This window comes from Cellulosimicrobium cellulans (genome assembly GCF_016921195.1).
Taxonomy (GTDB): Bacteria; Actinomycetota; Actinomycetes; order Actinomycetales; family Cellulomonadaceae; genus Cellulosimicrobium; species Cellulosimicrobium cellulans_F.
Genome location: NZ_JAFGYF010000011.1, coordinates 1 through 57,671, shown reverse-complemented (window position 1 = coordinate 57,671; position 57,671 = coordinate 1). Strand labels below are relative to the sequence as shown.

General features: G+C 74.5%; 49 protein-coding genes (1 of these 49 running past the window's edge). 31 read left to right on the top strand and 18 right to left on the bottom strand.

Going from position 1 to position 57,671, the window contains the following annotated elements; translation table 11 throughout:
* From JN535_RS17725 to JN535_RS17690, 8 genes are all read left to right on the top strand, one after another.
* Positions 1-1,201, top strand: the 3' portion of a protein-coding gene (locus JN535_RS17725) for an ABC-F family ATP-binding cassette domain-containing protein (RefSeq protein WP_205207163.1). Its footprint begins 494 nt before the window's first position; the window shows 1,201 of its 1,695 coding nt (coding positions 495-1,695); its start codon lies beyond the left edge, outside the window; it ends in the stop codon at positions 1,199-1,201.
* Between the two features lie 45 nt (positions 1,202-1,246).
* Positions 1,247-2,191 carry an oxygen-dependent tRNA uridine(34) hydroxylase TrhO gene (gene trhO / locus JN535_RS17720; protein WP_205207162.1) on the top strand — a complete coding sequence of 315 codons (945 nt, stop codon included), beginning with the start codon at positions 1,247-1,249 and terminating at the stop codon, positions 2,189-2,191.
* 170 nt (positions 2,192-2,361) lie between these two features.
* Entirely contained in the window at positions 2,362-2,805 is a 444-nt protein-coding gene (gene rplM, locus JN535_RS17715) for a 50S ribosomal protein L13 (RefSeq protein ID WP_205207161.1), read from the top strand.
* A gap of 45 nt (positions 2,806-2,850) precedes the next feature.
* Positions 2,851-3,339 (top strand): 30S ribosomal protein S9, encoded by a 489-nt coding sequence (rpsI, locus tag JN535_RS17710; RefSeq protein ID WP_047234563.1) that lies wholly within the window; start codon positions 2,851-2,853, stop codon positions 3,337-3,339.
* A 146-nt stretch (positions 3,340-3,485) separates the two neighbouring features.
* On the top strand, positions 3,486-4,847 hold the full coding sequence (gene glmM, locus JN535_RS17705; RefSeq protein WP_205207160.1) for a phosphoglucosamine mutase: 1,362 nt from the start codon (positions 3,486-3,488) through the stop codon (positions 4,845-4,847).
* A 38-nt stretch (positions 4,848-4,885) separates the two neighbouring features.
* Positions 4,886-5,485, top strand: a complete 600-nt coding sequence (locus tag JN535_RS17700) for a peptide deformylase (RefSeq protein WP_205207159.1) — start codon at positions 4,886-4,888, stop codon at positions 5,483-5,485.
* 16 nt (positions 5,486-5,501) lie between these two features.
* Positions 5,502-8,051, top strand: a complete 2,550-nt coding sequence (hrpB, locus tag JN535_RS17695; RefSeq protein ID WP_205207158.1) for an ATP-dependent helicase HrpB — start codon at positions 5,502-5,504, stop codon at positions 8,049-8,051.
* A gap of 257 nt (positions 8,052-8,308) precedes the next feature.
* Positions 8,309-9,118 (top strand): DedA family protein, encoded by an 810-nt coding sequence (locus tag JN535_RS17690; protein WP_205207157.1) that lies wholly within the window; start codon positions 8,309-8,311, stop codon positions 9,116-9,118.
* Between the two features lie 42 nt (positions 9,119-9,160).
* Here JN535_RS17690 and coaA read toward each other — a convergent pair whose 3' ends face one another.
* Complete coding sequence (gene coaA / locus JN535_RS17685; protein WP_205207156.1) at positions 9,161-10,150, bottom strand: type I pantothenate kinase; 990 nt, start codon at positions 10,148-10,150, stop codon at positions 9,161-9,163.
* A 146-nt stretch (positions 10,151-10,296) separates the two neighbouring features.
* Positions 10,297-11,205, bottom strand: a complete 909-nt coding sequence (locus JN535_RS17680) for a DUF72 domain-containing protein (RefSeq protein WP_307868917.1) — start codon at positions 11,203-11,205, stop codon at positions 10,297-10,299.
* 127 nt (positions 11,206-11,332) lie between these two features.
* Here JN535_RS17680 and glmS point away from each other — a divergent pair, with 127 nt between their 5' ends.
* The 3 genes from glmS (at position 11,333) to JN535_RS17665 (ending at position 14,784) form a co-directional block, all read left to right on the top strand.
* Complete coding sequence (glmS, locus tag JN535_RS17675) at positions 11,333-13,210, top strand: glutamine--fructose-6-phosphate transaminase (isomerizing) (protein ID WP_205207154.1); 1,878 nt, start codon at positions 11,333-11,335, stop codon at positions 13,208-13,210.
* Between the two features lie 100 nt (positions 13,211-13,310).
* Positions 13,311-13,661, top strand: coding sequence for a holo-ACP synthase (locus JN535_RS17670; RefSeq protein WP_205207153.1), 351 nt, complete (start codon positions 13,311-13,313; stop codon positions 13,659-13,661).
* 193 nt (positions 13,662-13,854) lie between these two features.
* Positions 13,855-14,784: a type IV toxin-antitoxin system AbiEi family antitoxin domain-containing protein gene (locus JN535_RS17665; protein ID WP_205207152.1), complete on the top strand. Its 930-nt coding sequence runs from the start codon at positions 13,855-13,857 to the stop codon at positions 14,782-14,784.
* Positions 14,785-14,880: 96 nt separating this feature from the next.
* Here the strand turns inward: JN535_RS17665 and JN535_RS17660 are convergent, their stop codons facing one another.
* Positions 14,881-15,930, bottom strand: coding sequence for an LLM class F420-dependent oxidoreductase (locus tag JN535_RS17660; protein WP_205207151.1), 1,050 nt, complete (start codon positions 15,928-15,930; stop codon positions 14,881-14,883).
* A 133-nt stretch (positions 15,931-16,063) separates the two neighbouring features.
* Here JN535_RS17660 and JN535_RS17655 point away from each other — a divergent pair, with 133 nt between their 5' ends.
* From JN535_RS17655 to JN535_RS17625, 7 genes are all read left to right on the top strand, one after another.
* Positions 16,064-17,767, top strand: coding sequence for a bifunctional ADP-dependent NAD(P)H-hydrate dehydratase/NAD(P)H-hydrate epimerase (locus tag JN535_RS17655; RefSeq protein ID WP_205207150.1), 1,704 nt, complete (start codon positions 16,064-16,066; stop codon positions 17,765-17,767).
* 31 nt (positions 17,768-17,798) lie between these two features.
* Complete coding sequence (locus JN535_RS17650; protein WP_307868914.1) at positions 17,799-18,707, top strand: pseudouridine synthase; 909 nt, start codon at positions 17,799-17,801, stop codon at positions 18,705-18,707.
* Positions 18,708-18,801: 94 nt separating this feature from the next.
* Positions 18,802-20,130 carry an alanine racemase gene (gene alr / locus JN535_RS17645; protein ID WP_205207149.1) on the top strand — a complete coding sequence of 443 codons (1,329 nt, stop codon included), beginning with the start codon at positions 18,802-18,804 and terminating at the stop codon, positions 20,128-20,130.
* Entirely contained in the window at positions 20,127-20,705 is a 579-nt protein-coding gene (tsaE, locus tag JN535_RS17640; protein WP_205207148.1) for a tRNA (adenosine(37)-N6)-threonylcarbamoyltransferase complex ATPase subunit type 1 TsaE, read from the top strand. The genes alr and tsaE overlap by 4 nt, the downstream gene beginning before the upstream one ends.
* Positions 20,706-20,752: 47 nt before the next feature.
* A complete protein-coding gene (gene tsaB / locus JN535_RS17635) occupies positions 20,753-21,490 on the top strand; it encodes a tRNA (adenosine(37)-N6)-threonylcarbamoyltransferase complex dimerization subunit type 1 TsaB (RefSeq protein WP_205207147.1) in 738 nt (245 codons plus the stop codon).
* Positions 21,487-22,038 (top strand): ribosomal protein S18-alanine N-acetyltransferase, encoded by a 552-nt coding sequence (rimI, locus tag JN535_RS17630; RefSeq protein WP_205207146.1) that lies wholly within the window; start codon positions 21,487-21,489, stop codon positions 22,036-22,038. Before tsaB ends, rimI begins: the two co-directional genes overlap by 4 nt.
* 56 nt (positions 22,039-22,094) lie before the next feature.
* On the top strand, positions 22,095-22,943 hold the full coding sequence (locus JN535_RS17625; protein ID WP_205207144.1) for a sulfurtransferase: 849 nt from the start codon (positions 22,095-22,097) through the stop codon (positions 22,941-22,943).
* Positions 22,944-23,024: 81 nt separating this feature from the next.
* On the opposite strand, the gene JN535_RS17620 is transcribed toward JN535_RS17625, so the two are convergent.
* Positions 23,025-23,645, bottom strand: a complete 621-nt coding sequence (locus JN535_RS17620) for a malonic semialdehyde reductase (RefSeq protein WP_240201387.1) — start codon at positions 23,643-23,645, stop codon at positions 23,025-23,027.
* Between the two features lie 100 nt (positions 23,646-23,745).
* On the opposite strand from JN535_RS17620, the gene tsaD reads away from it, so the two are divergent.
* Positions 23,746-24,807, top strand: coding sequence for a tRNA (adenosine(37)-N6)-threonylcarbamoyltransferase complex transferase subunit TsaD (gene tsaD / locus JN535_RS17615; protein WP_205207140.1), 1,062 nt, complete (start codon positions 23,746-23,748; stop codon positions 24,805-24,807).
* Positions 24,804-25,826 (top strand): hypothetical protein, encoded by a 1,023-nt coding sequence (locus JN535_RS17610; RefSeq protein WP_205207138.1) that lies wholly within the window; start codon positions 24,804-24,806, stop codon positions 25,824-25,826. Before tsaD ends, JN535_RS17610 begins: the two co-directional genes overlap by 4 nt.
* Positions 25,827-25,842: 16 nt before the next feature.
* Here the strand turns inward: JN535_RS17610 and JN535_RS17605 are convergent, their stop codons facing one another.
* Both JN535_RS17605 and JN535_RS17600 read right to left on the bottom strand, forming a co-directional pair.
* Positions 25,843-27,000 carry a glutamate--cysteine ligase gene (locus tag JN535_RS17605; RefSeq protein WP_307868911.1) on the bottom strand — a complete coding sequence of 386 codons (1,158 nt, stop codon included), beginning with the start codon at positions 26,998-27,000 and terminating at the stop codon, positions 25,843-25,845.
* A complete protein-coding gene (locus JN535_RS17600; RefSeq protein ID WP_205207136.1) occupies positions 26,997-28,289 on the bottom strand; it encodes a class I SAM-dependent methyltransferase in 1,293 nt (430 codons plus the stop codon). The genes JN535_RS17605 and JN535_RS17600 overlap by 4 nt, the downstream gene beginning before the upstream one ends.
* Positions 28,290-28,529: 240 nt before the next feature.
* Here JN535_RS17600 and groES point away from each other — a divergent pair, with 240 nt between their 5' ends.
* Positions 28,530-28,826 carry a co-chaperone GroES gene (groES, locus tag JN535_RS17595; protein ID WP_021482870.1) on the top strand — a complete coding sequence of 99 codons (297 nt, stop codon included), beginning with the start codon at positions 28,530-28,532 and terminating at the stop codon, positions 28,824-28,826.
* Between the two features lie 163 nt (positions 28,827-28,989).
* Here groES and JN535_RS17590 read toward each other — a convergent pair whose 3' ends face one another.
* Complete coding sequence (locus JN535_RS17590) at positions 28,990-29,280, bottom strand: WhiB family transcriptional regulator (RefSeq protein ID WP_031316449.1); 291 nt, start codon at positions 29,278-29,280, stop codon at positions 28,990-28,992.
* Between the two features lie 267 nt (positions 29,281-29,547).
* On the opposite strand from JN535_RS17590, the gene JN535_RS17585 reads away from it, so the two are divergent.
* Together JN535_RS17585 and guaB are read left to right on the top strand one after the other, a co-directional pair.
* Positions 29,548-30,678, top strand: a complete 1,131-nt coding sequence (locus tag JN535_RS17585; protein ID WP_205207134.1) for a MerR family transcriptional regulator — start codon at positions 29,548-29,550, stop codon at positions 30,676-30,678.
* An 81-nt stretch (positions 30,679-30,759) separates the two neighbouring features.
* Positions 30,760-32,289, top strand: a complete 1,530-nt coding sequence (gene guaB / locus JN535_RS17580) for an IMP dehydrogenase (RefSeq protein ID WP_307868910.1) — start codon at positions 30,760-30,762, stop codon at positions 32,287-32,289.
* A 116-nt stretch (positions 32,290-32,405) separates the two neighbouring features.
* Here guaB and JN535_RS17575 read toward each other — a convergent pair whose 3' ends face one another.
* Positions 32,406-34,019 (bottom strand): flavin monoamine oxidase family protein, encoded by a 1,614-nt coding sequence (locus tag JN535_RS17575; RefSeq protein ID WP_205207132.1) that lies wholly within the window; start codon positions 34,017-34,019, stop codon positions 32,406-32,408.
* Positions 34,020-34,375: 356 nt separating this feature from the next.
* Here JN535_RS17575 and JN535_RS17570 point away from each other — a divergent pair, with 356 nt between their 5' ends.
* Positions 34,376-35,014: a Rid family hydrolase gene (locus tag JN535_RS17570; RefSeq protein ID WP_205207131.1), complete on the top strand. Its 639-nt coding sequence runs from the start codon at positions 34,376-34,378 to the stop codon at positions 35,012-35,014.
* 54 nt (positions 35,015-35,068) lie between these two features.
* On the opposite strand, the gene JN535_RS17565 is transcribed toward JN535_RS17570, so the two are convergent.
* Positions 35,069-36,604, bottom strand: coding sequence for a helix-turn-helix domain-containing protein (locus JN535_RS17565; protein ID WP_205207129.1), 1,536 nt, complete (start codon positions 36,602-36,604; stop codon positions 35,069-35,071).
* A 157-nt stretch (positions 36,605-36,761) separates the two neighbouring features.
* Positions 36,762-37,463: an exonuclease domain-containing protein gene (locus JN535_RS17560; RefSeq protein WP_205207127.1), complete on the bottom strand. Its 702-nt coding sequence runs from the start codon at positions 37,461-37,463 to the stop codon at positions 36,762-36,764.
* A 147-nt stretch (positions 37,464-37,610) separates the two neighbouring features.
* On the opposite strand from JN535_RS17560, the gene JN535_RS17555 reads away from it, so the two are divergent.
* The 4 genes from JN535_RS17555 to JN535_RS17540 are packed head-to-tail and all read left to right on the top strand — an operon-like array spanning position 37,611 to position 42,057.
* On the top strand, positions 37,611-38,735 hold the full coding sequence (locus JN535_RS17555; protein ID WP_205207125.1) for a GuaB3 family IMP dehydrogenase-related protein: 1,125 nt from the start codon (positions 37,611-37,613) through the stop codon (positions 38,733-38,735).
* Positions 38,736-38,743: 8 nt separating this feature from the next.
* Complete coding sequence (locus JN535_RS17550) at positions 38,744-39,340, top strand: GNAT family acetyltransferase (protein ID WP_307868908.1); 597 nt, start codon at positions 38,744-38,746, stop codon at positions 39,338-39,340.
* Positions 39,337-40,404: a GNAT family N-acetyltransferase gene (locus JN535_RS17545; protein WP_205207123.1), complete on the top strand. Its 1,068-nt coding sequence runs from the start codon at positions 39,337-39,339 to the stop codon at positions 40,402-40,404. The genes JN535_RS17550 and JN535_RS17545 overlap by 4 nt, the downstream gene beginning before the upstream one ends.
* A gap of 9 nt (positions 40,405-40,413) precedes the next feature.
* Positions 40,414-42,057 (top strand): succinic semialdehyde dehydrogenase, encoded by a 1,644-nt coding sequence (locus JN535_RS17540; protein WP_205207121.1) that lies wholly within the window; start codon positions 40,414-40,416, stop codon positions 42,055-42,057.
* Between the two features lie 57 nt (positions 42,058-42,114).
* Here the strand turns inward: JN535_RS17540 and JN535_RS20965 are convergent, their stop codons facing one another.
* From JN535_RS20965 to JN535_RS17515, 5 genes are all read right to left on the bottom strand, one after another.
* On the bottom strand, positions 42,115-42,651 hold the full coding sequence (locus tag JN535_RS20965; RefSeq protein ID WP_307868907.1) for a SanA/YdcF family protein: 537 nt from the start codon (positions 42,649-42,651) through the stop codon (positions 42,115-42,117).
* A 264-nt stretch (positions 42,652-42,915) separates the two neighbouring features.
* A complete protein-coding gene (locus JN535_RS17530; protein WP_205207119.1) occupies positions 42,916-43,869 on the bottom strand; it encodes a DUF4031 domain-containing protein in 954 nt (317 codons plus the stop codon).
* Positions 43,870-43,885: 16 nt separating this feature from the next.
* Positions 43,886-45,145, bottom strand: coding sequence for an acetate/propionate family kinase (locus JN535_RS17525; protein ID WP_205207117.1), 1,260 nt, complete (start codon positions 45,143-45,145; stop codon positions 43,886-43,888).
* Positions 45,142-47,352, bottom strand: a complete 2,211-nt coding sequence (gene pta / locus JN535_RS17520) for a phosphate acetyltransferase (RefSeq protein WP_205207116.1) — start codon at positions 47,350-47,352, stop codon at positions 45,142-45,144. Before pta ends, JN535_RS17525 begins: the two co-directional genes overlap by 4 nt.
* Positions 47,349-49,850, bottom strand: coding sequence for a phosphoketolase family protein (locus tag JN535_RS17515; protein ID WP_205207114.1), 2,502 nt, complete (start codon positions 49,848-49,850; stop codon positions 47,349-47,351). Before JN535_RS17515 ends, pta begins: the two co-directional genes overlap by 4 nt.
* Positions 49,851-50,118: 268 nt before the next feature.
* Here JN535_RS17515 and JN535_RS17510 point away from each other — a divergent pair, with 268 nt between their 5' ends.
* Positions 50,119-50,976 (top strand): SURF1 family protein, encoded by an 858-nt coding sequence (locus tag JN535_RS17510; RefSeq protein ID WP_205207112.1) that lies wholly within the window; start codon positions 50,119-50,121, stop codon positions 50,974-50,976.
* 65 nt (positions 50,977-51,041) lie between these two features.
* On the opposite strand, the gene JN535_RS17505 is transcribed toward JN535_RS17510, so the two are convergent.
* The 3 genes from JN535_RS17505 to JN535_RS17495 are packed head-to-tail and all read right to left on the bottom strand — an operon-like array spanning position 51,042 to position 55,632.
* Complete coding sequence (locus JN535_RS17505; RefSeq protein ID WP_205207110.1) at positions 51,042-52,079, bottom strand: GNAT family N-acetyltransferase; 1,038 nt, start codon at positions 52,077-52,079, stop codon at positions 51,042-51,044.
* 26 nt (positions 52,080-52,105) lie between these two features.
* Entirely contained in the window at positions 52,106-53,839 is a 1,734-nt protein-coding gene (locus JN535_RS17500) for an ABC transporter ATP-binding protein (RefSeq protein ID WP_205207108.1), read from the bottom strand.
* Positions 53,836-55,632, bottom strand: coding sequence for an ABC transporter transmembrane domain-containing protein (locus JN535_RS17495; RefSeq protein ID WP_205207106.1), 1,797 nt, complete (start codon positions 55,630-55,632; stop codon positions 53,836-53,838). The genes JN535_RS17500 and JN535_RS17495 overlap by 4 nt, the downstream gene beginning before the upstream one ends.
* A gap of 122 nt (positions 55,633-55,754) precedes the next feature.
* Between JN535_RS17495 and JN535_RS17490 the strand changes: the two genes are divergently transcribed.
* Entirely contained in the window at positions 55,755-56,201 is a 447-nt protein-coding gene (locus tag JN535_RS17490; protein WP_205207104.1) for a DUF3817 domain-containing protein, read from the top strand.
* The gene (locus JN535_RS17485) at positions 56,198-57,505 is read left to right on the top strand and encodes a ThiF family adenylyltransferase (protein ID WP_205207102.1); all 1,308 of its coding nucleotides are present in this window, start codon (positions 56,198-56,200) and stop codon (positions 57,503-57,505) included. The genes JN535_RS17490 and JN535_RS17485 overlap by 4 nt, the downstream gene beginning before the upstream one ends.
* Positions 57,506-57,671 lie beyond the last annotated feature (166 nt).

Below are 57,671 nucleotides of genomic sequence, written 5' to 3'. Positions count from 1 at the left end.
CGGGGAGCAGAAGCGCCTGGCCCTGACGGCGCTGCTGCGCGGTCCGGAGGAGGTGCTGCTGCTCGACGAGCCGGACAACCACCTCGACGTGCCGACCAAGCGCTGGCTCGAGGAGCGGCTCGTGGCGTCGCCCAAGACAGTCCTCTACGTCTCGCACGACCGCGAGCTGTTGTCCCGCACGGCGACGCAGGTCGCGACGATCGAGCCGACGCCGGGCGGCGGGACGGTCTGGGTGCACGGCGGCGGGTTCGCGACCTACGCGCAGGCGCGCGCCGACCGGCGGGAGCGCCTGGCGGAGCTCGCGCGGCGGTGGGACGAGGAGCACGCCAAGCTGCGCGAGCTCGTGCAGACGCTCAAGACCAAGGCCGCCTACAACGACGGGCTCGCGAGCCGGTACCAGGCGGCGAAGACGCGCCTGCGCAAGTTCGAGGAGGCCGGCCCCCCGGAGGTGCTCGCGCGCGAGCAGCGGGTGACCGTGCGGCTCGCGGGCGGGCGCACGGCGAAGCGGGCCGTGACGTGCCAGGGGCTCGAGCTCACGGGGCTCATGAAGCCGTTCGACCTCGAGGTGTTCTTCGGGGAGCGCGTCGCGGTGCTGGGCTCCAACGGGTCGGGCAAGTCGCACTTCCTGCGGCTCCTCGCCGCCGGTGGGAGCGACCCCGAGCCCGGGGTGGTGCCCGACCCCGCGACGTCCGACGGCGTCCGGCCCGACCCCGTGGCGCACACCGGTCGGGCGGTGCTCGGCTCGCGCGTGCGGCCGGGCTGGTTCGCCCAGAACCACGACCACCCGGAGCTGCGCGGGAGGACCCTCCTGGAGATCCTCCACCGCGGCGACGGGCACCGGGCCGGGATGGGCCGCGAGGGCGCGAGCCGCGCACTCGACCGGTACGAGCTCGTCGGTCAGGCGGAGCAGCGCTTCGAGACCCTCTCGGGAGGGCAGCAGGCGCGGTTCCAGATCCTCCTGCTCGAGCTCGACGGCGCGACGCTCCTGCTGCTCGACGAGCCGACGGACAACCTCGACCTGCACTCGGCCGAGGCGCTCGAGGCCGGTCTCGCGGCGTTCCAGGGCACGGTGCTCGCGGTGACGCACGACCGGTGGTTCGCGCGCGGGTTCGACCGCTACCTGGTGTTCCGCAGCGACGGGGAGGTCGTCGAGGCGCCGGAGCCGGTCTGGGACGTCGAGCGCGTGCAGCGGGCGCGGTAGCCGCCGCGTCCCGGGGCGGGGCGCGCCGTCCCTATCCTGGTGGGCATGGCCGTCCACAAGATCGTGCTCTTCTACGCCTTCACGCCGCTGCCCGACCCGCGCGCGGTGCAGCTCTGGCAGCGGGCGCTGGGGGAGCGGTGGAACCTCACGGGGCGCGTGATCGTCGCGGAGCACGGGATCAACGCGACGCTGGGCGGGACGGTCGAGGACCTCAAGCAGTACGTGAAGACGACCCGGCAGTACCCCGGCTTCGAGGACATCGACGTCAAGTGGTCCGACGGCACGGGTCGGGACTTCCCCCGCCTGTCCGTCAAGGTGCGCCCCGAGCTCGTGGCGTTCGGCGTCCCCGACGAGGTCCGGGTCGACGAGCACGGCGTCGTGGGGGGCGGGGTGCGGCTCAGCCCGCAGGCCCTGCACGACCTCGTGGCGGAGCGCGGCGACGACGTCGTGATGTTCGACGGCCGCAACGCGTTCGAGGCGGCGATCGGGAGGTTCCGCGGAGCGGTCGTCCCGGACGTCGCCACGACGCGCGACTTCGTCGCCCAGATCGACTCGGGTCGCTACGACGACCTCAAGCAGCGCCCGGTCGTCACCTACTGCACCGGGGGCGTGCGGTGCGAGGTGCTGTCCGCGCTCCTGACCGCTCGCGGCTTCGAGGAGGTGTACCAGCTCGACGGCGGCGTCGTGCGGTACGGCGAGGTGTTCGGCTCGCAGGGGCTGTGGGAGGGCTCGCTCTACGTGTTCGACGAGCGCATGCACGTCGATCTCGGCCCGGGGTCGACGCCGCTCGGCGCGTGCACGGGGTGCGGGGCGGCGACGGCGAAGTACGAGAACTGCGCCGACCCGAGCTGTCGGACGCTGCGCCTGTACTGCCCGGACTGCGTGCACGTCCCGCGCTCGACGCGGTGCGCGACGTGCGTGGCCGAGCGCCCGGCCACCGGCCTGCCCACCAGCCCCGCCGCTTTGACCGGTGGCCTGCCGCGCGGGTAGTCTGTTGAGTCGTTGTGCTCATCTCACGACACCCGTGTCGCTAGCGCGCCCACTCGCTGCCGGCCAAGGAGCGGGTGCCGACCGAGCCCGCCGCGCAACGACCTGCCCTCTCGGCCGCACGCTTCAGCGACCGAAGATGACATTCTGAGACAGAAACGAAGGCTACGACCGTGCGTACGTACACCCCGAAGCCCGGCGACGTCCAGCGCGACTGGTACGTCATCGACGCGACCGACGTCGTCCTGGGCCGCCTGGCCAGCCACGTGGCCACCCTGCTGCGCGGCAAGCACAAGCCGACCTTCGCTCCGCACGTCGACGGCGGTGACTTCGTCATCGTCATCAACGCCGGCAAGGTCGCCCTGAGCGGCAACAAGCGCGAGCAGAAGATGGCCTACAACCACTCCGGCTACCCGGGTGGTCTGCGTGCCGTCGCCTACGGCGACCTGCTCGACAAGCACCCCGAGCGTGCTGTGGAGAAGGCCGTGCGCGGCATGCTCCCCAAGACCACCCTCGGTCGCGCCCAGTTCGGCAAGCTCAAGGTCTACGCGGGTGCCGAGCACCCGCACGCCGCGCAGCAGCCGAAGCCGTTCGAGATCACCCAGGTCGCGCAGTAATCGCCGCCCAGGCGTAGCGCACAGAGAGACGCGAGGACACCACCCGTGGCCGAGACCACCGTCGACACCGACACCCTGGGCGACGAGACGCCCAGCACCTACACCTCCGAGTCCGCGGCCCCCACGGGCCGCGGCCAGAGCATCACCGCCCCCGGCCAGGCCCTGGGCCGCCGCAAGGAGGCCGTGGCGCGCGTGCGCCTCGTCCCCGGGACCGGGCAGTGGAAGATCAACGGGCGCTCGCTCGAGGACTACTTCCCGAACAAGGTTCACCAGCAGCTCGTGAACTCCCCGCTGAAGCTGGTCGACGTCGAGGGTCGCTTCGACGTCGTCGCCCGCATCAGCGGCGGCGGCACCTCCGGCCAGGCCGGTGCGCTGCGCCTCGGCATCGCGCGTGCGCTCAACGCGATCGACGCCGAGCACAACCGCCCCGCGCTGAAGAAGGCCGGCTTCCTCACTCGCGACGCCCGCGTCGTCGAGCGCAAGAAGGCCGGTCTCAAGAAGGCCCGTAAGGCACCGCAGTACTCCAAGCGCTGATCCGCGCCGTGCGCTCGTCGGCCCCGGTGGACCTGGTCCACCGGGGCCGACGGCGTTTGTGAGGAGCGGTGACCAAGGCTCGCCGACGGCGGGCGGGGGCAGGCGGTCGTACGGTCGACGTACGGCCGGTCGAGGAAGGACTTTCCATGGGACGGCTTTTCGGCACCGACGGGGTGCGCGGGCTGGCGAACGGCAACGTGACGGGCGAGCTCGCGCTCGACCTCGGCGTCGCGGCGGCGCGGGTGCTCGCGAGCGGCCAGGAGGAGGGACACCGCCCGCGCGCGGTCGTGGGGCGGGACACGCGGGTGTCGGGCGAGTTCCTGGGCGCGGCGCTCATCGCCGGGCTCGCGAGCGCGGGCGTCGACGTGAAGGACGTGGGCGTGCTGCCGACGCCGGCCGTCGCGTACCTGGCGAGCACCATGGACGTCGACTTCGGCGTCGTGATCTCCGCGTCGCACAACCCGATGCAGGACAACGGGATCAAGTTCCTCGCGCGCGGCGGGGTCAAGCTCGACGACGCGGTCGAGGACCGGATCGAGAGCCTGCTCGGGCAGGAGTGGCAGCGGCCGACGCACGGTGCGGTCGGACGCATCTCGCCCGACCGTGGTCGCGCGGGCGGCGCCTACGTCGAGCACCTCATGGCGAGCATCGGGGCCGACGAGGACCACAAGCCGCTCGCCGGCCTGCGCATCGCGGTCGACTGCGCGAACGGCGCGGCGAGCGACGTCGGCCCCGCGGCGCTGCGTGCGGCCGGCGCGGACGTCGTGGTCATCAACGCGAGCCCCGACGGCCGCAACATCAACGCCGCGTGCGGCTCGAACCATCCGGAGCAGCTCCAGGCCGTCGTCGTGGCGTCCGAGGCGGACTTCGGCGTCGCGTTCGACGGCGACGCCGACCGCTGCATCGCGGTCGACCACGGCGGTACCGTCGTCGACGGCGACCAGATCATGGGTGTCCTCGCGCTCGCGCTCAAGGACGAGGGCGAGCTCCCGCACGACACGCTCGTCGTGACGGTCATGAGCAACCTCGGCCTCCTGCTCGCGATGCGCGACGCGGGCATCACCACCGTCCAGACGGCGGTCGGCGACCGGTACGTCCTCGAGGAGATGCGGGCCCACGGGTACGGGCTCGGGGGCGAGCAGTCGGGGCACATCGTGCTGTCGCGCTACGCGACCACCGGGGACGGCGTGCTCACGGCCCTCCAGCTCGCGGCACGCGTCCGGGCGACGGGCCAGAAGCTCGCCGACCTGGCGAGCGTCGTGCAGCGCCTCCCGCAGACGCTCCTCAACGTCTCCGGCGTGGACAAGGCGCGCGCGTCGAGCGACGAGGCGCTGCTCGCCGCCGTCGCCGAGGCGGAGCGGACCCTCGGCGAGACGGGCCGCGTGCTGCTGCGCCCGTCGGGCACCGAACCGCTCGTGCGTGTCATGGTGGAGGCCGCGACGCAGCAGCAGGCCGACGCGGTCGCCGCACGGCTCGCAGGCGTCGTGCGGGACCGGCTGGCGCTGTGAGCGCGACGGGACGGACGGCGGGGCGACAGGGGGCGGGCGTGCGGCAGGGGGTCGACGAGGCGCTGCGCGAGCACGTGCTCGCGCTCCTCGACACGTACGACGACGGCGTGCTGCCGATCGTCCAGGCCGGCCACCCCGTGCTGCGCACGCCGGCCGTGCCCTACGCCGGGCAGCTCGGCGACGTGCTGCCGCGCTTCCTCGACGCGATGCGCGCGACGATGCACGCGGCACCCGGGGTGGGGCTCGCGGCGCCGCAGGTCGGGATCGGCCTGGCGGTCGCCGTCGTCGAGGACCCGGGCGTCCCCGACGCCGACGACGAGCGCGAGCGCCCGCCGCTCGCCTTCCGGGTGCTCGTCAACCCCCGGTACGAGGTCGTCGGCGAGGACACGAGGACGTTCTTCGAGGGCTGCCTCTCCGTGCACGGCTGGCAGGCCGAGCGGACGCGCGCCCGCTCGGTGCGCCTCACCGGGCAGGACGAGACGGGCGAGGCGTTCGACGACGTGCTGACCGGTTGGCCGGCCCGCATCGTCCAGCACGAGACCGACCACCTGCGCGGCGAGCTCTACGTCGACGCGGCCGACCTGCGCACGCTCTCGTCCACGCTCGGGGTCGCGCGGCTCCCGGGCGGCCCGCGCTAGCCGCGACACTACGGGGGTGGACCCGCTCACCCGACTGCTCGCCGCGCCGCCCGACCTCCCGGTGGGGCACCACCTCGCGGAGGTGGTCGCCGCCGTGCACGCGGAGGGGGCCGTCGTCGTGCAGGCGCCTCCCGGCACGGGCAAGACGACGCTCGTGCCGCCGGCCCTCGCCGTGGCCCTGGACGTCGCCCAGGACAGCCGCGTCGTCGTGACCCAGCCGCGGAGGCTCGCGGCGCGGGCGGCGGCGCGTCGGCTCGCGACGCTGCTCGGCGAGGACCTGGGCGGGACCGTCGGCTACACCGTGCGGGGCGAGTCGCGGACGTCAGGACGCACCCGCGTCGAGGTCGTCACGACGGGCACGCTCGTGCGCCGGCTCCAGCGCGACCCCGAGCTGCCGGGCGTGGCGGCCGTCGTGCTCGACGAGGTGCACGAGCGCCACCTCGAGGACGACCTCGCGCTCGCGCTCCTGGCGGACGTGCGCGAGAACCTGCGCGACGACCTCGCGCTCGTGGCGATGTCCGCGACCGTCGAGGCCGGGCGGACGGCGGAGGCGCTCGGCACGGGGTCACGTGCTGTGCCCGTCGTCGCCGTCGAGGGCGGGCTCCACCCGGTCGACGTCGTCTGGTGCCCCGGGCGCGGCCCTCGCACGGATGCCCGGGGGACGTCGCCCGCGCTGCTCGAGCACGTGGTCGCCACCACGCACCGCGCGCTGCGCGAGCGGACGGGCGACGTCCTCGTGTTCGTCCCGGGCGCGCGCGAGGTGGACACGGTGTCGAGCCTTCTCGTCCGGGGGCTGTCGGACGTCGAGGTGCGTCCGCTGCACGGCCGCCTGTCGCCGCGGGAGCAGGACCGGGCGCTCGAGCCGGGGCCGCGGCGGCGGGTCGTGGTCTCGACGGCGGTCGCGGAGTCGTCGCTCACCGTGCCGGGCGTGCGGGTCGTCGTGGACGCCGGGCTCGCGCGCGAGCCGCGCACGGACGTGCGCCGGGGACTCCCCGGCCTCGTGACCGTCGCGGTGAGCCGGGCGGGCGCCGAGCAGCGTGCGGGCCGGGCCGGGCGCGAGGGCCCGGGGGCGGTGTACCGGTGCTGGTCGGAGGGCGACCACGCGCGGCTCGCGCGACACCCGGAGCCGGAGATCCGCACGGCGGACCTCACCGGGTTCGCGCTCGAGCTGGCGTGCTGGGGAAGTCCGGACGCGGTGGGGCTCGCGCTGCTGGACCCACCGCCGGCGGCCTCCTGGGCCGCGGCGCGCGACGTGCTGCACGGGCTGGGGGCGGTCGGGGCGGACGGGGTGACACCGCTCGGACGCCGGATCGCCGCCGTCCCGGCCGACCCGCGCCGCGCACGGGCGCTGCTCGACGCCGTCCCCGAGGTCGGCGCGCGTCTCGCCGCGGAGGTCGTGGCGCTGCTGTCGGAGGAGGTGCGCGTGCCGGGGGCGGACCTGACGGCGGCGCTGCGCGCGCTGCGCCGCGGCGGTCCCGGCTCGGGAACGTGGGCCGCGCAGCGGGACCGGCTCGAGCGCGTCGCGCGGGCCGCCGCGGCCGACGACGGCGTCCCCGTCGAGGGAGCGCGCGCGGACGCGCGCCTCCGGCCGGCCGAGGACGCCGCCGTCGGGCACGTCGTCGCGCTCGCGCACCCGGACCGGCTGGCCCGCCTGCGCCCGGGCGGCGAGACGTACCTCCTGGTCTCGGGCGCCGGCGCACGACTGCCGCCGGGGTCGCCGCTGCAGGGTTCGCCGTGGCTCGCGGTCGCGGACGTGGATCGCGCGGCGGGCCGGGCGGACGCCGTCGTGCGGTCCGCCGCGCCCGTCGACGAGGAGACGGCGCGGGCCGCCGCGGCGCCCGAGCTGCGGTCGACCGGTGTGGCCGAGTGGTCGGGCGGGCGCGTACGCGCCGCCCGGGTGACCGCGCTCGGCGCGATCGAGCTCGCGCGCGAGCCGTGGCGCGACCCGCCCGCGGACCTCCTGGCGACGGCGGTGCGCGACGGGCTGTGCCGGGACGGTCTCGCGAGCCTCCCGTGGTCCGACGGCGCGGTCCGGCTGCGCGACCGCCTGCGGTTCCTGCACGGCGTCCTGGGGGACCCGTGGCCCGACGTCGGCGACGACGCGCTCCTGGAGGGCCTGGACGACTGGCTGGGCCCCGACGTCCCCGCCGTCGCGCGAGGGGAGCGCCCGGACCTCGCGGACGCGCTGCGCCGCCTGCTGCCGTGGCCGGAGGCGGCCCGCCTCGACGCGCTCGCGCCCGAGCGGCTCGAGGTGCCGAGCGGGTCGCGCGTCGCGGTGCGCTACGACCAGGACCAGCCCGTGCTCGCGGTCCGGCTCCAGGAGACGTTCGGCTGGGCGAGCACGCCGCGCGTCGCGGACGGTCGCGTGCCCGTGCTGCTGCACCTGCTCTCCCCGGCGGGTCGCCCGGCCGCGGTCACGGCGGACCTGGCCTCGTTCTGGGTGCAGGGCTACCCGCAGGTGCGTGCCGAGCTGCGCGGTCGCTACCCCAAGCACGCGTGGCCGCAGGACCCGAGCACCGCTCAGCCGCTGCGGGGGACGTCACGGCCGCGCCGGCGCGACCCCTGAGCAGGTGGACGGCCCTGGTCCTCACGACGTACCCGTGGTCCGCCGGATGTCGTTCGTCGGGATGACGCGTCGTCGGCCGCGGCACGGAAGACTCGTCACCGGGCGCGGCGCTGCCGGGCGGGAATCCTCAGGGGCGAACCGGGGGTTTCCCTGATGGTCGACGTCGTCGCGCTCCGTAGGCTTGTCGTGGCGCAGGACGCCCGACCTGCCGCCGCCGCCAGCCTGGCCTCCCCGCCAGCCGACGAACGAGGACGCCGTTGCCCGACGCCGTGTCGACCTTCCTGGAGAATCTGGAGACCTGGATTCTCGCCCTCGCGGCGTCCGCGTGGATCTATCCCGCGCTGTTCGGCTTCGCGACGATCGACGGGTTCTTCCCGCCCATCCCGAGCGAGTCCGTCGTCATCACGCTCGCCGTGTCCGCGCACGCGACCGGCGAGCCGAACCTGCTGCTCGTGCTCCTCGTGGCCGCGGCCGGGGCGTGGACCGGAGACCAGATCGCGTTCGCGATCGGCCGCGCCATCGGCACCGACCGCGTCCGCATCCTGCGCACCCCGCGCGGCCGCAAGGCCGTGGCGTGGGCGGAGCGGGCCCTCGCGCACCGCGGGGCGTCGTTCATCCTGGCCGCGCGCTACATCCCCGTCGGGCGCGTCGCGGTGAACATGACGGCCGGGGCCGTCGGCTACCCGCGCCGTCGCTTCATGGCGTTCTCGGGGATCGCCGCCGTCACGTGGGCGGTGTACTCGGTCCTCATCGGTCTCGTCGCCGCCCAGTGGCTGGGCCACGAGCCGCTCCTCGCGATGGTCGTCGGCGTCGTCCTCGGGGTGGCCACCGGCTTCGTCATCGACCGTGTGCTCATGATGCGGGCACGGCGCCGGGGCGAGCTCCCGGCGGTGGTCCCGGTGCCCGAGGCGTCGGCGAGCGGTGACCCGGCGTCGCGGGGCACGAGCGCGGACGCGGCGGACGCCCGAGGGACCGGCGTCGACGGGGGAGTGGCGTCCGGGGCCCCGGGGACGACGCCGTCCGGGAGCGCGGGCGGGACGTCGTCGGGCACGACGCGGGCGTCCTGAACCGGGGGCCGTCGGTCGACGGTCGGCGGTCCGCGAGCGGTCTCAGAGCTTGCGCAGGCGGACCCGCTGGACCGAGTGGTCCGCTCCCTTGGTGAGGACGAGCGTCGCACGTCCCCGCGTCGGCAGGATGTTCTGCTCGAGGTTCGGGGCGTTGATCGCGTCCCAGATCGACTTCGCCTTCTCGACCGCCTCCTCGTCCGTGAGGTCGGCGTAGCGGCGAAAGTACGACTCGGGTCGCGCGAACGCCGTACGACGCAGCGCGAGGAACCGGTCGACGTACCACTGCCGGATGTTGCGGGTGCGCGCGTCGACGTAGATCGAGAAGTCGAAGAAGTCGGACACCGCGACGGTCGACTCGTCGTGCGCGCTCGGCCGGGCCGGCTGGAGGACGTTGAGCCCCTCGACGACGAGCACGTCGGGCTTGCGCACGACGGCCTCCGCGCCCGGAACGATGTCGTAGGTGAGGTGGTCGTACACGGGCGCCCGTACCTCGGCGTGCCCGGCCTTGACCCGGGACAGGAACCGGATGAGCGCGCGGCGGTCGTAGGACTCGGGGAAGCCCTTGCGGTCCATGAGGCCACGGCGCGCGAGCTCGGCGTTGGGGTAGAGGAAGCCGTCGGTCGTGATGAGCTCCACGCGCGGCGTCTCGGGCCAGCGGGCGAGCATCTCGCGCAGGACGCGCGCCGTCGTGGACTTGCCCACGGCGACCGACCCCGCGACCCCGATGACGTACGGGGTGTTGCCGGTCTCCTCCCGCAGGAACGTCGAAGTCGCCTCGTGGAGCCCCGACGTCGCGGTCACGTAGAGGTTGAGCAGGCGCGACAGCGGGCGGTAGACGGCGTCGACCTCCGCGAGGTCGATGGGGTCACCGAGCCCGCGCAGGCGGGTGACGTCGTCGTCCGTCAGGGGGAGCGGCGTCGACTCCGACAGGCGGCTCCAGACCGCACGGTCGAGATCGACGTACGGCGAGGACGACGGTGCCGCGAGATGGGCCGGCAGGAGGTCGGACGGGTCGTCGACGGGGGAGGACACCCGCCCGATTCTGCCGGATCCGCGGCGGTGCCGGTGCACGGGGGCCTTCGGCGCCCCGACCGGCCGCCCCGACGGCGCCACCGCCCCACCCCGGACGCACCTGCGGAACCCCTGCTCAGCCGTCCCGCGACCTCCGCGGGTGGCACTCAGCGCGCACCGCCCCCCGCCGCGTGCCCCGGGCGCGCGGCACGACGACGGCGCGGCGCGGGCTCGACCGCGGGGCCCGGACCGGGGATCGCGAGGTCGGGCAGCCGCGTCATGAGGGCGAGCGCGTCGGCCGGGGCGTGGGCGTCACCGTCGTTGTCGAAGTAGACCTCGACCTCGTGGCCCGCCGCGTGCCAGTCCCGGACGCGCTCGGCCCACGCGTCGAGGACGTGCGGCCGGTAGCCGCTCGTGTACAGCGTGCGGTCGCCGTGGAGCCGCACGTACACGAGGTCGCTCGTGACGGCCTCGACGAGCGGCCACTGGCCCGCGCCGTCCGAGATCGCGAAGGCCACGCCGTGCCGTCGCAGCAGGTCGAGCGCCTCGGTGCCCGCGAAGGACTCGTGGCGCGGCTCGAGCGCGTGGACCAGCGGCCGGTCGGCGTCGACCTCGGTCCAGGCGGGCGCGCGGAGGCGGTCGTCGTGGTCGCGGGCGAGCCGGGCGGCCTCGGCCGTCGTCCGGGGCAGGAGGGCGAGGAACTCGTCGAGCAGCGCGGCGTCGAAGGTCGTGCGCGCCGGGAGCTGCCACAGCACGGGCCCGAGCCGGTCGCCGAGGGCGAGCACGCCGCTCGCGAAGAAGTTGGCGAGCGGTGTGCGCACGTCCCGCAACCGCTTCATGTGGGTGACGAAGCGCGGGCCCTTGACCGCGAACGTAAACCCCTCGGGCGTCTGCTCGCGCCACGCGACGAACGACGTCGGGCGCTGGAGGGAGTAGAACGACCCGTTGAGCTCGACCGCGGGGAACGCGGACGCGACGTGCTCGAGCTCACGGCGCTGGGGCAGGCCGACCGGGTAGAACGGGCCGCGCCAGCCCGCGTACCGCCATCCCGAGAGGCCGATCCGTACGGTGGGCACGACGTCCAGCCTCGCGGCACCTGGCGCGGTACGCCCGCGGAGGGGGGTTTTGGCAGCGGGCCTGACGAAAAACCGCGGGATCGTGCGGCTCCGGAGTGGCGGGGGTCCGTGGCTAGACTCGATCACCATGTGCGGAATCGTGGGCTACGTAGGCCCTGGAACCATGGTCGGAGAGGCCTCGGGGCGACCCCTCGACGTCGCTCTCGAAGGACTCGGCAGGCTCGAGTACCGCGGCTACGACTCGGCCGGGGTCGCGCTCGTCGCGCCCGGGATCGACGCCGTCGCGTTCGCCAAGAAGTCGGGCAAGCTCGCGAACCTCGTCGACGAGATCGACCTGCACCCGCTCCCTGCGGCGACCGCGTCGATCGGCCACACGCGCTGGGCCACGCACGGCGGACCGACGGACACCAACGCCCACCCGCACCTCGCGGACGACGACCGCCTCGCGGTCATCCACAACGGGATCGTCGAGAACTTCGCGACGCTCAAGTCCGAGCTGCTCGCCGAGGGCGTGCGGTTCCGGTCGGAGACGGACACCGAGGTCGCGGCCCAGCTCCTGGCCCGCGCGTACCGCGAGACCAAGGACCTCACGCTCGCGATGGGGCAGGTCGCGCGGCGGCTCGAGGGCACGTTCACGCTGCTCGCCGTCCACGCCGACTCGCCGGACACCGTGGTGGGCGCGCGGCACGACTCGCCGCTCGTCGTCGGGCTCGGCGAGGGGGAGAACTTCCTCGGCTCCGACGTCGCGGCGTTCATCTCCCACACCAAGGAGGCGCTCGAGCTCGGGCAGGACCAGATCGTCACGATCACCCCGACGTCCGTCGAGGTGACCGACTTCGACGGGAACCCGGCCGAGGCCAAGCGCTACACCGTCGACTGGGACGCGGCCGCCGCGGAGAAGGGCGGCTTCTCGTCCTTCATGGACAAGGAGATCCACGACCAGCCGCACGCCGTCGCGGACACCCTGCTCGGTCGCACGGACCCGTCGGGCAAGCTCGTGCTCGACGACGTGCGCATCGACGAGGCCGTGCTCCGGTCGGTCGACAAGATCATCGTCGTCGCGTGCGGCACGGCCGCGTACTCGGGCCACGTCGCCAAGTACGCGATCGAGCACTGGTGCCGTATCCCGGTCGAGGTCGAGCTCGCGCACGAGTTCCGCTACCGCGACCCGATCGTCGACGAGAAGACGCTCGTCGTGGCGGTGACGCAGTCGGGCGAGACGATGGACACGCTCATGGCGGTGCGCCACGCGCGCGAGCAGGGCGCCAAGGTGATCTCGATCGTCAACACGCACGGGTCGACGATCCCGCGCGAGTCCGACGCCGTGCTCTACACGCACGCCGGGCCGGAGATCGCGGTCGCGTCGACCAAGGCGTTCCTGTCGCAGATCACGGCCGCGTACCTCCTCGGCCTCTACCTCGCGCAGCTGCGCGGCAACAAGTTCCCCGACGAGATCTCGGCGATCCTCGAGGACCTGCGCGACATGCCGCGCAAGATCCAGACGGTGATCGAGCGCGGCGAGTACGTGCGCGCGACCGCCCGGTCGATGAAGGACGCGTCCTCCGTGCTGTTCCTCGGCCGGCACGTCGGGTTCCCCGTCGCGCTCGAGGGCGCGCTCAAGCTCAAGGAGCTCGCGTACATCCACGCCGAGGGCTTCGCGGCGGGCGAGCTCAAGCACGGGCCGATCGCGCTCATCGACGAGGGCCAGCCGGTGTTCGTCGTCGTGCCGTCGCCGAAGGGCCGCGAGGGCCTGCACTCGAAGGTCATCTCGAACATCCAGGAGATCCGGGCGCGCGGGGCGCGGACGCTGGTCATCGCCGAGGACGGGGACGACGCCGTGCGACCCTACGCGGACGAGATCTTCTGGATCCCGGAGTCGCCCACGCTGCTCTCGCCGCTGCTGGCCGTCGTGCCGCTGCAGATCTTCGCGATGGCGCTCGCGACGGCCAAGGGCCTCGACGTCGACCAGCCCCGCAACCTCGCGAAGTCGGTGACGGTCGAGTAACCCCCTCACCCGCCGAGCATGTGGTTGTGGCCCGTCCGGACCTGCGGACGGGCCACAACCACATGCTCGGCGGGAGGTCGGTCCGTCTTAGGGTGGGCGCATGATCAAGGGCGTGGGGATCGACGTCGTGGACGTCGCGCGGTTCATGGAGACCCTCGAGCGCACGCCCCGGCTGCGCGAGAAGCTGTTCACGGCCGCCGAGCGCGACCTGCCGCCCGCGTCCCTCGCCGCGCGGTTCGCCGCCAAGGAAGCCATCGCCAAGGCGCTCGGCGCACCCGGAGGCATGCGCTGGCACGACGCGACGGTGCACCGCGTCGTCGGCGGGCCGCCCGAGGTCGAGATCACTGGCACGGTCGCGGCGCGCGCGGACGCGCTCGGCATCACCGCCTGGCACCTGAGCATCTCGCACGACGCCGGCATCGCGTCGGCCATGGTCGTCGCCGAGGGCTGAGCCCGCCGTCCGCCGAGCATGCGGTTGCCGCCCGTCCGCGGGCCAGGACGGGCCAGAACCGCATGGTGGGCGGGCGCCATCGCCATGTTCGGCGCGTGGCGTCGCCGTCCACAGGCCCGGTGGTCGCGGTCACCGTCCACAGCCGACCTCAGCTCGACGACGGCGAAGGGCCCAGTGCGGTGAGGTGGCGCTCGTGCGTCGTGCCGAGGTTCCTGAGACCCTGCTCGCCGTGGCCGCGGGCCAGGGTGGTCTCGTCTCCATCGCCCAGTGCCGGGAGCACGGCCTGAGCGACAAGGAGGTCGCGGGCCGGACGCGCCGGGGAACCCTCGCGCGCGTGACCCGTGGCGTCTACGACGTCGGCGCCGTCCCGCTCGCCGGCCGGTCGTGGGACGAGCTCCGCGTCCGGGCAGCCTGGGCGGGCCTGCTCGCCTTCGGGGACGACGCGGTGGCGGTCGGGTCGTGCGCGCTCGTCCTGCACGGCGTCCGAGGGCTGCCGACGACGGTCCGGCCCGAGGCGGCGGTCCCTCGCGGGCGCAACCGGCTCGACCGCGACGGGATCGCGCTGCGGCAGTTCGACGCGGGCATGACCGTCACCGAGATCGGCGGCCGGCCGGTCGCGACGCTCGACTGGGCGCTCGCGCAGGCAGTCCCCGAGCTCCCGCGCGCGAACGGCCTCGCCGTGCTCGATTCCGCCCTCCACCAGGGCCTCACGGACGCCGACGGGTTGCGTCGCGCGCACGAGCACGCGCGCGGGAGACGCGGTGTCGCGAGCCGCCACACGTTGTGGGAGATCGCCGACGCGCGGGCCGAGTCACCGCTCGAGTCGTTCGCCCGGCTCGACTGCGTCGACGAGGGCGTGCCGCCGCACGTGCTGCAGCTTCCGGTCCACGACCACGACGGACGGGTCGTCGCGCGGGGCGACATGGCGTGGCGCTACCGCGACGGCCGGTGGCTCGTCGCCGAGCTGGACGGTCAGGACGTCCACAGCACCCCGCACGCGGTGTTCGCCGACCGGGCCCGACAGAACACGCTCGTCGCGACGGGCCGGATCGACGTCCTGCGCTTCACCGGTCGGGACGTCGGGACGATTGGGCGCGCGGTCCGCGCGGCCCTCCACCGATGACGACGACAATGCGGTTGTCGCCGGTCGAGCATGGGGTTGTGGCCCGTCAGGTCGTCCTGACGGGCCATAACCCCATGTTCGGCGCCGGTTGGGGGGTCAGGATTGGAGGGCCGGGATGACCTGGCGCTGGAAGAGCTCGAGCTGGTCGCGGTCGGTCGCGGCGAACGGGAAGTAGCCGATCGCGTAGCCGAGGCCCTGGTCCCGCAGCCCCGTGAGCGTCTCGACGATCTGCTCCGGCGTGCCGACGAGCGGACCGCCTCGCCACGACGCGACGTTGTCGTCGGCCTTCTCGGGGAAGTACCGGCGCGCGTGCTCCTCGATCCGGTCGAGCCGGTCCGCGACGTCCCGCTCGGTCTCGCCGATGACGACGTTGTAGTTGGCGGAGCGGGTGATCTCGCCGAAGTCGCGGCCGAGGTCGCGGCAGTGCTGCTCGAGCACCGCGGACTTGTGCGCGAAACCTTCCGGCGAGCCGTCGAAGTTCGTGTACTGGGCGTGCCGGGCCGCGATGCGCAGGGTCTTCTTCTCGCCGCCGCCCGCGATCCACAGCGGGATGCTCGGCCGGGCGCCCTCGCCGTCCACGACGACCTGCTGCAACGGCTGCGGGTAGCAGAGCGCGCCGTCGACCTGGTAGCGCTCGCCCTCGAACGTGCCGGACGACCCCGTGCGCCACATGCGCGCCATGATCTGGACGCCCTCGTCGAGCGCGCGCAGGCGCTCGCCCGCGCTCGGGAACCCGTACCCGTACGCGCGCCACTCGTGCTCGTACCAGCCGGCGCCGATGCCCATCTCGAGCCGGCCTCCGGACACGTGGTCGACGGTCGCGGCGACCTTCGCGAGGTACGTCGGCTCGCGGTACGCCATGCACGTGCACATCTGGCCGAGGCGCACGCGCTGGGACGCCGCGGCGAACGCCGCCATGAGCGTCCACGCCTCGTGCGTCGCCTCGGTGCTCGGGGTCGGGGTCGTGTGGAAGTGGTCGTAGACCCACACGCCGTCCCACGCGAACTCGCCGCCCGGCAGGGGCTCGCCCGCCGCGGCGTTGTCGGCGTAGTGGAGCAGGGAGAGCATCGTCTTCCAGTGGTCCTCGGGCGCGACGTCGACGAGGTCGTAGCGCCAGCCCTGCGGGATGAAGAGTCCGAATCGCATGGTCGTCACCCTATGCGGGTCGTCGGCGCCCGCAGCGCGCCCGCGGCCCTCGTCTCACCGCTCGGGCGGCCTCGCCAGGCCGACCGTCGCCGCCGGGCGGGCGACGAGCCCGCGCGGTGGGCAGGATGAGGACATGATCGAAGCCTGGTCCGTCGCCGACGTGCGCGCCGCCGAGGAGCCGCTGCTCGCCGCGGGCGTCCCGCTCATGGAGCGTGCCTCCTTCGCCCTCGCGACCGTCGTCGCGCGCGACCTCGCCCGACGGCGGTCGGTCGCCCTGCCCGACGGCGGTCGTCGGGACGGGCGCGTGACGGGCGCCCGGGCGGTCCTGCTCGTGGGGTCGGGCAACAACGGCGGGGACACGCTCCACGCGGGCGCGTACCTCGCGCGCCGGGGCGTCGAGGTGCTGGCCGTCCTGACGGGCGAGCACGCGCACGCGGGAGGTCTCGCGGCGCTCCGCGACGCGGGCGGGCGCGTCGAGGTGCTCGTCGGCAGTCCCGACGACGCGACGCGGCCCGACCGGCCCCACGACCACCTCGATCCCCACGTCGCCGATCGCGTGGCCGCCCAGGTGGTGCGCGCCGACGTCGTGCTGGACGGCCTCGTCGGCATCGGCGCTCGCGGCGCGCTGCGAGGCGTCGCGGCGGACCTCGTGCGTCGCCTCACCGCGGTGCTCGACGTGGACGACGAGCAGACCGCGGCCGCGACCGGCGGCCGGGGAGCGCGGCGGCGGCCGTGGGTCGTCGCGGTCGACGCGCCGAGCGGCGTCGGCGTCCACGACGGCACGGTGCCCGGCCCGGTGCTCCGGGCCGACCGCACGGTGACGTTCGGCGCGGCCAAGCCCGGGCTCCTGCTGCCGCCCGCGACGCACCTCGCCGGGCACGGCGCGGTCGTGGACATCGGGCTGCGCCTCGGCGCACCCGGCGGGGACGGCCGCGCCCCGGCCCCTCTCGTGCGGAGGCTCGAGCCCGCGGACGTCGCCGCCCTCTGGCCCGTGCCCGGGCCGACCGACCACAAGTACACGCGCGGCGTCGTCGGCGTCGTCGCGGGCACGCCGACCTTCCCGGGCGCCGCGGTGCTCGTCGCGACCGCGGCGGTCCGGACCGGACCGGGCATGGTCCGCTACCGCGGTCCCGACGACGCCACGCGCGCGGTCCTCGCGGCCAGGCCCGAGGTGGTGCCCGCCGCGGGCCGCGTGCAGTCCTGGGTGCTGGGGCCCGGGGTCCCGGCCGTCCCCGGCCCGGACGACGACCCCGTGGACGACGGCGGCCAGCACGAGCGGATCCGGTACGCGCTCGCGGCGGCCACGGGAGAGCTCTCCGCGGACGTCGCGGGGGAGCGGGTGCCCGTGGTGGTCGACGCGGGCGCGCTGTCCCTGCTGCCCGACCGCTGCCGGCCGTCCGTGGTCCTCACCCCGCACGCGGGGGAGCTCGCGACGTTGCTGCGGGCGCGCGGCGACGACGCGACGCGCGACGACGTCGAGGCCGAGCCGTTGCGGTGGGCGCGGCGCGCGCACGAGGCCACCGGTGCGACGGTGCTGCTCAAGGGGTCGGCGACGGTCGTCGTCGGGCCCGACGGCTCGTGGTCCCAGGCCGACGCCCCGGCGTGGCTCGCGACCGCAGGAGCCGGCGACGTGCTCGCCGGGATCCTCGGCACCGTGCTGGCGGCGCACGCCGCGCGGGTCGTCCGGGAGCCGGGGCTGGCCGCGGAGCTCGCTGCCGCGGCCGCCGTCGTGCACGGTCTCGCGGCGGAGCGCGCGAACCCGGGTGGCCCCGTCGCGGCGCTCGACGTCGCCGACGCGGTCCCCGCGGTCGTCGCGGAGCTGCTCGCCGCGCGCTGAGCGCGCGGACCACGCCGGTACCGTGGTGGGCGTGGTCCCCCTCCCCGTGCGCGACGGCCTCAACCCGACGCGCCTCGTGCTGCCGCACGACGCCGAGAGCGTCGCGCGGTACCCGCGCACGCTCGACTACGTGCGCCACCGCTTCCCGGACGACGTCGCGCGCCTGGCCGAGAAGGTCGCGGCGGGCGAGGTCGTCGACGGACGCGGCCGGCCGGTCGACGCGACCACGCCGTACGAGCCGCGCGGCTTCGTGTTCCTCTACCGGGACCCGCCCGTGGAGCCCGAGGTGCCGTTCGAGGTCCGCGTGCTGCACCGCGACCGGGACCTGCTCGTCGTCGACAAGCCGCACTTCCTCGCGACGATCCCGCGCGGCGCGTACGTGGCGCGGTCGGTGCTCGTGCGGCTGCGCCGCGACCTCGACCTGCCCGACCTCAGCCCCGCGCACCGCCTCGACCGCGTGACCGCCGGTGTCCTGCTGCTCACGCTGCGCCCGCAGGTGCGCGGCGCGTACCAGGAGCTCTTCGCGCGCCGCGAGGTGCGCAAGACGTACGAGGCGGTCGCGCCGTGGGACCCGGCGCTCGAGCTGCCGGCCGTCGTGCGCAGCCGCATCGTCAAGCGGCGCGGCGTCATGCGCGCCGAGGAGGTCGACGGCGAGCCGAACGCGGAGAGCCGCGTCGACGTGATCGAGGCCGACGCGGCCCGTGGCCTCGCGCGCTACCGGCTGGAGCCGCACAGCGGCAGGACGCACCAGCTCCGGCTGCACATGGCGCGCCTCGGCGTGCCGATCGTGCACGACAACTTCTACCCCGAGCCGTACGACGTCGCGCCCGACGACTACACCCGCCCGCTCCAGCTCGTGTCGCGCTCGCTCGCGTTCGTCGACCCGCTCACGGGCCGCGAGCGCCGCTTCGAGACCGACCGGACGCTCAGCGCCTGGTGACGGCGGCAGCGGGGGCGCTCGCCGACGAGACCCACCGGACCGTCGCCCCGGCGGGGCGCCGCCCGCCGGGGCGCGGGTGAGAGAATCGACGACCGTGAGCGACACCCAGCGCACGACCCCGGCCGGCACACCCGCCGGCGCCCCTGACCCGTTCGCCTACCCGGCCCGCGCCGTCGTCGACCTGGCGGCGATCCGGGACAACGTCCGCGCCCTCGTCGGGCACGCGCCGTCGGCCCAGGTCATGGCCGTGGTCAAGGCAGACGCCTACGGGCACGGCCTCGTGGCGAGCGCGCTCGGGGCGCTCGCGGGCGGCGCGACGTGGCTCGGCACCGCGCAGCCGAGCGAGGCGCTCGCGCTGCGCGCCGCCGGGATCGGGCCGGACCGCGCTCGCGTGCTCACGTGGCTCTACCCGCCCGGCGCCCCGCTGCGCGCGCTCGTGGACGCGGACATCGACGTCTCGCTCGCCGCGCGCTGGGCGGTCGACGAGGTGGTCGCCGCCGCACGCGCCGCGGGCCGGACCGCGCGCGTGCACCTCGCGGTCGACACGGGCCTCGGCCGCAACGGGATCATGCCCGCCGACCTGCCCGACGTGCTCGACGCCGTCGCGCGCGCCCAGTCCGAGGGCGCAGTGCGCGTCGTCGGGCTCTGGTCGCACCTCGCGTTCGCGGACGAGCCGGGGCACCCGAGCGTCGTCGCGCAGGCCGACGTCCTCGACGAGGCGGTCCGCCTCGCCGAGCGCGCGGGCGTCGCCCCCGAGGTGCGCCACCTCGCGAACTCGGCCGCGACGCTGACCGCGCCGCGCACGCACTACGACCTCGTGCGACCCGGCCTGGCGGTGTGGGGCATGACGCCCGTCCCGCAGCTCGGCCCGCCGTCGCGGTACGGGCTGCGCCCCGCGATGACGCTCGAGGCGCGGCTGGCCACGGTCAAGTGCATGCCTGGCGGGCACGGCGTCTCCTACTCGCACCACTACACGACCCCGCAGGACACGACGCTCGGCGTCGTACCCCTCGGCTATGGCGACGGGATCCCGCGGCACGCCTCGGGCGGCGGCCCTGCGGGGGCGCCCGGCGGCCCGGTCCTCGTCGGCGCGCGTCCCGGCGACGGCGGTCGGGTCCTGCGCGTCGCGGGACGCGTGTGCATGGACCAGCTCGTGCTCGACCTCGGCCCGGACGCGACCGAGCGCGCGGGCGACGTCGTGACGCTGTTCGGCGCGGGCGACGGCGTCGAGCACGACGGCGTCCCCACCGCCGAGGACTGGGCGCGGGCCGCCGGGACCATCAGCTACGAGATCACGACGCGCCTCGGCGCGCGCGTGCCGCGCGAGCACGTGGGGACCCACGTGCTCGACGACGGAGCGCGGGCGCTGCTCGCGCACGACCCGAGCCAGCACCCCAGCACGGAAAGGACGGTCCGCGCATGAGCGACGACCCGACCCCCTCGACCCCCGTCGCGCGCCCCGGGGACGTGACGGCCGCGGACGGCGCGCGCGGCGTCGTCGTGCTGCCCGACGCCGACGCCACCCGCGCGTTCGGCCGCGCCCTCGCGGGCGTGCTGCGCGCGGGCGACCTCGTGATCCTCACGGGCGACCTCGGCGCCGGGAAGACGACGCTCACGCAGGGCATCGGGGCCGGCCTCGGCGTGCGCGGCCAGGTCGCGTCGCCGACGTTCATCGTCGCGCGCGAGCACCCCTCGCTCGGCGACGGCCCGGCGCTCGTGCACGTCGACGCGTACCGCCTCGGGTCGCTCGACGAGGTCGACGCGCTCGACCTCGACTCGAGCCTGGACGAGTCGGTGACCGTCGTGGAGTGGGGGAGCGGGCTCGTCGAGGCGCTCGCGGGCGACCGTCTCGAGATCGTGCTCGAGCGCCCGCGCGGAGGCGTCGGCTCGGAGCAGGACCCGGACGACGACGCCCCCGAGGCGGGGGAGCGGCGCGTGACCGTGCGCGGCGTGGGGTCGCGCTGGTCGGGACTGGACGTCGCCGCGCTGACCCGGTAGCGGGCTCGCGAGGGAACAGTCCCCGTCCCGGCCGTAGGCTGGGGGCCGTGGCTGTTCTCGCGCTCGACACCTCCGCCTCCGTCACCGTCGCCGTCGTCTCCGACGACGGCGCCCGTCTCGCCCGCCGCGACGCCCCCGAGCGCCGCCGGCACGCCGAGGCGCTCGCCCCGCTCGTGGAGGAGGCGCTCGCCGAGGCCGGGGTCGACCGCAGCGACCTCACGGCCGTCGCCGTCGGCACGGGGCCCGCGCCCTTCACGGGACTGCGGGTCGGGCTCGTCACCGCGCGCACGCTGGGCTTCGCGCTCGGCATCCCCGTCCTCGGGGTCCCGAGCCTCGACGCGATCGCCGCGCAGGCCGTGAGCGACCTCGGCCTCGGGCCGGACGACGAGCTGCTCGTCGCGACCGACGCCCGCCGCCGCGAGGTGTACTGGGCGCGCTACCGCGTCGTCGCGCACGAGGGCCCGCACGCCGTGCCGGTCCTCGAGACGGTCGCGGGGCCCGAGGTCGGGCCGGCGATCGCCGTCGCCGAGCACGCCGCGGGCGCCGTCGTGGTGGGGGAGGGCGCCGAGCTCTACCCGGACGCGCTCGACGGCGCCGACGACGCGCCGCTGGTCCCCGACGCGGCCGTCCTCGCGCGGCTCGCGATCGCGCGCCGGGTCGCGGGGACCGACCAGCCGACCGAGCCGCTGTACCTGCGTCGCCCGGACGTCCACGAGGCCGCCGCGCGCAAGCGCGTGAGCGACACGGCGCCCGTCCCGAGCCCTGCACGGGAGGGCGCCCGATGAGCGCGCGCCGCTACGAGATCCGCCTGCGCCCGCTCAAGGCCGCCGACCTCGACCGCGTCGTCGAGCTCGAGCGCGAGCTGTTCGGGCGCGGCGCCTGGACGTACGGGATGCTCGCGGACGAGCTCGCGGGCCTCGGGCGCTGGTACGTCGCCGCGGAGCCCGTGCGGCTCTACGCCGCCGGCCCGCAGCCCGTCGTCGGCTATGCGGGCCTGTGGTTCGACGGCGACGTCACCCAGGTCATGACCCTCGGCGTCGACCCGGCGTTCCAGCACCAGGGCGTCGGCTCCGCGCTCCTGGAGGCGCTCGTCGCACGCTCGCGCGAGCTCGGCGCGAGCGCCGTGCTGCTCGAGGTGCGGGTCGACAACGACCCGGCTCTCGCGCTCTACGCGAAGTACGGGTTCGAGCAGCTCGGCATCCGCAAGCGCTACTACCAGCCCGAGGACGTCGACGCCTACACGATGCGGCTGGAGCTCGGCACGACCGGGCGCCCTGAGGGGCCGGACGCGCCGGACTACGGCACGGCGCCCGACACCGGCGTCCTCGCGTGAGCGGGCCCGCGCCGCGAGTGCCGAGCGCCGGCAGTGACGGGCCGGAGGCCGACGCCGTGCGACGCTCACGCGTCCTCGTCGAGGCCCCGGCACTGGCCGAGGCGCTCGCGGGCGACCGCCCGCCCGTCGTGCTCGACGTGCGGTGGGCGCTCGGCGTCACCGACGGGCGCGAGCAGCACCGCGCGGGGCACGTCCCGGGCGCCGTCTACGTCGACCTCGAGACCGAGCTCGCGGCGCCGCCGTCGCCCGCCGCAGGGCGGCACCCGCTGCCCGACCCCGCCGACCTCCAGGCCGCCGCGCGGCGCTGGGGGGTGCGCGCGGACCGGCCGGTCGTCGTCTACGACGCCGTCGGCGGCACGTCCGCGGCACGTGCCTGGTGGCTGCTGCGCTGGGCCGGCCACGACGACGTGCGGATCCTCGACGGCGGCCTCGCGGCCTGGGAGGCGGCGGGGTACGCGCTCGACGCGGGCGACGTGCGACCCGAGCCGGGCGACGTCGTCGTCACGCCGGGCGGGATGCCCGTCCTGGACGCCGACGACGCGGCCGACCTCGCGGCGTCGTGCGTGCTGCTCGACGCGCGTGCGGGCGAGCGCTACCGCGGCGAGGTGGAGCCGGTCGACCCGCGCGCGGGCCACGTGCCCGGCGCGGTGAGCGCGCCCACCACGGACAACCTCGCCGCCGACGGGACGTTCCTGGACGCGGCTGCGCTCCGCGCGCGGTTCGCGGGTCTGGGGGTCCCGCACGGCGCGGACGACGTACCCCCGGCCGTGGGCGTGTACTGCGGCTCGGGCGTGACCGCCGCGCACGAGGTCGCGGCCCTGGCGACGCTCGGCGTCGAGGCCGCGCTCTACCCCGGCTCGTGGTCGCAGTGGTCGAACGACCCGGCACGGCCCGTCGCGACCTGACCGGACGGGCAGACGCCGCGAGGCGGCACCCCGGTGGGGTGTCGCCTCGGCGGTCGTGCGGTCGCGGCGGGGCCGCGGGCGTCAGACGGTCGCGATGGCCTGCTCGGGCGCGAGGCGCGGCGAGCGCGGGTAGGGCGTGCCGACGCCGTCGGCCACGCCGACGTTGATGACGAGCATCGACTTCCAGCCGCTCTCGGCGAAGAACTCGGCGTCGATCGCGTCGCGGTCCATGCCGTTCATCGGACCCGCGGCGAGACCGGCGGCGCGCAGGCCGACGACGAGGTAGCCCGCCTGGATGTGGGCGTTGTCGCGCGCCATGCCGTCGCGCACCTCGGGGACGGCGTGGAGGTTGTCGCGCATGCCGGGCACGTGCGGGAACAGCGTGTCGAGGTGCTCGTGGAACGCCGGGTCGTACGCGACGACGAGCGACAGCGGCGCGTTCGCGACGCGCTCCTTGTTGCCGTCGTTCATGTGCGCCACGAGGCGCTCGCGGGCCTCGGGCGAGCGCACGGCCAGGATGCGCAGCGGGACGGTGTTCATGGCCGTCGGGCCCCACTTGACGAGGTCGTAGACCGCGGCGAGCTGCTCGTCGGTCACCTCGGCGTCGGTGAACTGCGCGGTGGTCCGCGCCTCGCGGAAGAGGCGGTCGGCCGTGGTCTCGTCGATCTGCAGGCTCGCGGGAGCCAGGGTGTCGGTGCTCATGACCGGGGCAACGGTTGAGCGTTGAACCATCTTCCCGGCAGACGGTGTGACGTGCACGACACGGCGCGGGCCGACCGCGCGCGCGACTACCCTGGACGCCATGGTTTCCTCTGCGAGCTCCGGCGAGCCCCTGGTGCTCGGCATCGAGACGTCCTGCGACGAGACCGGCGTCGCGCTGGTCCGCGGTCGTGAGCTGCTCGTCGACACGGTCGCGAGCTCGATGGACGAGCACGCGCGCTACGGCGGCATCATCCCCGAGGTCGCGTCGCGGGCCCACCTCGAGGCGATGATCCCCACGATCGAGCGCAGCCTCGGCACGGCCGACGTCGACCTGTCCGAGGTCGACGCGATCGCCGTGACCGCCGGGCCGGGCCTCGTCGGCCCGCTGACGATCGGCGCGGCGGCCGCCAAGGCGCTCGCGCTCGCGCTCGGCAAGCCGCTCTACGGCGTCAACCACGTCATCGGCCACGCGGCCGTCGACGAGCTCGTGCACGGCGCGTTCCCGGAGCGCGTCATGGCGCTCGTCGTGTCCGGAGGGCACAGCTCGCTGCTGCTCGTCGACGACGTCGCGACGTCGGTCACCGAGCTCGGCTCGACGCTCGACGACGCCGCGGGGGAGGCGTTCGACAAGGTCGGGCGCCTGCTCGGCCTGCCCTACCCCGGCGGCCCGCACATCGACCGCCTCGCGCGTGAGGGCGACCCGACCGCGATCCGCTTCCCGCGCGGGCTCACCGCCCGCAAGGACCAGGAGAAGCACGCGTACGACTTCTCGTTCTCCGGTCTCAAGACGGCCGTCGCGCGCTGGGTCGAGGCCCGCCAGGACGCGGGGGAGGAGATCCCCGTGCACGACGTCGCGGCCTCCTTCGCGGAGTCCGTCGCCGACGTGCTCACCGCCAAGACCATCGCGGCGTGCGAGCGGCACGGCGTGTCGACGCTCGTCGTCGGAGGCGGGTTCAGCGCGAACTCGCAGCTGCGCGACATGGCCGCGAAGCGCTGCGCCGAGGCGGGCATCGAGCTGCGCATCCCGCCGATCCGCTACTGCACCGACAACGGCGCGATGATCGCCGCGCTCGGCTCGGCGGTCGTGCGGGCGGGGGTGGCGCCCTCGAGCCTCGACATCGGCGTGGACTCGTCGATGCCGCTGACCGTGACCCACGTGTGACGCCGGAGCCCGGCCTCACGCCCGACGAGGCGCTGCGTCGCGCCCACGCGTGGGCGCAGGCGGCCGCGGCGGCACGACCCGGGCCGGAGCGCGTCCGAGCCGAGCACGCCGCGGCGTACTGGGCGGCGCAGCACCGGGCGCTCCTCGTGCCCGTGCCCGCGTACGGGACGCTCGACGTGCCAGCCCACGCGAGCCCGACCGCGACCGCCCCGGCGTACGGCGCGTCCCCGGTCTCGTGGGAGGTGCCGCGCCGCCGTCGTGGCCGTGCCGGGCGGGTCGTGACCGTCGTGCTCGTGCTCGTGGTGTCCGTGGCCGTCTACCTCGTCGACGGCCTGCGCGAGGAGGCCGTCGGCGACGGCGCGGTCCTGCCGACCGAGCAGGAGGGCGCTGTGCCGCCCCCGACGGTCTGGGAGGACCCGAGCCCGGACGCGACCGCGTCGGCCACGGGCGTGGAGGCCGCCTGGAAGGCCGGCGAGTACGCCGAGCCGCTGCCCGACCCCGTGCCGGGCGCGGCGCAGACGACGCCCTTCCTGCCCGACCATCCCGACCCCACGGCCTGGCTGCTCGCGCTCAACCCCGCCAACGAGGGCGTGCAGGTCGTGTTCACCGACGACCCGACGCTCAACTGCGGCATGGCGCACGTCGCGGAGCACGACGCGTACGCGACGGGATCGGCGGGCTGCTTCCAGCCCGCCCACCCGACCGTGCTGTTCGTGTGGTGGGGCGAGGACTCCGACCCGGCGACCAAGCAGGTCCTGCTCGCGCACGAGCTGTCGCACATGCTCCAGTGGTGGCACGAGTTCGACCTGCTCCAGTCGGCCGTCGACTCGGGGTTCGCGGAGGACGAGGAGTGGACGCACGCGCTCGAGACCGACGCGACGTGCCGCGTGCTGTCGTGGGGCGGGTACTCGCAGGCGGCGGCGGACCGCACGTCGTCGCCGTGCGACACCGACGACTGGTCGCCGACGTGGCTCGCCGACCGCGCCGCCGACCTCGGCGTGGTCCTGCGCGACTACTGACCGCCCCGGTGGACCGTCAGAGCGGGCGGCCCGCCCGCATCTCCGCGACGAGCGAGCGCACGACGGCGTCCAGCTCGCCCCCGTTGCGGCGCGCGACCGCGCGCTGGCGCTGGTAGGACGCGCCGCGCCGCACGATCGTGCGCACGCCGTCGAGCTCGTCCAGGCACCCGAGGCGCGCGGCGACGGGCTCGAGCTCGACGAGCAGGCGCCCGACGGCGTCGGTGACGAGCTCCTCGTTGCCCTCGCGGTCGAGGATGACGATCGCGTCCATGCCGTAGCGCGCGGAGCGCCACTTGTTCTCCTGCGCGAACCACGGCGGGATGCTCGGCAGCTCGCGCCCCTCGTCGAGCAGCGTGGAGAAGTGCTCGACCAGGCAGTGCGTGAGCGCGGCGAGCGCGAGCAGCTCGGAGATGTTCGTGACGCCGTCGCAGATGCGCGTCTCGAGCGTGCCGAACCGTGGTGCGGGGCGCAGGTCCCAGCGGATCTCGTCGAACGCGTCGATCACCCCGGTGTGCAGCATGTCCGCGACGTAGCCCTCGAGCTCCTCCCACGTGGCGAACTGGAACGGGAGCCCCGCGGTGGGCAGCTGCTGGAACATGAGCGCGCGGTTCGACGCGTACCCCGTGTCCTTGCCGCCCCAGAACGGCGAGCTCGCCGAGAGCGACTGCAGGTGCGCGAACGTCGTGAGCATCGCGCGCTGGATCGGCAGCACCTTGGCGCGGTCCTCGATGCCGACGTGCACGTGCACCCCGTAGATGAGCATCTGCCGCCCCCACCACTGCGTGCGGTCGATGAGGGTGGTGTAGCGCTGCTTGTCGGTGACCTTCTGCTGCGCCCAGCGGGCGAACGGGTGCGTGCCCGCACTCATGAGCTCGACGCGCAGCGGGTCCGTCACGGCCCGCAGCTCCTCGACCGAGCGCACGAGGTCGCGGCCCGCCTCCCCCACCGTGCGGCACACGCCGCTCACGACCTCGACCGTGTTGAGCAGGAGCTCCTGCTTGATCGACGGGTGCGTGCCCCCGCCCTCCGGGCGCACCGCGTCGAGGACCGTCTGCGCGACCTGGCGCAGGTCGCCCGAGTCGGCGTCGACGAGCGCGAGCTCCCACTCCAGACCGACGGTCGAGCGCTCCGACCGCGCGAACGGGATCGCCGTGCGGCGGGGGAGGGCGGTCACCGCGGCCCGTCCTCACCGGTGCCGGCCCGGCGCGCGTCGGCGCCGGGTGCGGCGAGCGGCTCGACGACGAGCACCTGCTGGGACCCGCCGACGCGCGTGAGGACGATCGTCGCGGTCGCGTCGCCCGTGAGGGCGAGCTGGCGGCGGAGCTGCTCGGGCGTCACGGCCGTGCCCCGCTTCTTGATCGTCAGGCGTCCCACGCGGCGCTCGCGCAGGTAGGACCGCAGCCGCTTGAGCCCGAAGGGCATCGTGTCGAGCACGCGGTAGCCGCGCGCGAGCCCGTCGGCGAGCCCGGTCGCGTCGAGCGGAGCGGGGGAGTCGGTCGTCACGTACGCGATCGTGCGGTCGAGCAGCCGCCCGCCCAGCCCGCGCGCCGCGTGGGCGACGAGACCCGCCCGGATGACCGCGCCGTCGGGCTCGTAGAGGTACTGCCCGACGCCGCCCACGTCGGGGACGACGTCCTCGTCGCCGGGGCGGTGGGTGATCCGGCGTGTCGTGGTGCGCTCGGTTCCGTCCGGGCCCGTCCACGACGTGAGGACGAGCGCGGAGCGTCCCGGTCCCTCGGGCGCGAGCGGGCCGAACCAGAGCCCCGCCTCCACCACGTCCCCGTCGACCGACACCCACTCGGTCTCGGCGTCCTCGGGCAGGCCCGCGTGCGGGATGCCGGGGCCGACCTTGATGCCCACCGCGGGGACCCGCTCGCGCAGCGCCCACACGGCGTCGAGCGGCGGGGCGTACGCCTTCGGGTCGAACACGCGCGTGCCGGCGCGCGTCCGGCGCGCCGGGTCGGCGTACACGCCCTCGATCCGCTCGCCCTCGAGGTCGAGCGCGAGCCCGTCGCCGTGGCGCACCTCGGCCTCGGGGAAGTGGCGCAGGTTCACGGTCGCGATCGCCGCGGTGAGCTCGTCGACGTCCGTCGCGAGCACCTCCAGCTCCGCGGCGGCGAAGGCGAGGGCGTCGACGCCGATCCCGCTCGTGAGGTCCGCGACGCGGCGGATCCCGGCGTCGTGGTACCGCCGGGCGTGCAGACCCGCGACGACGAGCCGGCTCGCCTGCTCCAGCCCCGCCTGCGTGAAGAGCATGCCGTCGGCGAACGCGCCGAGCTTGCCGTGCGCCGCGGCCCGCAGCCGGGACTGGGTGAGGGCTGCGGCGGCGAGGTCCGGGTCGACGCCCTTCGCGCGCAGCCCTGCCGAGAGCACGAGCGCCTGCTGCTCGTCGTACGGCGGGAGCGCGCCGAGCAGCGCCCAGCCCTCGGGGCTGAGCAGCTTGGTCAGCGTGGCGGCGTCCATGGCGTCGATCCTTCCACGGGGGACGGGGACCACGCGCAGCCGGGAGCCCGATCGTCCGAGGACCGGACGTTGGCACTCGCCTTGACCGAGTGCTAACGGCGACCTAGATTTGAGGGCGTGCCGCCACCGTTCGCGGAGGCGGCACCACGTGCGACCAGGCTGTCCGGCACCCGCGACGACGGCCAGCCGGTGCGCTCGACCCATCCGTTGCAGTTCTCACCGCGAAAGGGGAGGTCCGACGTGTCGGTCCCCATCAAGCCGCTCGAGGACCGGATCGTCGTGAAGGCCCTCGAGGCCGAGACCACGACCGCATCCGGCCTGGTCATCCCGGACACCGCCAAGGAGAAGCCCCAGGAGGGCGAGGTCCTGGCCGTCGGTCCGGGCCGTGTCGACGACAACGGCAACCGCGTCCCGCTCGACGTGACCGTCGGCGACAAGGTCATCTACAGCAAGTACGGCGGCACCGAGGTCAAGTACGGCGGCGAGGACTACCTCGTCCTGTCCGCGCGCGACATCCTCGCCGTGGTGGTCGGCTGACGCCGACCCGTTCCAGCAGCAGGGCCCCGCGACCGTCCGGTCGCGGGGCCCTGCTGCGTTCCGTGGCCGGTCGCCCCACCGTTCCCACGGGTCGTGCGCACGTGCTCCCGGTACGACGTCGGACCGGTGCCGTGCAGGTCTGCTGGTGGTGCCGGCGGGCTGGTCAGCCCGTGCGGCGAGCGCCGCCGGCGAGGATCGCCGCACGCTCGTCCTCGCTCAGCCCGCCCCACACCCCGTACGGCTCGCGCACGCGGAGCGACTGCTCGCGGCACTGCATCATGACGGGGCACGAGTGGCAGATCGCCTTCGCGGCCTCCGCGCGCCGTCGTCGCGTCGAGCCGCGTTCCCCCTCGGGGTGGAAGAACAACGTGTCGTCCGCGTCGCGGCACGAACCCTGGTACTGCCATTCCCACAGCTCCATGACGGGCCCGGGGAGCCTCGAGATCTCTGCCATGGCGAACAACCTACAAGCGTTGCAGAAGTTGTTCAAGTCCCCTGTGGCAGAAATGTGAACAGGCAGGTCAGGACCGAACTCGACCCAGTGGTGCGAATGTCGAGCGGGCGAAGCGAGCCATGATGTGCGCCCACCCTGACGCGATGTTGGCGCGATGACGCGTTTGCGCGTGTGGTGAACAAACCCTGCACAATGCTGACGCGAAGGGTGCACGACTGTGACCTGGACGAGGTGGCGAGACCGGTGGGCGGTCGGCAGAATCGATCCATGACCTCAGTCCGGTCCGCCCCCGACCACGAGGGAGCCCGACCGAGCATGTCCTCGAACCCCGGCCTCGCCGTCGCCGCCGTCGCGCGCCGGCTCGGCGTCGCGCCCGCGACCCTGCGGACGTGGGACCGTCGCTACGGCCTCGGGCCCTCGCAGCACCGTGCGGGCTCCCATCGCCGCTACACCGACGACGACGTCGCGCGCCTGGTCGTCATGCGGCGCCTCACGCTCGACGGCGTCGCGCCGGCCGACGCGGCCCGGGCGGCTCTGGCGGCGGACGACGACGAGCTCGCCGCCCACCGCGGCGCCGTCTCGTTCGACGAGCACGGCGCGGAGGGCGCGGACCTCGACGACGACCTGGACGCGGACGACGCGGCGACCGAACCGGCGCCACCGTCGCGTCCGTTCCTGCGGGCCGTCCCCGGGGGGGAGCCCGCGCGGGCGAACCTCCCGCGCGCCGTCGGCGTGCGGGAGGCGCCGCGCCCGACCCGCGTCTCCGACGTCGTCGACGCCGCGATCGCCTACGACCAGCGCACGTGCGACCGGCTCCTGCGCATCCCGGCGGGCGGCGATCCCGGGACGTGGTGGTCCGACCTCGTCGAGCCGGCGCTCGAGCGCCTGGCCGAGCGCACGGTGCTCGCGGGCCCTGGGGAGGTCCCCGAGGTCGTGCTCGCCAACGCGACGCTGGGCGCGCTGCGCGAGTACACGCAGGCGAGCGAGGAGGCGATCGTCGCGGCCGGGGGGCCGCCCCGCAACCACCCCAGCCGGATGCGCCGGATCGTCCTCGTGTTCGCGGCGCCGGACGAGCCGCTGCCGCTGGCCGCGCACGCGCTCGCGGCGTCGCTCGCGTCGCACGGCGCGATGGCCCGCATCGTCACGGGCCCGGCGAACGTCCACCGCACGCTCGAGATCGTCACCATGGTGCGACCCTCCGCCGTCGCCATGGTGACGACCCAGGCGCGCCCCGACCTGGGGATCGTCCACGCCGCGCACGAGGCGAACCCGAACCTGCCGTTCTTCGTCGGCCTGCCGAGCGACGAGGCCGCCGGCGACCTCCCGCTCGCCGCCACCGTGCACCGCGTGCGCAGCTTTCCCGGGCTCCTGCACGAGCTGCTCGCGGTCGTCCGCTGAGGCCTCGGGCGGGCGGCGGGCGAGGCCACGACGCGGGTCCCGGCGGGAATACCGCAGAGCCCCGCGGCGTAGAATCCTGGTGTGACCGCCTCGCCCGTCCCCGCCGCCGCTCCCGACCGCGACCCCTTCGGCTTCCTGGGTCTCACCTACGACGACGTCCTGCTGCAGCCCGGCTACTCGGACCTGGCGCCGTCGGACATCGACACCACGACGCGCCTGACGCGCGAGATCTCGATCCGCGTGCCGCTCGTCTCGGCGGCCATGGACACGGTGACGGAGTCCCGCATGGCGATCGCGATGGCGCGCCAGGGCGGCATCGGTGTGCTGCACCGCAACCTGTCCATCGAGGACCAGGCGCTCCAGGTCGACCTGGTCAAGCGCACGCAGACGGGGATCATCGACAACCCGGTGACCATCGGCCCGGACGCGACGCTCGAGGAGCTCGACAAGACGGCGGGCGAGTACCGCATCTCCGGGTTCCCCGTGGTCGACGCCGAGCGCCGCCTCATCGGGATGGTCACCAACCGCGACCTGCGGTTCACGCCCGTCGCGGAGTGGGCCACGACCAAGGTCGACGAGGTCATGACGCCCCAGCCGCTCATCACGGGCCCGGCCGGCATCTCGCGCGAGGAGGCGACCGCGCTCCTGCGCAGGCACAAGCTCGAGCGACTGCCCCTCGTCGACGCCGACGGACGGCTCACCGGCCTCATCACCGTCAAGGACTTCGTGAAGTCCGAGCAGTTCCCGCAGGCGTCCAAGGACGGCCAGGGCCGCCTGCTCGTCGGCGCGGCGATCGGCTACTTCGGCGACGCGTGGCAGCGCGCCACGACCCTGATCGACGCGGGCGTGGACGTGCTCGTCGCGGATACCGCGCACGGCAACGTCCGCATGCTCATCGAGATGGTCGCGCGGCTGAAGTCCGACCCGGCGACGCGTGACGTCCAGGTCATCGGCGGCAACGTCGCGACGCGCGAGGGCGCCCAGGCGTTCGTCGACGCGGGCGCCGACGCGGTCAAGGTGGGCGTCGGCCCGGGCTCCATCTGCACGACGCGCATCGTCACCGGCGTGGGCGTCCCGCAGGTCACGGCGGTCTACGAGGCGTCGCTCGCGGCGCGCCCGGCGGGCGTGCCCGTCATCGCCGACGGCGGCATGCGCCACTCGGGCGAGATCGGCAAGGCGATCGTCGCGGGAGCGGAGTCGGTGATGCTCGGCTCGATGCTCGCGGGCACCGAGGAGTCTCCCGGGGAGACGATCCTCGTCAACGGCAAGCAGTACAAGGCGTACCGGGGCATGGGCTCCATGGGCGCCATGTCCTCGCGCGGGAAGAAGTCCTACTCGAAGGACCGCTACTTCCAGGCCGAGGTCACGAGCGACGACATGATCGTCCCCGAGGGCGTCGAGGGCCAGGTCCCGTACAAGGGCTCGCTCGGCACGGTCGCGCACCAGCTCGTCGGCGGGCTGCACCAGACGATGTTCTACGTCGGCGCGCGGACCGTCCCGGAGCTCCAGGAGAAGGGGCGCTTCATCCGCATCACGTCGGCGTCGCTCAAGGAGAGCCACCCGCACGACGTCCAGGTGACCGCCGAGGCCCCGAACTACTCCGGATTCTGACGGCCCGCCGCCACCAGCGCCGCGGCCCGGCGTCCGGCACCCTCGCGGGGCCGGACGCCGGGCCGTCGTCGCGCCACGGGGAGGCCGTCACGCCGGCGTGGGCACGGCGTCGGGGCTCACGACGCCATGACGCGGGCGTGCAGGGCCTGCACGGCATAGCGGGCCGCCCAGAACGCGCCGTGCTGCCATGCCGAGATCTCCGACATCCAGTCGCCCGCGAAGTACACGTTCCCGGCCCCCTGCTGGAGCTGCTTGAAGCGCGACGACTGCGTGTTCGGGTAGGCCCACGCGCCCTCGATGTAGGGCACCTTGTGCCAGGCGATGGAGAACGAGCTCTCGAGCTCGGTCCGGTACTTCTCGCCGTGGATCTTGACGCCCTGCTCGACGGCGCGCATCTCGCGCTGCCGGGGCGTCATGTCCGCGTAGGAGCGCGCGTTGGCGCCGGTGTTGTAGTACCCGATGACGAGGCCACGACGCTCGCCGTACCCGTAGGAGGGGTACCAGACGTGGGCGAGGTCCATGTCGGTCTCCGTGATGCCGCCGTAGATCCGGTGGTCGTCCTCCCAGAACCGCGAGCGGTACTCGAGCCCGATCTTGCCCGCCGGGGACCCGACGGCGAACTCGCCGAGCGCGGCGTCGATGTCCGCGCCCCAGTTCGTGTCCCACCGCCGCATGAGCCCCGCGGGCGCGGAGACGACCGCGAAGTCCGCGTCGATCTGGCGTGCCTTGCCGTTCGGGGCGGTGTAGGTGACCGTGACGCCGTTCGTGGTGTTCCGCACCCCGGTGACCGGTGAGCTGAGCAGCACGTTCTGCTTGCCGATGGCCCGCACGAAGTACTCGTAGGTCGTGTCCATGCCGCCCTTCGGCTGGAACATGAGCATCGACTGCTCCCAGTTGATCTCGAACGGGAAGTACTGCCCGACCTTCGAGGCGAGCACCTCCGACACCGAGCCCGGGCCCGGCAGGGGCGTGCCGTGCTCGTTCCAGGCGGACGGGTAGACCGCGTACCCGCGGTTGCTGCCGCCCCGGTAGCTCCCGTCGGCCTGGAGCGAGCCCCACGACCGGAGGAACGCGCGCAGGTTCTCCTTGTCCGCGGCGGTGAGCTTCTGGTCGAGCGCGCCCTGGTCGGTCGCGTAGCCGAGCAGCTCCGACGTGTAGCCGAAGACGTCCGCCTTGGCCGTGCGGTACCGGACCGGGTTGCCGGGCGTGGCTCCCGAGCGCTCGTTGTAGAGGTAGGCGTCCGCGTTCGCGTTGGTGAACACCTCGTAGGGCACGCCCAGCTCGCGCAGGTAGTCCATGGTGACCATCCACTGCGCGATGCGGCCCGCGCCCGCGTTCATGTACACGCCGTCGGCGAACCGCGCCTTCTGGGTGACGCCGTCGACGTCCGTCTCGGAGTCGCCTCCGCGTATCGTCAGCGTCCGCCCGCCGGGCCGGTGCCGCGCCTCGAGCACCGTCACCCGGTACCCGGCCTTCTGCAGCTCGTACGCCGAGGCGAGGCCGGCGGGCCCGGCACCCACGACGACGACCTTCTTGGCGGACCGGCCCGTCAGGGTGAAGTCGCTGCCGCGCGGCGGTGTCCACGACTCGTTCCGCGGCTGGGCGGCGGCCGTCGGCGCGAGCCCGACCGCACCCATCGTCGCGAACATGACGCCGGCGCTGGAGCCGACCCCGACGGCCTGGAGGAAGCTGCGGCGCGAGACGCCGGACGTCTTCTCGTCAGTGACCATGTGGCAGAGCCTCTCGTCCACGGCCTGACGGGCGGCGTGCCCGGCCCACGATGCCGGGTGCCGCCGTCAGCACCGCCGCCGACGCTAGGGAGGCGTCGTCGCGAACGCGCGTCCGGCACGTTTCGCGTCCGTCAACGCGCGGGGGTTCGCGTAAACGTCTCGTGTCGTCGCCGTCGTGCCGGGTCGCGGGACCGCGCCGCACGGACGGAGCGTGCCCCGCCCGTGCGGCGACGGGCGGACACGCGACCGTCACGGCCCGGAAACGGCCGGCGTCTAGCGTCGCGGCTCCGGCGGCCGTCGTGGCCCGTCGGAGCGGGCGTCAGGGTGGCGCCCGACGTCCCCGCCTGGAGGCCTGCATGAAGAACCGCACCAAGGTCGTCGTCGCCGTCGCCGTCACGGCCGCCGTGGCCGTCCCCGGTACCGCCGTCGCCGCAGGGAAGCTCTTCGAGCCGAAGCCCACCGAGTCCTTCTCGTTCGTCACCGGCGACACCCCGTCGATCGCCGACGGCGTCGCGTTCGGCAAGAACGTCGCCTGGTACAAGTCCTCGGGCCTCGGGCCCTCCGCGATGAACACGGCGCCGGGGGCCGGTGCCGAGGAGCGCTACATCCCCACCGACGTGTTCCCCGGAGGGGTGCTGCCGGCGGGCGTGACGATCACCGAGGCGCAGGGGATCAACGTCCTCATGCGGATCGGCGAGAACCTCGAGCGGGCCGGGCTGTCCTACGACGACGTCGTGTCCATGCGCGTCTTCCTCCAGAACCCCGCAGGTCAGGAGAAGATGGACTTCGCCGGCTGGAACCGCGCCTACCGGCAGTTCTTCGCCAACACGAACCTCGCGACCGGCAAGCCGATCGACGTCCAGCTCGGCTCCGCCACGACCGCCCCGATGGTCGTCAACGCCGCGCGGCCGTCGCGGTTCGCGCTCGAGATCGAGAACCTCCCGGTGAACGGCTGGCTCGTCGAGGTGGAGGTCGACGCGGTCTACCCGAAGTGACGCACGACGGGCCGGCACCCCGGGCGGGTGCCGGCCCGTCGTGGGGTCGTCGACTCAGTCGCGGAAGGTCTCGATGTTCGCGCCGAGCTCGCGCAGGCGCTCCGTCAGACCCTCGTAGCCGCGCGCGATGATGTCGACGCCGCGCAGGACGGACGTGCCCTTCGCGGCGAGCATCGCGAGCAGGATGACGACGGCGGGACGCAGGGCCGGCGGGCAGCTCACCTCGGCGCCGGACCAGCGCGTCGGGCCGGTGACCTGGAGCCGGTGGGCGTCCAGGAGCCGCACGTCGGCGCCGAGGCGCGTGAGGTCGGTGAGGTGGATGGCGCGGCCCTCGTAGACCCAGTCGTGGATGAGCGTGGTGCCCTGCGCGTTCGCGGCGATGACGGCGAAGAACGGCAGGTTGTCGATGTTGAGGCCGGGGAACGGCATCGGGTGGATCTTGTCGATCGGTGCGCGGAGCTCGCTCGGGTGCACGGTGACGTCGACGAGGCGCGTCCGGCCGTTGCGGGCCAGGTACTCGGGGCTCAGCGTGTAGCGCAGACCCATCTCGGACAGGGTGGCGAGCTCGATCTCCATGAACTCGATCGGGACGCGGGCCACCGTGATCTCGGAGCCGGTGACGATGCCCGCCGTGAGCAGGCTCATCGCCTCGACCGGGTCCTCCGAGACGGCGTACTCCACGTCCACGTCGATGTCGGTACGGCCGTGGACGCGCAGGGTCGTCGTGCCGATGCCCTCCACCCGGACGCCGAGCAGCTCCAGGTAGAAGCACAGGTCCTGGACCATGTAGTTGGGGCTCGCGTTGCGGATCGTCGTCACGCCGTCGCGCCGGGCCGCGGCCATGAGCGCGTTCTCGGTGACGGTGTCGCCGCGCTCGGTGAGCACGACCGACAGGTCGGTGCCCGACGCCGGGGCCACCGTTGCGTGGTAGTTGCCGCCCGTCGCGGTGACCGCGAGGCCGAACGGCCGCAGGGCGATCATGTGGGGCTCCACGGTGCGCGTGCCGAGGTCGCAGCCGCCCGCGTACGGGAGCTCGAACGTGTCGCGGAGCCCGAGCAGCGGGCCGAGGAACATGATGATCGAGCGCGTGCGGCGCGCGGCGTCGACGTCGATGGCGGCGAGGCCGAGCTGGTCCGGCACGACGATCTCGAGGTCGCGCCCGCCGGTCGTCCAGGTCGCCCGGACGCCGATCGAGCGGAGCACGTCGACGATGCGGTCGACCTCGACGATGCGGGCGACGCCGCGCAGCGTGGTGCGCCCCCGGTTGAGCAGCGACGCGCACAGGAGCGCGACCGCACCGTTCTTGGACGAGTTGACCTCGATGCGCCCGGACAGCGTGTGGCCACCCTGGACGCGCAGGTGCGCGTGCTTGGGTCCCCCGAGGCTGATGATCTCGGAGTCGAGCGCGAGGCTGATGCGGTTGAGCATCTCGAGACTGAGGTTCTGGGCGCCCTGCTCGATGCGGTGCACGGCGCTCTGGCTCGTGCCCAGCCGCTCGGCGAGCTGGGTCTGCGTGAGGCCCCGGTTCTGGCGGGCGCCGCGGATGAGCGCGCCGACCTGCGTGAGAGGGGCGTCGTCGATCACTGTCATGCGAGCGACGATAACTCATGGATGAGATATTCACGCGACGACGCGACGCCGCCGTCGCGGGATCACGGGTTCCTTACACGATCTCCATCCGTGTCGTGAGTTAGTTGACGGCCGGACGCCCCGGGCTCGTTGCCGGGTTCGTCGGTGGGTCCCTCCGCTAGGAGGGCCAGCGGCCGTCCGCGCCGGCCCCGACGTAGGGCGGCTCGCGCTCGGGGTCCAGCGCGTCGACCCAGCGTCGGTGCGCCGCGACCTGGAGGTCGTGAAGGGCGTCGGGGCCCAGGGCGCCGACGTCCGGGAAGGCGCGCGCGAGGGCGTCGAGGAGGTCGAGCGTGGCGAGCACGTCCGCGTCCGCGGTGTGCAGCGGGCCGACGTCGAGCACCTCGTAGCGCGCGCACAGGTCGACGAGCCGGCGCTTGCCCTCCCGGTCCGGGTCCCACGCCCGGTCGAGGACGAGCGGGTCGAGCACGGGCCGCACCGGCCGACCGAGCCGGGCGGCGAGCGTCGGCAGGCCGTGGCGGACGAGCTCCGCGTCGAGGAGCGACAGGTCGAACGCGGCGTTGTACGCGACGAGCGGCACCCCGTCGCGCTGCGCGTCGACGACGAGCGTCGCGATCTCCTCCAGCGCCTCGGCGGGTGCGGTCCCGTGGGCGGCCGCGTGCGCCGTCGTGACGCCGTGGATCGCGGTCGCCTCGTCAGGGACCTCGACGCCCGGGTCGAGGAGCCACGTGCGCACGTGCGTCGACCCGGGCTCGCGCAGCACGAGCGCGGCGGTGACGATCCGGTCGACGTCGACGTCGACGCCCGTGGTCTCGGTGTCGAGACCGAGGAGCGGTCCCGCCGTCCAGGGCGTCGTCGTCATCGTGCACCTCGCGGTCTCGCTCGGGTCCCGGCGCACGTCGCGCGCGGTGCCGCCGGACGTCCCGGCGACGAGCGTCACCCTGCCAGCGCCCACCCACACGGCGGTACCGTGCAGGGGACCGGTACGGCCCGCCGGTAGGCTGGCCCGGTGAGCAACGAGATCGAGATCGGACGTGGCAAGCGCGGTCGGCGCGCGTTCTCCTTCGACGACGTCGCGGTCGTGCCCTCCCGGCGCACGCGCGACCCGGAGGAGGTGTCGGTCGGCTGGCAGATCGACGCGTACCACTTCGAGCTGCCGATCCTCGCGGCGCCGATGGACTCGGTGATGAGCCCGGCGACCGCCGTCGCGCTCGGCCACCACGGCGGCCTCGGCGTGCTCGACCTCGAAGGCCTGTGGACGCGTTACGACGACCCCACCGCCCTCCTGGAGGAGATCGCGACGCTCGAGCCGGTCGAGGCCACGCGGCGCATGCAGGAGATCTACGCCGAGCCGATCAAGCCCGACCTCATCACGCAGCGCCTCAAGGAGATCCGCGCCGCGGGCGTCACGGTCGCGGGCGCCCTGTCGCCGCAGCGCACCCAGGAGCACTACCAGACGGTCGTCGACGCGGGTGTCGACCTCTTCGTCATCCGCGGGACGACCGTCTCGGCCGAGCACGTCTCGGGCGTCGCGGAGCCGCTCAACCTCAAGCGGTTCATCTACGAGCTCGACGTCCCGGTCGTGGTCGGCGGAGCGTCCACGTACACCGCGGCGCTGCACCTCATGCGCACCGGTGCCGCGGGGGTCCTCGTCGGCTTCGGCGGCGGCGCGGCGCACACCACGCGCGTCTCGCTCGGCATCCACGCGCCTATGGCGACGGCGGTCGCGGACGTCGCGGCCGCGCGCCGTGACTACCTCGACGAGTCGGGCGGCCGCTACGTGCACGTCATCGCCGACGGCGGCGTCGGCCGCTCGGGCGACCTCGTCAAGGCCGTCGCGTGCGGCGCGGACGCCGTGATGCTCGGCGCGGCGCTCGCGCGCGCCGAGGAGGCGCCGGGCCAGGGCTGGCACTGGGGCTCGGAGGCGCACCACGCGCAGCTCCCGCGCGGCGAGCGCGTGCGCGTGGGCACGGCCGGCACGCTGGAGGAGATCCTCTTCGGGCCGGGGCGCCAGGCGGACGGCACGCTCAACCTCGTCGGCGCGCTGCGTCGCGCGATGGCGACGACGGGGTACTCCGACCTCAAGGAGTTCCAGCGCGTCGAGGTCGTCGTCTCGCCGTACCAGCCCCGCTGAGCCGCGCCGTGACGGGACGGGTCGCGGACGGGCCCCGGCTGACCGGCGCAGGAGACGGCGAACCCGGCGCGGTGCCGGACGGGGTGTCCGACGACGGCCGTGCGGCGACGGACGCGGACGTCGTCTTCGCGGAGGTCGCGGACGACGACGTCGAGGCCGTCGTCGCGCTGTGGCGCACGTGCGGGCTCACCCGGCCGTGGAACGACCCGTACCGCGACATCGCGGACGCGCGTCTGGGGGAGACCTCGACGGTGCTCGTCGGCCGCGCGGCGCGCGACGTCCCCGCGGCGGTGTCGGGAGCCCGCGGCGCGGTCCGCGCGGGCGAGGTCGTCGCGTCGGCGATGGCCGGCGTCGACGGGCACCGCGGCTGGCTCTACTACGTGGCCGTCGACCCGCGTCTCCAGGGCCACGGCACGGGGCGCGCCGCGGTCGTCGCGGCGGAGGCGTGGCTCGCCGCGCAGGGCGCGCGGGCGGTGCGCCTGATGGTGCGCTCGACCAACGAGGCCGTCCGCGGCTTCTACGATCGCCTCGGCTACACCGACCAGGAGTGCGTCGTCCTCGGCCGAGCGCTCGGCGCGCCGGACGCGCGCGACGCCGGGCGATGACGCCCCGCCGGGCCTGGGCACCGGACGCCGACGACCTCGCGGCGCTCGAGGCCGAGCACCGGGCGCGGGTCGGCGCGCTCGACCCGCTCGTCGCCGTCCCGGACCTGGGTGCCGGGCCGGGCGACGAGCACCTGCTGGCCGTCCGGCTCCCCGACGGGTCGAGGGCCGTGGGTCTCGCCACGGTCGGCGACGTCGGCCCCGGCTCCTCGGCCGCACTGTTCCGCCCGCTGCGCGAGCACCGGCTGCGCGCCCGAGCGGCGGGCCCGGACGTCCCGGGCGCGGTGGCGGCGCTCCTCTCGACCTGGTCGGAGCACGTCCGGCACGACCCGGGCACCCCGCCCGACGGTGACGGCGTGCGCCAGGTGGGACCCGCTCCGCGGGAGCACGGGATGGTGCTGCTCTGGCCGAGCCGCGACGTCGGGGCGGTCGCGTCCCTGGCCGCGCACGCCATGCGCCCGACCGTGCACCTCGCCGCGCGCCGTGGGACGGCCACCGGCGCGGCAGGGCACGGCCCGGCGGGCGTGGTCGTGCGCGACGCGACGCCCGACGACCTCCCGACGCTCGTCGAGCACCAGCTCGCCGAGCTCGCGTACGACGAGCTCGTGGGCGCGGCCCGGGTGCGGCCCGGAGCCCGGGAGCACCTCGAGACCCAGGTCGCCGGCGCGGTGGCGAACCCGGCGACGACGTTCCTCGTCGCGACGGCGGCCCGTGCCGACGCCCGCGGGGGCGGGTCCGCGGACCGGGGCGAGGAGGTGCTGGGCGTCGTCGCGGTCGAGCCGCCGGAGCGGTCGGGGGCGGTCGCCGGGACGGTCACGACGGGGCCGGTCGCCTACCTCGTGCTACTGCACGTGACGGGCGCCGCGCGCGGCGCCGGGGTCGGCCGCGCGCTCGTCGACGCCGCCCTCGCGCGGGTGCGGGAGCAGGTCGGGCCCGAGGCGGTCGTCCTGCTGCACCACGGGGTCCTCAACCCGCTCTCGGCGCCCTTCTGGGCCCGTCAGGGCTTCCGCCCCGTGCTCACGACCTGGGAGCTCCCCGTCTCGGGCCCTGTCGGTCCGACGACGTAGCCTGTCCCCATGACGAGCTCATCCGGCACCCCCGGCACCGGACCCGGCGAGCGCGCCGCGCTGGACGGCCTGATCGACCCCGAGAACCCTGCGGCGACGTACGTGCTCGAGCCGGACGTCGTCGCCCCCCTCGCGCAGCGCGTCGTCACCAGCAACGAGGCGGGGATGCGCCGCTCCGTCCTGCCCTTCACGGGCGCTCCGCTCGCGGCGCTCCCCGTGTCGTCCGTGGACGACGTGGCGCGAGCGGTCGAGCGGGCACGCACCGCGCAGCCGGCCTGGGCGGCGCTCCCGGTGCGGGAGCGCGCGGCCGTGCTGCGCCGGTTCGGCGAGCTCGTGCTCGCGCGGCAGTCCGACGGCCTCGACCTCATCCAGATGGAGTCCGGCAAGTCGCGGCGCAGCGCGTTCGAGGAGGTCGCCGACGTCGCGATCCTCACGCGCCACTACGCCCGGCGAGGGCCCCGCTACCTCGCCGCCCGCCGTGCGCCCGGCATGCTGCCCGTGCTGACCGGCACGCGCGTGCACCGTCGCCCCGTGGGAGTCGTCGGCGTCATCGCCCCGTGGAACTACCCGCTGACGCTCGCGTTCGCGGAGGCCGTTCCGGCGCTCGTGGCGGGCAACGCCGTCGTGCTCAAGCCGGACCCGCAGACGACGCTCACCGCGCTGTGGGGCGCCGAGCTGCTCGAGGAGGCGGGGCTGCCCGCCGACCTGTTCCTCGTCGTCGCGGGTGGCGGGGACGTCGGCGCCGCGGTGACCGACCACGTGGACCACATCGCGTTCACCGGCTCGACGGCGACGGGGCGCAAGGTGGCGGCGCGCGCGGGGGAGCGGCTCATCGGCGCGACGCTCGAGCTCGGCGGCAAGAACCCTCTCTACGTCGCGGCGGACGCCGACGTGCGTGCCGCGGCGCGCGGCGCGGTCCGCGCGTGCTTCTCCAACTCCGGTCAGCTCTGCGTCTCGATCGAGCGGCTCGTGCTGCACGAGGACGTCGCGGACGCCTTCCTCGACGAGTTCGTGCCGCTCGTCCGCGAGATGCGCCTCGGCGCGGGACTGGACTACTCCGCCGACATGGGGTCGCTCACGTCGCGGGCGCAGCTCGACCGCGTCGTCGCGCACGTCGAGGACGCCATCGCGAGGGGCGCGCGCGTCCTCGCGGGCGGCGTGCACCGGGCCGACATCGGCCCGTGGTTCTACGCGCCCACGGTGCTGGACGACGTGCCCGACGACGCGGCGTGCGCTCGCGAGGAGACGTTCGGCCCGGTCGTGTCCGTGCGCCGCGTCGCGAGCGACGACGAGGCCGTGCGCGTCATGAACGACACGGAGTTCGGGCTCAACGCGAGCGTGTGGACGCGGGACGTCGCGCGGGGCCGCCGGATCGCGGCGCGCGTGGAGGCGGGCACGGTCAACGTCAACGACGGGTACTCCGCCGCCTGGGGCTCCGTCGGCGCGCCGATGGGCGGGTTCAAGGCCTCCGGGCTGGGGCGGCGGCACGGGCGCGAGGGGATCGAGGCGCTCACCGAGGCGCAGACGGTCGCCGTGCAGCGCGGTGCCAACCAGGGACTCACGCTCGACGCGCTCTACGAGGTCGGCGGCGAGCTCCCCAGCAAGGTGCTCACGTCCGCGCTCGACGTCATGCGTCGGCTGCGGCTGCCCTGACGTCGGCCCGGCCGACCCGACCGACCGGTCGGAGCGGGTCGCCCGGGGCCGCCCGTCTCAGCGGCGCACGGCGTCGAGGACGGCTTTCGTCGCCGCGGGGACCTCGCGGACGCGGTAGAGCACGGCCTTCCAGGGCTCCACGCTCGCCGCGCTGACCCCGATCCCGACGGCGTCGAGGCCCGCGACGCGGCACGAGAAGAGCGTGCGCGGCAGGTGGTAGCCCTGCGTGACGACCACCGCCGTGCCGACGCCGAACTCCGACACCGCGCGCGTGCACGTCGCGTGCGTGTCGAAGCCCTCGCGGTCCAGCAGGATCGCGTCGTCCGGCACGCCCCGGTCGAGCAGCCACGCGCGCATCGAGCCGGGCTCGTCGTAGGCGTCGTGCGCGTCGCCGCTCACGAGGACGACCGGCGCGACGCCCCTGTCGTAGAGCTCCGCCGCCGCGTCGAGCCGACGCCGCAGGTACGTCGACGGCGACCCGTCGGGTCGCAGCCCCGCCCCCGGGACGACGATCGCGTCGCTCGTCGGCACGTCGGCCGGGTCGGCGACGTGCGCCCGCCCCGTGCCCTGCACGACGACGAAGGGTGCGAGCACGAGCACCGCCAGACCGGCGGCGACCCAGACCGTCGCGCGCCGACGCCGCGACCACCGCGGGCGCCGCCGCGGCGATCGACCGGAGGACGGCGCCGACGGGGACTCGTCTGACAGGAGAAAGGCGGAGGCGGGCGGCACCGGATCGTCGGTCACATCCCGACCCTAGCGCCGACCATGCGGTGGTGACCCGTCGACCATGGGGTTGTGGCCCGTCTGCCGGCCGGGACGGGCGACAACCCCATGATCGGCGTTGGGGGAGCCTGGTCAGGCGAGCTCGGCGAGCTCGTCGGCGAGGTTCGTGCGGGCCCGGTCCTCCCACAGCGCTGCGCCCTGCGGGGTGCGGAAGAGCGCACCGCCTGCGAGCAGGCCGCGCAGGACGGCAGCCCGCCCGGTGCGGAAGGCGTCGTCGGGCACGTGCGCGTACTCGGCGCGGACCTGCCGGACGTACCGCGCGTACCGGTCCGGCGCGGAGCCGAGGATCGCGAGGTCGGCGTCGGACACGAGCGCGCCCGGCACGTCGCCCGTCGCGGGGGAGTGGTCGGTCGTCACGAGCACGAGCCGGACGACCTCCGCGACGGTCGCGGCGTCGAGATGGCCTGTGAGCCGGGCGTCCGCCAGGTCGGCGGACCGTTCCTCGTCCCGGCCCGCCTCGCCGTCGTGCACCGCGTCGTGGAACCACAGGGCGAGCTGGGTGGCCGCGGTGCTCCCCGGCGCGTCGCCCGGGCCGCTGCCCGCCGCCGTGCCGCTCCCCGCACGCCCGGGCCCGACGTCGTCGGGCACTCCGGGCGGGCGCCCCTCCAGGAGGGCGAGCGAGTCGAGCGCGTGCACCAGGTGCTCGGGCCCGTGGTAGACGCGGTGCGGCTCGTGCCAGCGCTCGACGAGCTCGATCCCGACCTCGCGGGCGCCGGGGAGCAGCGCGTCCCAGCGGGCGAGCAGCGCGTCGGCCTTCGCCGCGCGCCGCGCCCGGCCGGGGACGCGCAGCCCGGACGACCCGAGCCGTCGGGCGAGCTCGCGCCCGCCCACGGGGACCGCGCCGGCCGCGACCGCGAGGTCGTACCGCTCGGCGGCGACGTCGTAGTGGTCGAGGTCGAACGCGCGGCGGCTCACGCCGATCGAGGCCGCGAACGCGTGCAGCTCCGCCAGGGAGGAGTCCGACACGAGATGGCTGAACAGCGTCCCGTGCGCGGGCCACGCCGGCGGGTCGATGAGGACGGTCACCGACCGAGCATCCCACCTACGAGGCGCGCGACGCCGCCTCGACGACCTCGACCGACTGACGCGCGATTGCGAGCTCCTCCATCGTGGGCACGACCATGACGAGCGTGCTCGTCCAGTCGGGCGAGATGACGCGCGGCTCGCCGGAGCGCACGGCGTTGCGCTCCGGGTCGACCGCGAGGCCGAGGGGTTCGAGGCCCTCGACGACGGCGGCGCGCACGTCGGCGTCGTTCTCGCCCACTCCCGCGGTGAACGCGAGGACGTCGACCCGGCCGAGCACCGCGTGGTAGGCGCCGACGTACTTGCGCAGCCGGTGGATGTAGACCTCGAACGCCTGGCGCGCGTCCTCGTCGCCGGCGTCGATGAGCCGGCGCAGCTCGCGGAAGTCGTTGACCCCGGACAGGCCCTTGACGCCCGAGCGCTTGTTGAACAGGACGTCGATCTCGTCGATGCTCATGCCCGCGTTGCGCGCGAGGTGGAACACGACGGCCGCGTCGATGTCGCCCGTGCGGGTGCCCATGACGAGGCCCTCGAGCGGGGTCATGCCCATCGACGTGTCGACCGCGACCCCGCCGCGGACCGCCGAGGCGGACGCGCCGTTGCCGAGGTGCAGCACGATCGTGTTGAGGCCCTCGATCCGGCGCCCGAGGACGCGCGCGACCTTGCCCGACACGTACTGGTGGCTCGTGCCGTGGAAGCCGTACCGGCGCACCCCGTGCGCCTGCGCGACCTCGCGGTCGAGCGCGTACGTCGACGCGGCGTCCGGCAGCGTGGAGAAGAACGCCGTGTCGAACACCGCGACGTGCGGCACGTCGGGCAGCAGCTCGCGCGCGACCTCGATGCCCTTGACGTTCGGCGGGTTGTGCAGAGGAGCCAGCGGCGAGAGCTCGGAGATCTGGCGGACGACCTCGTCGTCCACGAGGACCGGCGCTGAGAAGACCGCGCCTCCGTGCACCACGCGGTGGCCCACCGCGTAGACGTCCGCGTCGGCGAGCGTCGGACCGACCTCGTCGAACAGGCTCAGCGCGATGCGCAGGGCGACGCCGTGGTCGGCGACCGGCTCCTCGCGCGTCGTCGTGTTCCCCGCGAACCGGTGCTTGATGATGCCGGTGTCCTCGCCGATGCGCTCGATCGTGCCCGCCGCGATCGCCTCGCCGCCGACGGGGTTGACGAGCTGGTACTTGAGCGAGGACGACCCCGAGTTCATGACGAGCACGGACCCGTGCGCCCCGTACGCGCTGTAGGGGTTGGGGCGCTCGCCCTCGGGCAGGATCGTCATGGGGTGGCTCCCTGGGAGTCAGGACCGGAGTCGGAGGTCGAGGACGGCGCGGGCACGCCGGCCGGGGCCTGCGCCTGGATCGCGGTGATCGCGACGGTGTTGACGATGTCCTGCACGAGCGCGCCGCGCGAGAGGTCGTTCACCGGCTTGTTGAGGCCCTGGAGCACGGGGCCGACCGCGACGGCGCCCGCCGAGCGCTGCACGGCCTTGTAGGTGTTGTTGCCCGTGTTGAGGTCCGGGAAGATGAACACCGTCGCGCGCCCCGCGACGTCCGAGCCCGGCATCTTCGACGCCGCGACGGACGCGTCCACGGCGGCGTCGTACTGGATCGGGCCCTCGACGAACAGGTCGGGGCGGCGCTCGCGGACGAGCGCCGTGCCGCGCCGGACCTTGTCCACGTCGGCCCCCGAGCCGGACTCGCCGGTCGAGTACGACAGCATCGCGACCCGCTGGTCGACGCCGAACTGCTGAGCCGTCGCCGCCGAGGAGATCGCGATGTCCGCGAGCTGCTCCGCGGTCGGGTCCGGGATGACCGCGCAGTCGCCGTAGACGAGCACCCGGTCCTGGAGGCACATGAGGAACACCGACGAGACGACGGACACGCCGGGCTGGGTCTTGATGATCTCGAACGACGGCTTGATCGTGTGCGCGGTCGTGTGCTTGGCGCCCGAGACCATGCCGTCGGCGAGGCCGAGGTGGACCATCATCGTGCCGAAGTACGACACGTCCTGGACGCGCTCGCGCGCCTCCTCCAGGGTCATGCCCTTGTGCGCGCGCAGGCGCTGGTACTCCGCGGCGAACCGCTCGACGAGCTCCGGGTCGTGCGGGCTGACGACGTGCGCGGCGTCGATGTCGAGGCCGAGCTCGGCCGCGCGGGCGCGGACCTTCTGCTCCTCGCCGAGGATCGTCAGCTCCGCGACCTGGCGGCCGAGCAGCGTGGACGCGGCGCGCAGGATGCGGTCGTCGTCGCCCTCGGGCAGCACGACGTGCTTGCGGTCCGCGCGGGCGCGGGACAGCAGCTCGTACTCGAACATGAGCGGCGTGACGACCTCCGGCCGGGGCACGTCGAGCCCCGCCAGGAGCGCCGCGCCGTCGACGCTCTGCTCGAACAGCGCGAGCGCGGTGTCGACCTTGCGCTGCGACTCCTTGGTCACGCGGCCCCGCGCGCTCGCGGCGGCGCTCGCCGAGCGGAACGTCCCGAGGTCGGTGCGGATGATCGGCAGGCTCGGGTCGAGGTCGGCCACGAGGCGCGCGGTCGACTCGGGCGGGAAGAACCCGCCGTTGAGGATGACGCCCGCGAGGGACGGGAAGCCCGACGCCGAGTGGGCGGCGAGCAGACCGATGAGGATGTCCACCCGGTCGCCGGGCGTGATGACGACGGCGCCGTCGGTGAGCCGGTCGAGCAGGTGCTCGAACGACATCGCCCCGACGAGCAGGTCGGTCGCCTCGCGACCCAGGAGCTCCTCCTCGCCGAACGCGAGCGTCCCGCCCACGGCCTCCATGAGGGCGCGCACCGTGGGCGCGTCGAGGAACGGGTCCTCGGGCACCGCCCAGCCCGGCAGCCGCGCGCCCGGGGCGGGCTCCGCCGTCGGGCCCGACGACGTCCCCGCCCGGGCGAGCGGCTCGCCGTCGGGCCCCAGGGACCCGAGGAGCGCGCGCACCGCGTCGAGGTCGTCGGGCTGGACGCGGTTCGCGACGACGCCGATGGGCTGCGCGTGCTGGGAGCGCAGCTCGGCGACGCTCACCTCGATGAGGTTGCCCACGGCGTCGGGCGTCCGGCCCTTGCCGGAGACGACGAGGAGGACCGGCGCGCCGAGGTTCGCCGCGACGCGCGCGTTGAACGACAGCTCGGTCGGCCCGGCGACGTCGGTGTAGTCCGTCCCGACGACCACGACGAAGTCGCATTGGCGCGCGACCTCGTGGTAGCGCGCCACGATCTGCGACAGCGCGCCCTCGGGGTCGGCGTGGACGTCCTCGTACGTGACGCCGATCGCCTGCTCGGCGGTGACGTCCACGCCGTCGTGCGCGAGCAGGAGCTCGAGCACGTAGTCCTGCACGTCCGGGCCCGCGGCCCGGGTGACCGGCCGGAAGACCCCGACCCGCTGGACCTTGCGGACCAGCAGGTCGAGGACCCCCAGCGCGATCGTGGACTTGCCCGTCTCGCCCTCGGGCGAGGTGATGTAGATGCTGCGAGCGGTGTCGCTCACTCGTTGTCTCCTCCGGTGTCCTGCACGGCGGCGCTCGCGCCGTTGTACTGCGGGCCACCCTCCTCGGTCGCCGTCTCGCCGACGTCCGGCCACACCCAGTCGCGCACCTCGGGGATGTCCTCCCCGTGCGACCGGGTGTACTGGCGGGCCGCCAGCCGCGCGTCGACCATCTCCTGGCGCAGGCCCGCGTAGGTCGAGCGCAGGGACGGCACACGGTCGATGACGTCGATCACCAGGTGGTAGCGGTCGATGTCGTTGAGCATGGCCATGTCGAACGGGGTGGTGGTCGTGCCCTCCTCCTTGTAGCCGCGCACGTGGATGTTCGCGTGGTTGGTGCGGCGGTACGTGAGGCGGTGGATCAGCCACGGGTACCCGTGGTAGTTGAAGATCACGGGCTTGTCGGCGGTGAAGAGCGTGTCGAAGTCCTTGTCCGAGAGCCCGTGCGGGTGCTCGTTCTCGTCCTGGAGCCGCATGAGGTCCACGACGTTGACGACCCGGACCTTGAGGTCGGGGATGCGCCGGCGCAGGATGTCGGCGGCGGCGAGCACCTCGAGCGTCGGCACGTCGCCCGCGGAGCCCAGGACGACGTCCGGGTCCTCGCCCTCGACCTCGGTGCCGGCCCACTCCCAGATGCCGAGCCCGCGCGTGCAGTGCGCGATCGCCTGCTCCATGGACAGGAACTGCGGCGCCGGCTGCTTGCCCGCCACGACGACGTTGACGTACTGGCGCGAGCGCAGGCAGTGGTCGTAGGTCGAGAGCAGGGTGTTGGCGTCCGGCGGCAGGTACACGCGGACGATCTCGGCCTTCTTGTTCACGACGTGGTCGATGAAGCCCGGGTCCTGGTGGCTGAAACCGTTGTGGTCCTGGCGCCACACGTGGCTCGACAGCAGGTAGTTGAGGCTCGCGATCGGCCGCCGCCACGGGATGTGGTTGGTGACCTTGAGCCACTTCGCGTGCTGGTTGAACATCGAGTCGACGATGTGGATGAAGGCCTCGTAGCTCGTGAACAGGCCGTGGCGCCCCGTGAGCAGGTAGCCCTCGAGCCAGCCCTGGCACTGGTGCTCCGAGAGCATCTCCATGACCCGGCCCGCGCGGGCGAGGTGCTCGTCGACGTCGGGGCCGAAGAAGTCGGCGTTCCACTGCTTGTCGGTGACCTCGTAGACCGCCTGGAGCCGGTTCGACGCGGTCTCGTCGGGCCCGAAGATCCGGAAGTTGTCCGGGTTCAGCCGCACGACGTCGGTGAGCCACTGCCCGAGGACGCGCGTCGACTCGGCGACGGCGCTGCCCGGACCCGTGACGTCCACGGCGTAGTCGCGGAAGTCCGGGAGCCGCAGGTCCTTGAGCAGCAGCCCGCCGTTGGCGTGGGGGTTGTCGCTCATGCGCAGCGTGCCCTCGGGCGCGAGCGCCGCGACGTCGTCGAGCAGGCGGCCGTCCTCGTCGAACAGCTCGTCTGCCCGGTACGACTCGAGCCAGCCGCGCAGCACGTCGAGGTGCTCCGGGGTGTCCCGCGCGCTCGCGAGCGGCACCTGGTGGGCGCGCCACGAGTCCTCGGTCTTCTTGCCGTCGATGACGGGAGGGCACGTCCAGCCCTTGGGCGTGCGGAACACGATCATCGGCCAGGCGGGGCGCTCGTCGTTCCCCGCCGCGGCGTCGGCCTTGATCTGCGCGATGTGGTTGAGCACCTCGTCGAGGAGCTGCGCGAAGCGCCGGTGCACCTCGAAGTGGTCCTCGCCGTCGAACCCGCCCGTGAAGAAGTAGGGCGTGTGGCCGTAGCCGACCATGAGGTCGCGCAGCTCGTCGTCGCTGATGCGTGCGAGCACGGTCGGGTTGGCGATCTTGTACCCGTTGAGGTGCAGGATCGGCAGCACGACGCCGTCGTTGCGCGCGTTGACGAACTTGTTGGAGTGCCAGCTCGTCGCGAGCGGGCCCGTCTCCGCCTCGCCGTCGCCCACGACCGCGGCGACCAGCAGGTCGGGGTTGTCGAACGCGGCGCCGTACGCGTGGGAGAGCGCGTAGCCGAGCTCGCCGCCCTCGTGGATCGAGCCGGGCGTCTCGGGTGCGACGTGGCTCGGGATGCCGCCGGGGAAGGAGAACTGGCGGAACAGCCGGCGCAGGCCCTCGGTGTCCTGCGTGACGTCCGAGTAGTACTCGGAGTACGTGCCCTCGAGGTACGCGTTCGCCACCAGACCCGGGCCGCCGTGCCCCGGACCGGCGACGTAGATCGTCGACTGCCGGCGCTGCGCGATCGCGCGGTTGAGGTGGGCGTAGAGGAAGTTGAGGCCGGGCGTCGTGCCCCAGTGACCCAGCAGGCGCGGCTTGACGTGCTCGCGGTCCAGCGGCGTGCGCAGCAGCGGGTTGTCGAGCAGGTAGATCTGCCCGACGGACAGGTAGTTCGCCGCGCGCCACCAGGCGTCGACGCGACGCACGGTGTCGTCGTCGAGCGGGGCGACCTCGGCGGGTCGCCAGGCGGTGGACTCGGTGGCGGTGGTCGTGCTCATCTCACGCTCCTGCAGGGGGAAGGGTTCGTGAACGACTACGGCTTCATACAACCGCATCGACCGAGGCCCTGCACGGTCCGTGACGGCGGGGGACGGTGTGACGTGCGTCCGCGGGGGCACAAAGGGTCGAAGGTCCCGGGCGCCGCGGCGGGTGCCCGGGACGTCGGTCACCGCCGGCCACCGGAGCGTGCCCCGGCACCGGTGTGACGTTCGCCCGCCCGGGCCCGCGGATTCGGGGAGTTGCCCGGGCCCCGGATACCGTGGGGGCGTGCCCGAGCCCACCGCCCCGCGTTCGTTCTGGGCGGTCGCCCGCCAGCCCCGTGTGGTCGGCCTGCTCGTGCTCTTCCTCCTGGCCGCGGCCGTGTGCGCACGGCTCGGCGTCTGGCAGCTCGACCGCGCGCAGCAGCGTGCCGAGCTCGCGGCGCAGCAGGAGGCCGCGGAGCTCGAGGCCGCGGGGCCGCAGGGCGTCGGCGTGCTGCTCCCGCCGCAGTCCTCCTTCCCCGGCGAGCTCGTCGGCCGGCAGGCGTGGGTCGAGGGGGAGTACGACCCGGAGGGTCAGCTGCTCGTGGAGAACCGCGCGCTCGACGGCCGGGTGGGCTACCTCGTCCTCACGCCGCTGCACGTGACCGACGACGGGACGCAGGGGGCGTCGTGGGCCGACCTCTCGGGCGCGCCCGTGCTGCCCGTGGTCCGCGGCTGGGTCGCGACGCCCGAGCAGAGCGCCGCTCTCGACCCGCCCGACGGCGTCGTGCGGCTCACGGGCTACCTGCAGGCTTCCGAGGCGGCGGGCCAGGGCGGCTCGGCCCCCGGGCTGACCGACGCCATCTCCACCGGGGCGCTCGTCAACGAGTGGGGTGGGCCGATGTACTCGGGCTACCTCGTGCTCCTCACCTCCGACCCGGAGCAGCCGTCGGCGGCCGAGGGCGGGCCGGCGCAGCTCCCGCGCCCGACGATCGAGGGCGGCACGGGCCTCAACCTGCAGAACCTCTTCTATGCGCTCCAGTGGTGGGTGTTCGGCGGCTTCGCGGTGCTCCTCTGGATCCGCCTCGTGCGCGACGAGGCCGCCGGCGGCAAGCGCCGCGCGCGCGGCGAGGACGCCGGGATCGCCGGGCTTCCCGGCGACTGAGCAGCGGCACCCGGTCCCCGGGCCCTCGGCGGTCGAGCGGTGCCCCCCGGCTCCGGAGCGGTGCGTCAGTCGTCGAGGTCGAGGTCCTTGAACCACGACTCGGTGACGTAGTCCGTCTCCCAGCCGAGCGAGCGGTAGAGCTGGTCCGCGCTGGTCGGGGAGTCCGCGTCGACCTCGAGCGCCACGCGGTCGCGACCGTCCCGCGCCGCGTCCGCGATCACCGTCGCGAGCAGCGACTTCGCCACCCCGCGGCCGCGGGCGGCGCGGGTCACCCCGATGTACTCGACGTAGGTGCCGCGGGCCCCGCCCTCGGGCGCGGCGAGGGACGAGCACACCACCGTGCCCGCGGGCACGTGGTCGCCGTCGTCGGTCTCCACGTACGCGAGCCACCAGTGGTCCCAGCTGTGACCAGGGTCCTCACGGAGCCGCTGCACGAACTCCGAGAAGCTCTCCCGGTAGGAGTTGAAGTGGTCCTGGAAGGACGTCTCCAGCATCTGGTGCACGACCTGGAGGTCGGCCGCGACGGGCATGCCGTTCTCGTGCCGCTCGACCGGGCGCACCGTGACCCCCGCGCGCGGCGCGAGCGCGGCCTCCTCCGCGACGACCGGGCGCGTCATGTGCAGCCAGCTGCGCCGTCTCGCGTACCCGGCCCGGGTCAGCCACCCGGCCTGGCGCGTGTCGTCGGCGAACGGGCTCTCGTCGAGACGCGTCGCCGTGACGCCGCGCAGGCGTGCCATCGCCACCGCCGCGCGCTCCGCCCAGCGGTAGAACGCGTCCGCGATCGCGTCGACCTCGGGCACGTCGCGGTCGAAGTAGCCCCAGACCGTCGCGCGCCCCGCGGCGCGGTCTTGCACGGTGATCCAGGCCCGCGGGACGTCGTCCGTCCCGACGGCGACGAGCTGGCGCCGCGTCCACGAGGCCATCCCCGCGACCTCGGACTCGATCCCGGCGGGGTCGACGTGCGTCGAGCCCGTCCCCTGGAGCTCGTCGAGGCGCCGCAGCCGGACGAGCGCATCGACGTCGGCGTAGCCGGGGACCCGGGCCCGCCAGGGACTTGGGAGGGTCGGGAGGTCGTGCGGGGTGGCGCTCGTCGTTCCAGGCATCGGCACCATCTTGGCACCGACCGGCTCTACTCCTGCTGCCAGGAGTGCCAGAGCCTCGCGTAGTCGCCGCCCGCGGCGACGAGCTCGTCGTGCGGGCCGATCTCGCTGATCCGACCGCCGTCGACCACGGCGACGCGGTCGGCGTCGTGCGCGGTGTGCAGGCGGTGCGCGATCGCGACGACCGTGCGGCCGGCGAGCACGGCGTCGAGCGAGCGCTCGAGGTGGCGGGCCGCGCGCGGGTCGAGCAGCGACGTCGCCTCGTCGAGCACGAGCGTGTGCGGGTCGAGCAGCACGAGCCGCGCGAGCGCGACCTGCTGCGCCTGCGCCGGGGTGAGCACGTGCCCGCCCGACCCGACCGTCGTCTCCAGCCCCTCGGGCAGGGACTCGGCCCACCCGCGCGCGTCGACGGCGTCGAGCGCGTCGAGCAGCTCGGCCTCGCTCGCGTCGACCTTCGCGAGGCGCAGGTTGTCCGCGAGCGTGCCGACGAACACGTGGTGCTCCTGCGTGACGAGCGCGACCTCGCGCCGCAGGTCCTCGAGCGGCAGGTCGACGAGCCGCACGCCGCCGGAGCGGACGGACCCGGCCGTGGGCGGGTGGATGCCCGCGAGCATGCGGCCGAGGGTCGACTTGCCTGCGCCGGACGGGCCGACGACGGCGAGCCGCTCGCCCGGATCGAGGTCGAGCGAGACGCCGTGCAGCACGGGGTGGCCCTCGCGGTAGGCGTACTCGACGTCGCGCGCGACGAGCCGGTCGCCGTCGGGCACGTCGCCCGTCGCGGCCCGGTCGCCCGGCACCTGCGAGACGCCGACGATCCGGGCGTAGGACGCCGCGGCGACCTGGATCTCGTCGAGCCAGAAGATGAGGTTCCACACCGGCCCGGCGAGCTGGAACGCGTAGGTGGTCACCGTCGCGACGGCGCCGAGCGTCGTCTGGCCCTGCGACATCAGCCACGCGCCCCACACGAGCGCCGCGACGGGGGCGATCGCGATCGCGAGGTCGATCCCCGGGAAGAGCACGGTGCGCAGCCCGAGCGTGTACCTCTCGGCCTGGAACGCCTCCGCGAGGTCGGCGCGCACGCGGGCCTTGCGCCGCTCGGTGAGCGAGAGCGCGTCGACCGTGCGCGCGCCCTCGACGCTCTCCGTGATGGTGCCGTTGAGCGTCGCGTAGGCGGCGGCCTCGCGCTGGTACCCGGCCGACGCGCGCTTGAGGTACCACCGCGAGACGACGACGAGCAGCGGGACGCCGACGAACAGCGCGAGGGCGACGAGCGGCGCGACGACGACCGACGCCACCACGGTGAGGACGAGCGTCACGACCGCCACGAGAAGCTGCGGCACGCCGAACCGCACCGCGTGCTGGATCCGGTCGACGTCGTTGGTCGTGCGCGCGACGAGGTCGCCCGTGCCGGCTCGCTCGACCGTGGACAGCGGGAGCGAGGTCACCGTCTCGACGAGGTCCTCGCGCAGCTCGGCGAACACCGTCTCGCCGAACACCATCGACAGGCGCTGCGCGTACCTGCGCAGCACGGCCTGCGCGACGACCGCCCCCGCGCCGACGGCGACGACGGTCGTCACGTAGGACGACGTCGTGCCCTCGGTGACGGCGTCGACGAGGCGCCCGAGCAGCCACGGCCCGATCAGCCCCGCGACGGCGGCCAGCGTGTGCAGCACGGCGATGAGCACGAACGTGCCGCGGTGGCGGGCGAAGAGCCGCCCGGCGGCGGCGCGGACGGCGGGGCCGTCGGCGACGGGGAGCCTCATGCCTGGCCTCCTTCGGGTGCGGTGCGGACGAGATCGGAGGTGTCGTCGAGCGATCGTCCGACGACGCGCAGGTAGCGGGCCGCGTCGTCGTCCGGCGTGGTCGCGGCGGAGTGCGCACGGTCGACGAGGTCGCGGTGCGTGCCGCGCGCGGTGACCCGGCCGTCCTCGAGGAGCAGGACCTCGTCGACGTGCTCGAGCACGAGCGGTGACGCGGTGACGACGAGCGTCGTGCGCCCGCGCCGCGCGTCGGCGAGGCGCGCGGCGATCCGCGCCTCGGTGTGGGCGTCGACGGCGCTCGTCGGCTCGACGAGCACGAGGACCTCGGGCTCGGTGAGCAGGGCGCGCGCGAGCGCGACGCGCTGGCGCTGACCGCCCGAGAGCGACCGGCCCTTCTCGGGCAGCTCGCCCGCGAGGCCGCCGGGGACGGAGTCGAGAACGTCGTGCGCGTCGGCGACCGTGACGGCGGCGAGCACGTCGGCCTCGGTCGCGGAACCTCGCGGGTCGAGCTCGTCGCGCAGCGCGCCGGAGAAGAGCTGCGGCGTCGCCTCGGCGACCACGATCCGGCGCCGGAGCGCGTGCTTGTCCAGGTCGGCGAGGAGCGTCCCACCGAGCCGCACGGGCGTGGCGGCCTCCGCGGCGTCGTCGAACCGGCCCAGGCGCGTCGCGACGGCCGCCGACGCGTCGGGGTCCGCGGAGACGAGCGCGACGACGCGGCCCGGTTCGAGGACGAGCCCGCTCGTCTCGTCGACGAGGGGGCTACCCTCGGGCGGCATGGGCGCGGTCGCCGGGGTCGCGCCCGCGGCGGGCTCGACCGCGAGGACGCGCACGATCTTGCGCGACGCGACGTGCGCGCGCGTGGCGATGTTGAGCATCTGCGTCGCGACCTGGAGCGGCCAGCCGAGGAACGCCGCGTACCCGTAGAACGCGACGAGCTGCCCGGGCGTGATGGCGCCGGCCAGCGCCGCCGTCGCGCCGAGGTAGACGACGAGCACGACGAGGAGACCGGGCAGGAGCACCTGGAGCGCGTCGAGCGTGGCCTGCGTGTGCGCGACCTTCACGCCGGCCTCGCGCACCTTCTGCGACTGCCGCGCGTAGCGGCCGACGAAGACGCCCTCGCCGCCGATGCCGCGCAGGATGCGCAGGCCGGAGACGGTGTCGGCGCCGAGCGTCGTCAGCCGGCCCTGCGCCTCGCGCTGCGCGGCCTGGCGCTGCTGGAGCGGCTTGACGAGCAGTGCGAGCACGGCCGCGACCACCGGCAGGCCCAGCACGACGACGAGCCCGAGCTGCAGCGACGTCGACAGCATGATCACGGCCACCACGACGTACGCCCCGAGCGCGCCGAGGAACTGTCCCATCGTCGAGAACAGCTGGCCGACGCGCATGGCGTCGCTCGCGACCGTCGACACGACCTCGCCCGTGGGCAGCTCCTCCGTGATCGCGTCGCCCGAGCGCGCGGTGACGTCGCCCACGAGCTGGGACGTGGTGAGCGCGGAGCGCAGCCAGTTCGCGATGTCGAACCGGTGCTGCGTCACGCCCGTGACGACGATCCCCAGGCCCAGCGCGAGCAGGAGCCCCGCCCAGCGCCACAGCTCCGGACCGAACCCCTCCGCGAGCCCCTCGTCGAGCGCGCGGCCGAGCATGTACGGCTGGAACGCCTGGCACGCGAAGTTGGCCAGACCGAGCAGCACCGAGACGGTGAGCACGGTCCACTGGCGCCTGGCCAGCCAGAGCAGGTAGCGCGTCGGTCCGCGCAGGTCGGGGGTTCCCGGGTCGGGAAGGGGGAGGGGTCGCACGGTGTTCTACCCTAGGTTCGGCGCCCGACACGCGGCGACGCTTTAACCTGCGACCGCGTCACACGCCACCGCGCGCGGCAGGGACCGCCGCGGCCGTCTCGCCCGGAACGAGGACCTCTCCCATGACCACGCAGGACCCGGCCACCCCCACCGATGCGCCCGCCGTCGCACCCGCCGACGCGGCGGCCCCCAGCGCGCAGGCCGCGCGCACCGCGATCCGCAAGGCGCGCGGTGCGCTCGCCCGTTACCGGGTCCTCGCGATCATCACCGGCGTGATGCTGCTGATCCTGTGCGTCGAGATGCTCGTCAAGTACGGGGTCGGCCGGTTCGTCGACGTGGACGGGATCATGCGGTACGTCTCCTGGATCCCCTTCGCGCACGGCTGGATCTACGTGGTCTACCTCGTCACCGTGCTCGACCTCTGGACCAAGATGCGCTGGGGTTGGGGGCGCCTCGCGACCATGGTGTTCGCGGGCGTCGTCCCGGTCATGTCGTTCATCCTCGAGAAGAAGGTGCACGCCGAGGCCGAGGCGAAGCTCGCCGGCCTGGAGGAGCAGTACGCGGCATGACGACGCGGCTCGCGCCCCTCGTCGCGCCCGGTCCCGAGCTCTCGACGCCGGAGCTCGAGCGGTACGCGCGCCACCTCGCCCTGCCGGGCGTCGGCACCGAGGGCCAGCGCCGGCTCGCGGCCGCGCGCGTGCTCGTCGTCGGCGCCGGCGGCCTCGGCAGCCCCGCGCTGCTCTACCTCGCCGCCGCCGGCGTGGGCACGATCGGCATCGTCGACGACGACGTCGTCGACACCTCCAATCTCCAGCGCCAGGTGATCCACGGCGGCCCCGACGTCGGGCGCCGCAAGGTCGACTCCGCGCGTGACGCGATCGCCGACGTCAACCCGCACGTGCGCGTCGTCGAGCACGCGGTGCGGCTCGACGCGGAGAACGCGCTCGACGTCCTGCGCGGCTACGACGTCGTCCTCGACGGCGCCGACAACTTCCCGACGCGCTACCTCGTCTCCGACGCGGCCGAGGTCCTCGGCCTGCCCGTGGTCTGGGGCTCGATCTACCGCTTCCAGGGCCAGGTCAGCGTCTTCTGGGGCGCACCGCGGTTCGCGGCGCCGGACGACGCCGCGCCCGCGGGGGCCACGGCGCCCGCGGGCGCGGGGCCGGGCGACCGGAGCGCGCAGGGCGTCACGTACCGCGACGTGTTCCCCGTCCCGCCGCCACCGGGCGCCGCGCCCGACTGCGCGACCGGCGGCGTGCTTGGCGCGATGTGCGGGACCGTCGGCTCCGTCATGGCGACGGAGGCGATCAAGCTCGTCACCGGCGCCGGCACGACGCTGCTCGGGCGCCTCGCCGTCTACGACGCGCTCGACCTCTCCTGGCGCCAGCTCACCGTGCGCGCCGACCCGACGCGCGAGCCCGTCACCGAGCTCCTGCCCGGCGACGACGCCTACGCCGCGTTCTGCGGCCTCGTCCCCTCGAGGGCACTCACCCCGGACCGCGCGAGCACGGCGCCGTCGGGTCCGGCGCACCTCCCGACCGAGCGCGACGTCACCGCCCACGACGCCGCGGCCCTGCTGGGCGACGACGGCGCGGCGCCGTACCTGCTCGACGTGCGCGAGGAGTGGGAGGCGCAGGTGCGCCCCCTCCCCGGGTCGACCCTCGTGCCGAGCGGGACGTTCCTGACGAGCGATCCCACCGCGGCGCTCGCGGACCTCCCGACGGACCGGCCGGTGCTCGTCCTGTGCGCGGTCGGTGGCCGCTCGGCCCGCGTCGCCGACGTCGCCCGCGCCGCCGGGATCGACGCCCGCTCCGTGGTCGGCGGCGTGCCCGCACTCCTCGACGCCCTCGCGGCCGCCGTCCCGCCGAGGTAGAACCGCGGTCGCGCGAGGTAGAACCCTGGTCGCGTGAGGTAGAACCGTGGTCGCGTGAGGTAGAACCGTGGTTGCGTGAGGTAGAACCGTGGTTGCGTGAGGTAGAACCGTGGTTGCGTGAGGTAGAACCGTGGTTGCGTGAGGTAGAACCGTGGTTGCGTGAGGT

What these genes read in the sequence shown, in the direction of transcription:
- JN535_RS17620 (WP_240201387.1), bottom strand. Translation starts at nt 23,645, where the DNA reads ATGAGCACCGACACCCTGGCTCCCGCGAGCCTGCAGATCGACGAGACC.
- JN535_RS17545 (WP_205207123.1), top strand. Translation starts at nt 39,337, where the DNA reads ATGACGCCCCGCCGGGCCTGGGCACCGGACGCCGACGACCTCGCGGCG.
- JN535_RS17505 (WP_205207110.1), bottom strand. Translation starts at nt 52,079, where the DNA reads ATGCCTGGAACGACGAGCGCCACCCCGCACGACCTCCCGACCCTCCCA.
- JN535_RS17485 (WP_205207102.1), top strand. Translation starts at nt 56,198, where the DNA reads ATGACGACGCGGCTCGCGCCCCTCGTCGCGCCCGGTCCCGAGCTCTCG.
- JN535_RS17575 (WP_205207132.1), bottom strand. Translation starts at nt 34,019, where the DNA reads ATGGTCACTGACGAGAAGACGTCCGGCGTCTCGCGCCGCAGCTTCCTC.
- glmS (WP_205207154.1), top strand. Translation starts at nt 11,333, where the DNA reads ATGTGCGGAATCGTGGGCTACGTAGGCCCTGGAACCATGGTCGGAGAG.
- glmM (WP_205207160.1), top strand. Translation starts at nt 3,486, where the DNA reads ATGGGACGGCTTTTCGGCACCGACGGGGTGCGCGGGCTGGCGAACGGC.
- JN535_RS17660 (WP_205207151.1), bottom strand. Translation starts at nt 15,930, where the DNA reads ATGCGATTCGGACTCTTCATCCCGCAGGGCTGGCGCTACGACCTCGTC.
- JN535_RS17590 (WP_031316449.1), bottom strand. Translation starts at nt 29,280, where the DNA reads ATGGCAGAGATCTCGAGGCTCCCCGGGCCCGTCATGGAGCTGTGGGAA.
- JN535_RS17655 (WP_205207150.1), top strand. Translation starts at nt 16,064, where the DNA reads ATGATCGAAGCCTGGTCCGTCGCCGACGTGCGCGCCGCCGAGGAGCCG.
- JN535_RS17570 (WP_205207131.1), top strand. Translation starts at nt 34,376, where the DNA reads ATGAAGAACCGCACCAAGGTCGTCGTCGCCGTCGCCGTCACGGCCGCC.
- JN535_RS17560 (WP_205207127.1), bottom strand. Translation starts at nt 37,463, where the DNA reads ATGACGACGACGCCCTGGACGGCGGGACCGCTCCTCGGTCTCGACACC.
- JN535_RS17565 (WP_205207129.1), bottom strand. Translation starts at nt 36,604, where the DNA reads ATGACAGTGATCGACGACGCCCCTCTCACGCAGGTCGGCGCGCTCATC.
- JN535_RS17500 (WP_205207108.1), bottom strand. Translation starts at nt 53,839, where the DNA reads ATGAGGCTCCCCGTCGCCGACGGCCCCGCCGTCCGCGCCGCCGCCGGG.
- JN535_RS17600 (WP_205207136.1), bottom strand. Translation starts at nt 28,289, where the DNA reads ATGGACGCCGCCACGCTGACCAAGCTGCTCAGCCCCGAGGGCTGGGCG.
- tsaE (WP_205207148.1), top strand. Translation starts at nt 20,127, where the DNA reads ATGAGCGACGACCCGACCCCCTCGACCCCCGTCGCGCGCCCCGGGGAC.
- tsaD (WP_205207140.1), top strand. Translation starts at nt 23,746, where the DNA reads ATGGTTTCCTCTGCGAGCTCCGGCGAGCCCCTGGTGCTCGGCATCGAG.
- JN535_RS17525 (WP_205207117.1), bottom strand. Translation starts at nt 45,145, where the DNA reads ATGACGATCCTGCCCGAGGGCGAGCGCCCCAACCCCTACAGCGCGTAC.
- JN535_RS17585 (WP_205207134.1), top strand. Translation starts at nt 29,548, where the DNA reads ATGACCTCAGTCCGGTCCGCCCCCGACCACGAGGGAGCCCGACCGAGC.
- JN535_RS17670 (WP_205207153.1), top strand. Translation starts at nt 13,311, where the DNA reads ATGATCAAGGGCGTGGGGATCGACGTCGTGGACGTCGCGCGGTTCATG.
- rimI (WP_205207146.1), top strand. Translation starts at nt 21,487, where the DNA reads ATGAGCGCGCGCCGCTACGAGATCCGCCTGCGCCCGCTCAAGGCCGCC.
- JN535_RS17540 (WP_205207121.1), top strand. Translation starts at nt 40,414, where the DNA reads ATGACGAGCTCATCCGGCACCCCCGGCACCGGACCCGGCGAGCGCGCC.
- JN535_RS17490 (WP_205207104.1), top strand. Translation starts at nt 55,755, where the DNA reads ATGACCACGCAGGACCCGGCCACCCCCACCGATGCGCCCGCCGTCGCA.
- JN535_RS17515 (WP_205207114.1), bottom strand. Translation starts at nt 49,850, where the DNA reads ATGAGCACGACCACCGCCACCGAGTCCACCGCCTGGCGACCCGCCGAG.
- trhO (WP_205207162.1), top strand. Translation starts at nt 1,247, where the DNA reads ATGGCCGTCCACAAGATCGTGCTCTTCTACGCCTTCACGCCGCTGCCC.